The organism is Streptodolium elevatio (assembly GCF_040649515.1).
GTDB classification, from domain to species: domain Bacteria; phylum Actinomycetota; class Actinomycetes; order Streptomycetales; family Streptomycetaceae; genus Yinghuangia; species Yinghuangia elevatio.
In genome coordinates this window covers 57,289-103,787 of the sequence record NZ_JBEZFP010000014.1, presented here as the reverse complement: position 1 = coordinate 103,787, position 46,499 = coordinate 57,289, and the positions used below count along the sequence as shown (strand labels likewise).

The window sequence follows — 46,499 nt, the reverse complement described above, 5'->3', positions numbered from 1 at the left end:
GGCGCGCGGCCCGGCCGCCAGTGGCAGAACAACGTCCCGCTCTACAGCGTGCTGCGCGGCGCGGTCTCCCGCATCACCGACTACCCGCGCGTCGAACTGACGGCCGTCACCGAGGTCGCCGTCGTCGGCTCCTCCGTCGAGCCGCTGATCCACGCGCTGGCCGAACTCCTGGACAACGCCACGCGCTACTCCCCGCCCAAGACCGTCGTGCGGGTGAGCGCGAGCGAGGTGCAGTCCGGCGTCGCGGTCGAGATCGAGGACGGCGGCATCGGGCTTTCCGAAGAGGCCCGCCGCCGCGTCGAGCGGCTGCTCGAAGAGGCGTCCGCCGGGCTCGACCTCGCCGACCTGGGCGAGTCCCCGCGCCTCGGGCTCGCGGTCGTGGGAAGGCTCGCACAGGAGCACAATTTCCGGGTGTCGCTGCGGCCGTCGGCGTACGGCGGCGTCCGCGCGATCCTCGTCGTACCCAAGGAACTCCTCACCACCGCACCGGTGTCCGTGGTCTCCGGTGCCGCCCCCGGGCTGGCGGCGCTGCCCGCCGCCCGAACGGTGGCCGGCGGCCCGGCGCGCATTTCGGCAGCGCCGGTGGAGAGTGCGCCGCGCGGGCGTACCGCCAACGGGCTGCCGCAGCGACACCGCAGGACCCCCGCCGAACCGCCGCGCCTGGTGCCGCCGGTGCGGACGGCGGGTCCGCCCGACACAGGTCGGCCGGGCAGCGCCGGTGCCAACCCGGCGGCGGGCGGCGGGGCGCGGCCCGCGACGCCTTCGCAGGACGACTCGGCGTCCCCGGCAGCCGACTCGGCTCCCGAACCCGGGCTGTGGCTCGCTGCGTTCCACGGTGCCGTCTCGGGTGACACCGCCGCCCCGACCGCCTCCGACGGCGGCACCGGGACCGCGGACGTGCTCGACGGCACGCCCCAGAATGAAGGTGAGCGGTGATGCAGAAGAGAGCCGATCTGGACTGGATCCTCAAGGACCTCGCCGACGGCGTCCCGCAGACCCGGCACGTGGTCGTGCTGTCGGCGGACGGTCTGTGCATCGCCCAGCACGGCTGCGACGTCGACACCGCCGACCGCATCGCGGCCGCGTGCGCCGGGCTGCAGAGCCTGTCGGCCGCCATCGCGCTGGAACTGCCCAACGGCGACGGGCAGATGCGGCTCGTCGTCATCGAGATGGACGGCGGCTTCTTCTACCTGATGGCCGCCGGGACCGGGGCGTACCTCGCGGTGCTCGCCGACGAGGGCGTGGACGCGGGGCTGATGGGACAGCGCATGCGCGATCTGGTGGCACGGATCGGAGAGCACCTGAGCAGCCCGCCGCGGGCCACCGCCGCCGGGCGGGGCACATGAGCGGACCGCGACGACTCGACTGGGGAGAGGGCTCCCCCGAGCGGCTGTACGTCCTCACCGGCGGCCGCAGCGGCTCGGCCGCCCGGGAGCAGTTGGACCTGGTCACCCTGATCGTGTCGCGGTCGTCGCCCGACCCGGCCCTGCAACCCGAGCAGGCCGCCATCGTGCGGATGTGCGGGTACCCGCTGTCCGTGGCGGAGATCTCCGCGTACCTGTCCTTACCCGCGAGCGTGGTCATGGTGTTGCTCGTCGACCTGCTCGCCGACGGCCGGGTGGAGGCCCGGCCGCCGATCCCGGCCGCGTCGCTGCCCGACGCCGAACTACTCGAGGCGGTGATGCATGGACTACAGAATCTCTGACCCGGTCCCCGGCGCGTCTCCCGGTGAGCCCGTCGGCCCGCGTCCGCAGGACGCGCTGCCCGAGACGGTCACCACGGCCGTGAAGATCGTGATCGTGGGCGGCTTCGGCGTCGGCAAGACCACGATGGTCCGGGCGGTCAGCGAGATCCGGCCGCTGACCACCGAGGAGACGATGACGCGGGCCGGCGAGGGCGTCGACCATGTCGCGGGCATCGAGGACAAGACCGAGACCACGGTCGCCATGGACTTCGGACGCATCAGCCTCAACGAACGCCTGGTGCTCTACCTGTTCGGCACCCCGGGCCAGGAGCGGTTCTGGTTCCTGTGGAACGGACTCTTCGACGGAGCCCTGGGGGCGGTCGTCCTGGTCGACGCACGCCGCCTGGAGGTCAGCTTCGACATCATCAGCCGCCTTGAGGACCGCCGCATGCCGTTCGTCGTCGCGGTCAACGCCTTCCCGGACGCTCCACGGCACGAACTGGCCGAGCTGCGTGAGGCGTTGGACCTGCCCGACTGGGTCCCGATGGTCGACTGCGATGCACGCAACCGGACGTCCAGCCGGGATGTTCTGCTCGAACTGACGCGCTACCTGCACGCGATGACGCTCGCACAGACGGAGACACGATGAGCAGCACTCCCACCGACGGAGCCCGGCACGGCGGCACGGCGACCGACGCGCTGGTCCCGCCCCCCGGGTGTCCGGCGCACGCCGGCGCCGCGGCCGCCGTGGACCCGGACGTCGTCCGGCTCAACAGCCCCGACCACCAGTCCGACCCGATGGGCGTGTACGAGCAACTGCGCGCCCGCTACGGCCCGGTGGCACCCGTACTGGTCGAGGGCGACCTGCCGGCGTGGCTGGTCCTGGGCTACCGCGAGAACCTCGAAGTGGTCCGCACCCCGAACCGCTTCTCCCGCGACTCGCGGAACTGGGGATCCTTCAACCGCGGCGAAGTCGACGCGGAATCACCGCTGCTGCCGATGCTCGGCTGGCAGCCGCTGGTGGTCTTCCTGGACGGCGAGGAGCACCAGCGCCTCCGCAAGGCGGTGACCGACAGCCTCGACCAGCTGGACCGCCGCGGCGTACGCCGGCACGTCACCCGTTTCGCGAACCAGCTCATCGACACGTTCTGCGCCGAGGGCGAAGCGGACCTGGTCGGACAGTTCGCCGAACAGCTGCCGATGCTGGTCATGACGCAGCTGTTCGGCATACCGGACGAGTACGGTCCGCGGCTGACCGAAGCCGTGCTGGACCTGGTACGCGGTACCGACACCGCCTTCCAGAGCAACGAGTTCGTCGTCGAGACCCTCCAGCAGCACATCCCGCGCAAGCGCGATCAGCCGGGGTACGACATCGGCTCGTGGCTGATGGAGCACCCGGCCGGCCTCACCGACGAAGAGGTCGTCCAGCATTCGCGCATGATGCTGGCCGCCGCGAACCAGAACACCACTGTCTGCATCAGCAACACGCTCCGCCTGGTGCTGAGCGATCCGCGGTTCCGCGCGTCGCTGGCCGGGGCACGGATGACGCTCCCGGACGCGGTGGAGCAGGTGCTGTGGGACGAGCCCTCCACCATGGTGTGCCCCGCTCGCTGGGCCGTGGGCGACACGCAGCTCGGCGACGCGCACATCAGGGCGGGGGACATGCTGCTCCTCGGGCTGGCGGCGGGCAACGTGGACCCCGAGATCCGCCCCGACCTGACCGTGCCGATGCACGGCAACCGGTCGCATCTCGCGTTCAGCGGCGGTCCGCACGAGTGCCCGGGGCAGGACATCGGCCGGGCCATCACCGAGACCGCGGTGGACGTCCTGCTGAGCCGTCTGCCGGACATCCACGTCACGGTGCCGGAGGACGAACTGGTTTCGGTGTCCACCTGGCTCTCGCGGCACCTGACCGCGCTGCCGGTGCAGTTCACGCCGCAGCCGCCGACCGCGAAGGCCGGGGAAGCCGGGTATTCGGGGGCAGGCAAGCCGTCGGCTTCGGCAACGCCCGCCGCGGTCACCCCCGCGGTGACGACCACGGCGCATGCCTCCACAGCGGCGCCCGCCACGGTCACGGAGCCCACCCCCGCGGTGACCGGGGGGCCCGGCGCGACGGAACCGGAGGGTCGCGCTTCCGCCCGGCCGAGTGTGGCCACGCCCGGACAAGCTGCGGTCCCATCGCCCGTCCTGACGTCGCGTCGGCCTTCGCTGTGGCGGCGGCTGATCGGCCGGGTGCGACGCCGCGGCTGAGGTCCTTGCGAATGCCCGGCTCCCAACCCGAGGTTAGGAGCCGGGCATTCGTGTGTTCCTGTCGGGCTTCGCCCCTACCCGGAGCGCCGGCCGGCCTCCGGGAGCACGGCGGCCAGGCTCGGGTCGCCGGCCTGTCGGGCAACCGGCTTCATCAGAAGGCTGTTCGGCCGTGGGACGGCGGCGAGCACCTCGCGTACCGGCTGGTCCGACGCGGGCCGCAACCGCCACCGGGACAAGATGGTCGCGAGCGCGATCGGCATCTCCATGCGGGCGTACGCCTCCCCGGGACATTTGCGCGGCCCGGTGCTGAACGGGAGGAACTCGGTGCCGGTGCGGGACCGGCTGCCCGCCCCCTCCCAGCGCTCCGGCACGAAGCGGTCGGGGTCCGAGTAGATCCGCGGGTCGCGGTGGACGGCATGCGGGCTGAACGCGAGTTCGGTGCCCGCCGGGATCCGCACCCCCGCCAACTCGACGTCCTGCACGGCCCGGCGCATCAGCACCGGTATCGCGTGCAGTCGCGTGACCTCGTTCAGGACATGGGGCAGGTAGGTCAGGCGCGGGATGTCCGCGAAGCCGATGGTGCCTTCGCCGACCACCGTGTCGACCTCGTCGAGGACGCGTGCCTCGGCCTCGGGGTCGTGCGCGAGTTCGTGGAAGGTCCAGGCGAGCGTCGATGCGGTGGTGTCCGTGCCGCCGATGAGGACGGTGACGAGTTCGTCGCGGACTTCCTCGTCGGAGAGCACCGCGCCGCTCTCGTCGTCGCGTGCGGCGATCAGGGTCGAGAGGAAGTCCGGGCTGTCGTCGGGGTTCTTGCGGGCGCCTGCGACGAGTTGGTCGATGACCTCGCGCACGTCGCGCACGGCCCGGTCGAACTCGCGGTTGGCGCGCACGGGAATGCGGCCCAGCAGCGCCGGCAACGCCGCCCGGGCCATGACGCCTTTGAGCAGAAAGGGCACTTGGTGGCGGATGACGTCGATTGCCGCGGTGTCGGCATGGCTGGAGAACAGCGACGTGGTGACAGTGTTGATGGTGTACTCGTACATCGCCAGGTGGACGTCCACGACGCGGCCCGCCTCGAAGGAGTCGGTGAGCGCCTGTGCGTGCGCGACCATCGCGGCCGAGTACTCCTGGATGCGGGCACGGTGGAGCATCGGCTGAACCAGCCGCCGACGCTGCCGGTTGGTGGCGTTGTCGGAGTTGAGCAGGCCGTTCCCGGTGAACTCGCGGGCCCGGTCGATCAATCGGCCCTTCTCGAACGAGCGGGCCTGGCCCACGACGACTTCGTTGATCACCTCGGGGGTGGTGAGGAAGTAGACGGGGGACGTGCCCAGTTCGACGCGAACGATTGCGCCGACGTCCCGTAGGTCGCCGATGAAGGCGAACGGGCGGCGGGCCAGCGGCAGGATGTGGCCGAGGAGAGGAAGGCGTCCGGGTGCGCGCGGAACCGACCGAAGTTCGGTCGTCATCGCGGAACTCCTTGTCACGAGGGGGCGACACGGGTCGTGGCGGGGTACGCGGTCCGGACGGTCGGCGCGGAGCCGGACCCGTGCGGAACCGCCGGTCCGAACGGGTCAGTCCGGGAGGAGCCCCCACCACCAGGCGATCGGCGAGATCGGGAGCGGTTCGTTGCTGGTGTCGGTCGGCGTGTCGGCGAAGTTGGTGGGCAAGTTCGCGGGGTCGTCGGGCGTGGTGTAGCGCCGTGACGAGATGCTCCAGTCCTGGGTGGCGCGTATGAACGTGCCCAGGCTCAGCAGGTACGTCCGCAGCTCCGGGCCCGCCGAGGTCAGCAGCCGCTCGCGGAGTCGCAGGAACAGCCAGAGCACGCGGTCGCGTTGCGAGATGGCCACGGACATCGCCTGCTGCGGCGTGATTCCGTACTCGTGCTCCAGGACCTTGATCACGTTCAGGACGAAGCGGTCGGCCCGGCTCTCCTTGTGGAAGGAGAAGATGTCGTTGTCCCACGAGATGACGAAGTACGCCATCTCCGCCAACGCCCGCACGGTGTGCGCGTCCCGGTCGTTCTGCGCGAGTTCGTAGCCGTACGCGAACTCCAGGACCGGCGAGATGATCGACGCGGCGCCGTCGTACAGCCGCATCATCGTGTAGTCGGCGAGCGCGGGCATCGTGCCGCGGCTGCGGTGCGCGGCCTCCCACACCAGGGACAGGAAGTACTCGCGCAGGCCGTCCACCCACCGGGTGGCCTGGGCGGCGGTGGCGTGCGCCGCGATGCGGCCGCGTAAGTCCCGCATGCCCCGGGCGAGCGGGTCGTCGGGCAGCATCGGCGCCTCGGGGTTCTGCGCGACGCGGATCAGCCGCGACAGTACCGGGACGAGGTCGTGCGGGTCGGCACCGGCGATGCCCTCCTCGCAGCATCCGTCGTCGACGCCGAACAGCCACATGACGAAGTCGGACAGGATGCCGACGACTTCCTCACGGCCGTCCGGCAGGATGCGGGCCGCGAACGCGCCGATCTCGTGGGTGACGAGCCGGGTACGGAGATCCTCGGAGCCGATGCCGAACTTCTCGGCCCACGCGCTGGTCTGCTGGTCGATGACAGCATGGCTCGGGTGGATGGCGGGCTCGAACGGCGAGTAGATCGGGGGGACGGTCAGTCTCTGCGACATTTGTCGATCACCTTGGGTAAGCCGCGCGGCTGAGGACGAACGCGACACTAGCGTTGTCGATCTTGGTGGCGTGATCAACTTTTGCGGAAACCCACAGGGTTTTTCGGTCAGATTCGGAAGGCCGATGTCGACACTGAGTCACGGTGTGTGACGGTCTGCCAGAACTCGCACGTCGCTCCCGTACCTCGGTCGCATCCCAGCCACGACGGCAACTTGTCGCTGACTGAACGCTGTTGCTGTCCGTACGCGCCCGGCCGACGCAATCGAGCCGAGGGGCCGCGCGTCCGGGGGACTCGCCGGGAGCCGCCGACCGTACGCGAACCTCCGCCGGCGGCCCCGTCGACGCCGTCTACCTTGCCGGAACCGGCTACCCGCGCCGGTCGCCGAAGTACGCGATGACGAGCCCGTTGACGAGGTCGGCCCGTTCCCACTGGAGGAAGTGCCCGGCGCCCGGCAGCACGACGGGTCCGGTCCGGTCGGTGAAGGCGACCTCGCTGGTGTGCAGGAAATCCGGACCGACCACGTTGTCGTCCATGCCGTAGAGGATCATCGTCGGGACGGACACCTTGCCGGACATCAGCGGCGGTTCGCTCGCCCGTCGGCCGTAGGCGAGCTGGTAGACCGCCCAACTGGCCCGCAGCCGCTCGTCCGAGGCGAACGGCTCCGTCATGAAGTCGATGTCCTCGGGCGTGAAGGTGCCGGGGGATGCCCAGAGCCGGTGGCCGTACATCTCCCCGATGTAGCGGCGCCGCTTGGCCGGGGTGTCCAGTTCGGCGGCAAGGTCGTCGGGAGTCGCGCCCTGGCGGTACCGGTAGTCGGCGGTCGGGCCGTCCGCGAAGGTGCGGATGGCGGACACGTCGATGCCCGCCGCCGCGTACTCCTCGAAGATCGCCGGCGGCGCGGTGTTGAAGTAGACCAGCTTGTCGACGAAGCCCGGGTAACGGTGGACGAGGTCGACGGCGGTCGCCCCGCCCACGTCACCCGCGACGACCCCGCAGCGCTCGTGCCCCAGGACACCGTGCACGAGGAGGTGGAGGTCCCGGCTGTAGGCGGCGAGGTCGTACACGTCGTCCGCCGAGAGGTCGGAGTCCCCGAAGCCGCGCAGGTCGGGGACGATGACCTCGTAACCGGCCTCGGCCAAGGGCCGGATGTTGCGCCACCAGATCCGCTTGGTCTCCGGATAGCCGTGCAGGAGGAGCAGGGGGTAACCGCCCACCCCTTCCCGGACGTACGCGATCTCCAGGCCGTCACGCCCTTCCGTCGCCGGGACTTCGCCGCGGTGCACGGTGAAGGCGTCCGCGGCGGGCGTGGGCGGCTGGGCGGGGCGCAGGCGTACGTCATAGACCAAGGACATGCTGGGCGGTGCCTCTCTCGGCGGACGTGGAGCCGGGTGCGCCCCTCACCCGCCGTCGACGGCGGGAGCCGGGGCACAGTCGGCAGACGGTCGCAGCGATTGTGCCCGGGATCGCGCGATCTCGATACGCAGGTTCTCGTATGTCGGGGCCAGCAGCCGCAGACCCGCTTCGAGCGCGCGGTCGTCGCCGGTCACGAGCGGGTACTGCAGTGCGCCGACGATCCGAGCCTGCCGCGCGGCGACGGCGGCCGCGTCGGCCAGGTCCAGCCGGGCCAGGCATGCGGCGGCGTCGGCGAGGCGCCGCGCGCCGACCCGCACCCCGAAAACTCGCAGCAGCGTGCGTACCTGCGGCGCGAGTCCGCGTCGGACCTGGTCGGCCAGTGCCTCGACGGCCGCCGCGCCGCCGATCGAACCGGCCGTCGCGCGGGACTCGCCCGAGTTGCCCAGCCAGGCGACGGCCTGCGGCATCGCGGCGCGCAGCGCGTCCGGCTCGGGGACGACGCGCTCCCGGACGAAGGAGTGGCGCATGACGTACGGCCGGTCGATGTACTCCACCGCCTCGGCCCGCCACGCCGCCGCGAACTCCGCCACCGGCAACGTCGCGAACGGGTGCCCGTGCGGGTCGTGCATCACCACCGTCTCCGCGCCGACGTCGACCACCACGACGTAGTGGTCCGCGATGTCGTCGCCGCTGCCGAAGGGGGTCCCGGGCTGGTAGAGCAGCAGGCCCATGTCCACGGGCCCGACCATCACCGGGCCGCCAGCGACCGCTTTCCGCAGCCGGCCGACCGCCTCCTTCTCCGTACCGCCCGCCTCGCGGACGCACGTCCAGCCGAGCAGGCCGAGCGCCGCGTCGACGCCCAACTCCGGGTCCCAGCCCAGCGGATCGAACAGCGGTACGGTCCCCGCGAGCAACTGCACACCGAAGGGAGCCCCGGTCAGCGTCTCGATCACCCCCGGCGCGGGAGCTTCCGAGCCGAGCACCATTCCGAGCGAATGCGTGTAGCAGTAGGGGCCGGAACCTGAATACGCGAACATGTGCGCCACTCCTCGATCGACGGGACCACGAGGACCGAGTAGAAGGGGTGACACGACGAGAGGGTCAACCGCACCGGGCGGCGCCGATTTCGCCGGTCCCCGTACCGGTGCCGCGGTACGCCGACGTCAGGACCGGTCGCCCGCGACGGGTGCCGCGGCCGTGCGGACGACAGACGTCACGTGGGGAATCGCGAACGCGTGTCCTGGTGGGGCGGTAGCGGTCCGCAAGTAGGCCTCCACACGATCGGTGAACGCCGCGCGCTGGTCGTCGGCCAAGGCGATCACGTAGGAGTACGTGGAGACCATGGCGAGAATGGACTCGACCGTCTGCGTCGGCGTATGCCGGAACTCCGCCCGCACGGGCGGCAGGAAGGCGGGATGCCGGGGGACGTCGGCATGCCGAAGCCATCCCGAGACGGTGATCTGGTTGCCGCTGACGTCGGCAAGGCCGCGCACCCAGTCGCCGCCGTCGTCCCACACATTCCACATCGCGGCCAACAGCCCGCCCGGACGGAGGACGCGACGGATCTCGGCCATGGCCGCGACCTGGTCGAACCAGTGAAACGCCTGCCCGACCAGGACGGCGTCGAAGCCGGCGTCCGCCAAAGGGATTCGCTCGGCGGATCCGCGTAGCGCCGGTCGACCGGGCAGGCTGCGGCGCAGTTCCGCCAGCATCGCCGGATCGGGGTCCACGGCGACCACCTCGACGGGCAACCCCGCCAGCGCCTCGCTGACTTTGCCGGTTCCGGCGGCCAGGTCCAGCACGCGCATCCCGGGGCGGTAGGCGTCGCCCAGTGCCCAACGCACCGCATCCCGCGGGTATCCGGGCCGATGCGCGGCGTACGCGGAGGCTGCCGCCCCGAACGTCGTGGCCGCCTCCGGCGTCAGCCAGGCCCCCGGACGTGTTCCGTCCCCGTTCACGCGCGCACCTCCGAAGTCCCCTGCGTACAAAGGAACCTACATGGGGCCGCTCCGCCCCGGCGCGGGGCACCGTCGAGGGTCCCGCGCTGGGGGTGGTCCGCGGTCAGCGTTTGGGGCGCAGGGTGGTGCTCCACAGGACGGTCGAGGCGCCGTCGCGGAGGCGGACGGTCAGATCGCCGCTCGGTCCGTCGATCTCGACCTCGCCGAAGTGCTGGAAGCCCTCCATCGGCGAGGCGTTCGCGCGCGGCGGGGCGTGCACGAACTCGGCCTTCGGGCCGAACGTGCCGTCCAGTGCGTTCGGCCCGAACGCGCCCGCGTTGAGCGGCCCGGAGACGAACTCCCAGAACGGATCGAAGTCCTTGAACGCGGCCCGCGACGGGTCGTAATGATGCGCGGCCGTGTAGTGGACGTCCGCCGTCAGGAAGACGATTCCGCGTACGCCGCGCCGCTGCGCGGTGCGCAGCACCTCGGCGAACTCCAGTTCGCGGCCCAGCGGCGCGCCGTTGTCGCCCTGCGCGACGCCCTCGAGGTTTGCGCCGTCCGGCACGATCAGGCCGAGCGGCAGGTCGGCGGCGATGACCTTCCAGGTGGCGCGGCTTTGCGACAGACCCTCGATCAGCCAGCGCCGCTGCCGTTCGCCCAGCAGCCCGCGCTCGGGATCGGCGTAGCGGTTGCTGTCGTTGGGGTCCTTGTAGGTGCGCATGTCGAGCACGAACACGTCCAGGTGCCGCCCGTACGACAGCTTGCGGTAGATGCGGTCGTCGCCGATCGGCATCCACTCGTGGAACGCCCGCTTGGCGCGCGCCGCGAGGACGTCGACGCGCTTCTCGGTGTAGCGGGCGTCGTCGATGACCTGGCCCGGGAACCAGTTGTTGCGCACCTCGTGGTCGTCCCACTGGACCACCTGCGCGACCTCGGCGGCGAGCGCCCGGTAGTTCGCGTCGAGCAGGTTGTACGCGAACTGCCCGCGGTACTCGGTGAGGCTCTCCGCGACCTTGGACTTCTCCGGAGTGGTCAGGTTGCGCCAGATTCGCCCGTCCGGCAGCGCCACCGACTCGACGAGCGGCCCGTCGGAGTAGACGGTGTCGCCGCTGTTGAGGAAGAAATCGGGGCGGAGCCGCCGCATCTGCTCGAAGATCGTCATGCCGCCGATGTCGGGGTTGATGCCCCAGCCCTGCCCGACCGTGTCGCCCGACCACACGAACCGTACGTCGGCGCGCTGGTGTTCGTGCGGCGCGGTGACCAGCGAGCCGACCACCGCCTGCCCGGCGGCATCGCGCTCGCCCTCGACGTGGACGCGGTAGTGGACGCGACGCCCGGACGGCAGCCCGCGCAGCCGGACGCGGCCGGTCAGGTCGTTCTCCGGGGTCAGCCACGGGCCGCGCACACGGGCCGCGCCGCGCAGGTCGGGGCGGGTGGAGTACTCGACGACGAGCCGGCCCGGGCGGTCGGCGCGCCCCCAGACGATCGCGGAGTCGGCGGTCGCGTCGCCGCTCTGCACGCCGTGGCTGAGGCCGGGCCGACCGGGCAGCACGAGGCCCGGGCCCGAGTCGGAGGTGGCCGCGCCTGCCGAGGCGGCACCGACGACGGGGGTGATCGCCAGGCCCGCCCCGACGGCGGTGCCGGTGCGCAGCAGGGTCCTTCGGTCGAAATTTCTCTCCGCAGGGGTCATAGGAGACGTGTGTAGTGGCGTTCGGCGACCGTGCGACCAACGGCGGTTTGCCGGGCCGTGAGGTCTGGCCGTCCGCTTGGCGCACCGGCTGCCCGCACTGGTCGCCCGTTCGGGTGTGCGCGCCGGCCCGTCCGTGGTCCGCCCTACGGTCTCCTCAGCCTTGCGGTCGGCCGCCGGGCGGGGTGCGCTGCCGCAGGCGTTCGCCCTGCGGCCCGAACATGATCAGGTACTCGACCGGTTCGTCGGGTGCGGCGTTGGCGAGCCCGTGCGCGGTACGGGTGTCGAACTCGACGACCTCCCCGGCGGTGAGGACCAGGTCGTGCCCGCCGAGCGCCAGCCACAGCTTCCCGTAGAGCACGCACAGCCATTCGTACCCTTCGTGGGACACCTGGGCGGGTCGCCGCGGCGGTTCACCGCGGGCGGGCAGGACGTGCTTGTGGGCGTGCAGGCCGCCGACGTACCGGGTCAGCGGGACCATCGCCTTGTCCGGAACGGCGCGCCGCGGCGCGGTGGTTCGCGGGGGGTTCCGTTTCGGGGAGGAGACGGCGGCCGCCGCGCCGCTCTCGGTGCCCTGGTCGTGGTCGTGGCCGTGACCATGATCGGTGTCGGTGCCGGTCAGCTCGTCCAGCGAGACGCCGTACACCTGCGCCAACCGCAGCAGCATCGCCAGGCCCGGCGTGCGTCGGCCGTTCTCGAACCGCGAGAGCGTGCTGAGCGGGACGCCGGTCGCCCGGCCCACGTCGCTGAGGGTCGCACCGTGTCGCTCGCGTACGGTCCGCAGCCGCGGGCCCAACGCTGCCAGCACGTCTCCAATGCCGTCGTCCGTCATGCTCGCCCGCACCTTCCCGACCCTCTGCTTTCACCCCTCTGGCCTCCTAGTTTGCCGGAATGGCAAGGCAAGGTCGCGTCGGCTGGCGGCGGCGACGCATGATCGGTGGGTCGCCGCATCCACCCCGGGCACGAGGAGAAGCCATGCACCGGTCCGTATCCGCCGCAGACCCGCGCCACCGCACGGTCGAGGCACCCGCCGGAAGGCTGCACCTGGTCGAGCAGGGCACCGGACCGCTGGTGCTGCTCGTCCACGGCTTCCCCGAGTCCTGGTACTCGTGGCGGAACCAGCTCCCGGCCCTCGCGGCGGCGGGCTACCGGGCGGCGGCCCTCGACGTACGCGGCTACGGCCGGTCCTCCAAGCCCGCCGCGACCCGCGACTACCGCATGCTCGCCCTCGTCGAGGACAACCTCGCGGTGGTGCGGGCCCTGGGTGAGGAATCGGCGGTGATCGTCGGGCACGACTGGGGCTCGAACATCGCGGCCGCTTCCGCACTCGTGCACCCCGAGGTGTTCCGCGCGGTCGGGCTGCTGAGCGTGCCCTACGCCCCGCCCGGCGGCCCCCGTCCCACCGACGTCTTCGCCGGGATGGGCGGCGACGAGGAGTTCTACGTCTCGTACTTCCAGGAGCCCGGCCGGGCCGAGACCGAGATGGAACCCGACGTCCGCGGCTGGCTCGCGGGCTTCTTCGCGGCGCTGTCCGCCGACACCATGCCCGCGCAGGACGCACCCGACCCGCACTTCGTCGGCCGCGGCGGCCGACTGCGCGACCGCTTCCCGACCGACCGGCTGCCCGGCTGGCTGACCGAGGACGATCTCGACGTGTACGCCGGGGAGTTCGAGCGCACCGGCATGACCGGGGCACTCAACCGCTACCGCAACATGGACCGCGACTGGGAGGACCTCTCCCGGTACAACGGCGCTCCCGTCAGGCAGCCGTCCCTGTTCATCGGCGGAGCGCTGGACGCTTCCACCATCTGGATGGCCGACGCGATCAAGGCGTACCCGGCCACGCTGCCGGGCCTGGTCTCCTCGCACCTGTTGGACGGTTGCGGGCACTGGGTCCAGCAGGAACGCCCCGACGAGGTCAACGACCTCCTGATCACCTGGCTGAACTCCGCGGCGCCGACGGCGTGAGCCGCCCGATGAGACCGACGGCGTGACGGCCCCGAGGCGGAGGGCGCCAACCCTCGCCTTCCGCGCGGCGCACGGCGGGACCGCCCGGGAGTGGCGGCGTGCCGGAGCGGGTGCGGGAGCGCGCGAAGTTACCGTCGGGACCATGCACGGTGATCTTCGAGGGTGGCCCGCCTGTCTGACCGCGGGCGCGGTGTTCGCCGTGTGCATGGCCGGCACCACGCTGCCGACTCCGCTGTACCCCCTCTACCAGGACAAGTTCGGGTTCTCCGAGCTCACGGTGACCGTCGTCTACGCCGTCTACGCCGCCGGGGTGATCGGCACGCTCCTCCTGGCGGGCAACGCCTCGGACGCGGTGGGCCGGCGTCCGGTGCTCCTGTGGGGCATGGTGTTCGCGGCCGCGAGCGCCGCCTGCTTCCTGGCTGCCACCGCGCTGGGCTGGCTGTACGCGGGCCGCCTGCTGTCGGGGCTGTCCGCCGGGCTGTTCACCGGCGCGGCGACCGCGTACGTGATCGAGCTGGCGCCGAAGGCCGGTGGCTCGCGGGCCACGTTCGTCGCGACCGCCGCCAACATGGGCGGTCTGGGCTGCGGCCCGCTGCTCGCCGGCGTACTGGCCCAGTACGCCGAATGGCCGCTGTACCTGCCGTTCATCGTGCACCTGGGCCTGGTGGCGGTCTGCTCCGCGGTGATCCTGCTGTGGCTTCCGGAGACGGTGCGGGACCGGCGGCCGCTGCACACCGTACGCCCCCAGCGGCCCGCCCTGCCGCCGTCGGTGCGGGCGGTGTTCGGTCCCGCGGCGATCGCGTCCTTCGTCGGGTTCGCCCTGTTCGGTGTGTTCACCGCGGTCAGCCCGGCGTTCCTCGCCGAGTCCCTGGACGTGCACAACCACGCGCTCACCGGGCTGGTCGTCGCGCTGGCGTTCTTCTCCTCGACCGCCGGGCAACTGGCCGTCGGATGGGTGGGGGTGACCCGGTCGTTGCCGCTGGGCTGCGCGGCCCTGCTGGTCGGGCTGGCGCTGCTCGCGGGCGCGCTCGTGTGGGACCTGCTGGCGCTGGTGGTGCTGAGCGCGGTCGTCGGCGGGGCCGGGCAGGGGCTGTCGTTCCGGGCGGCGATGTCCGCGGTGGCGGGCGCGACCGAGCCGGAGCGGCGTGCGGCGGTGATCTCCGCGTTGTTCGTGGTGGCCTACTTCGGCATCTCGGTGCCGGTCATCGGGGTCGGACTCCTGGTGGAGCCGATCGGTCTGGAAGGCGCGGGCCTGGTGTTCATCGCCTGCATGGCGTTCCTGGTGTCGACCGCGGGCTTCTACCTGCTCCGCCATCCGGTCGCGGCCGCCGGGCCCGCGGCCGCCGGGCGGCAGGAACAGCCGGACGCCCACTGAACCCGGCGGCGCCGCCTCGTCGTTGTGAAGGCCGCCCATACGGGACACGAAAGACGCGGCACGCGGCGACCGGCGGTCAGCGGGCGTACAGGTACCTGTTGACCGCGTCGACGTCGGTGTTCCACAAGGTGCTGAGCGGGTTCGTGCCGACGTCGAGCGCGATGATCTCGCGCGGGACCTGGACATCGATCGGGTGGCCCGCGGGAGTGTTCGCGACCCGGCCCTGGAGGTTCACGGCGAACGACTTCACCGGGTGCTCCGGCGGAGTGTCCCCGTCGTTCCACAGGCGTACGCCCGCGTACGCCTTCTGGCCCGGCGCGATCGTGGCGAGCGCCTTCGCGGGCGACTCCATGGGCGGCGTGGGGTGCCGGTCCCCGAGCACGACCTGCGGGTGGTAGTAGAGCGTGCAGCTCGTCGCGCCGATGTTGGTCGCCGTCAGGAGCACGTGGTTCGACGAGTCCTCGGTGGTGGACATGCTGATCCGGACGTTCTTGTCGGTGCACGCCGCGGTGCCGTTGCCGCCCGACGTGGTGGAGGTGCCGGAGGTGCCCGGCGTACTCGGGTCGCCGGAACCGCCCCCGGGGCGCGCCGGGGCGCGGGTCGTCGCGGTCCCGCCGGTGGGTGCCGCCGTTCCCGTCGGGTTCGGGGCGCCGGACGAGGGGGGTGCGGTGCCGCCTGTGCCGGTGGGGGCGGGCCGCGGAGGTTCGGTGGTGGACGGGATCGTGGCCGGCGCGCTCGTCGACGGCGCGGGCGTGGCCGGTGCGGTCTCCGCGGACGGCGTCGGGACGAGGAGCGTCGGCGGCGTCGTCACTTCGGCCTCGCCTCCGCCGCCCGTCAGCGCGACCGCGGCCATCATCGTCGAAACGGTCAGCACCGAAGCCGCGCACGCCACCAGCGCCGCCCTGCGGCGCCGGATGCCGTGGTGGCGGGCGTCGATGCGCGCGAAGTCCGGTGGCATGACGACGAATTCGTCGGCATGGGCGTTGAGCTGCGCCTGCAGCCAGGCCTCCGCCGCGGTGCCGGTACCGGTGCCGCCGCCCGAGCGGTGCTCAGACGCGTCCATGCTGCTTCTCCCTCTGTGCCTGCCTTCCCGCGGACGGCGGGAGGCCGGCCGCACCGTCCATCGGGGCGACGTCCGAAAGGGCGGGATCAGCGCGGAGCTTGTCCAGCCCGCGCGCCGCCTGGCTCTTCACCGTGCCGACCGAGCAGCCCATGACCAGGGCGACTTCGGCCTCCGGAAGGTCCTCCCAATAGCGCAGGACGACCGCCGCGCGCTGCCGGGGCGGCAGCCTGAGCAGCGCGTCACGCAGGGCCTCCCGCTGATCGACGCGGTGGGTCGGATCCGGCCCGGGGACGTCCACGGGCTTGTCCCCGAACACCAGCGTCGGCCGCTTCCGGCGGAACCGGTTGTTGTTGCAGTTGACGAGGATCCGGCGGACGTACGCGTCCGGCCGCTCGCTCGCCTGGATCCGCCGCCACGAGGCACCCGCACGCGCCAGCGCCGTCTGCGCCACGTCCTCGGCCTCCGCGTAGTCGCCGGTCATCAGGTACGCCGTCCGCACCAGCCTCGGCCACCGCGATCGGACGAACTCCTGGAACGCAGCCGCATCATCAGGTCTCACCCCGTACCTCCCTACCCCCACAAACACGCATTCGGGCCGTCCGCGTTGCACGGCGGCCCGGGTTCCTTGCGGCAAGGCGGAGAGGGAGCGGCGCGAAGGCGCCCGCCCGCGTGGTGAAACCGACTGTGGCGGATTTTTCCCTTGCGATAGCTTCCTCTTGGTTCACTTCCGGCGCAGACGCGAACCGCGGGTCTGCGCCGAGTCCTCGTCCTGACCTGGGAGTATTTGTGCGTTCTGCCCGAATAGCCGCCGTCGCCACCGCCGCCGGCATGGCCATGTTGGCCATGTCCGCCTGCGGCACGGAGAAGGCCGGTGAGGCGAGCAACCTGACGGTGGACGCCAAGACGCTTGCGCAGCAGACGCAGCAGAAGGTCAAGGAGACCGAGACGGTCCGCATCACCGGCGGCGGTACCGTCGACTTCGGCGACGGCGAGACCATGGACCTGAGTGCGGAGATGTGCTTCACGTCCGACGAGACGCTGAAGGGGAAATTCTCGTACGACAAGGCCGAACTCGAGGTCCTGCTCGTCGACGGCAAGGAGTACGTGAAGGGTTCGCGCGCGTCCTGGGACGCGTGGTACTCGATGCTGTTCGACCTGGACAGCGGCGAGGTGAAGGTCGACCGGGCCGCGTACGACCAGCTGCTGGCCCTGGTCGACGGCCGCTGGATCATGAACGAGGCGGAGTCCTCCGACGACACCGCCTCGCCCGCTCCCGAGGCGTCCGCCACCGATCCGTTCGGCGGCGAGTCGTCCGACTCCGCGGGCGGGGACGAAGACGACGACGGCGCGGGCGGGTTCGCGGACTTCACCGACATCCGGGAGCTGTTCGGCGACGACTACGGCAAGGTCGTCAAGGGCGAGCCGGTCGAGTACGAGGGCAAGCAGGTCATCCCGCTGAGCGTCACGGACGAGGACACCGACGAGGTCACCACGGTGTACGTACCGGAGAAGGGCAAGCAGATCCCGGTGCGCCTCACGTACGAGACTCCCGGCACCGCCGACAAGGTCGACTTCAAGTTGACCTCGGGCGGCGGCTCGTGCGGCGTCAAGGTGCCGCCGGCGGACCAGCTCGTGGACAAGGCCGCCTACGAAGCGGTCGAGGGCAAGGTCTTCGACTTCGACTTCGGAGACATGGACCTCGACGAAGAGGGCGCCACCGGCGACGCCTCGGACAGCCCGGTCCCCGGCGGCACGGCGACGGGCGGCGCGGGCTTGTGACGCCGCGTTTGACATAGTGATCGACAAAGCCCGGGTCCCCGATTTGACGGAGTCTTCTGCCATGCGTACTCGCCGTTTTGCCGCCGCCGTGTCCGTCACGGTCCTCGCGCTTGTGGGTCTCACCGCCTGCGGTGACGACGAGGAGCAGGACAACACCAAGACCGAGGCCAAGGCCCTGGCGGACCAGGCCGTGGCCGCGATGGACAAGATCGAGTTCCTGTCCAACAAGGGCTCCGGAACGGACGAGAACGGCAACCCGATCGGCATCGACGCGTGTGCCGTGATGAAGACCAAGGACGTCAAGGGCACGCTGAAACTGGGTGACGAGTCGGCCGAGATGCTCGAGGTCGGCCGCGTCCGGTACATCAAGGCGACACCGCTGGGCTGGGCGCAGTTCGCCGGAAGGCCGGGGGACGCGAGGGTCGCGGACCTGTTCGAGCAGGCGTCCGAGGGCAAGTTCGTCAAGAGCGAGCCGGAGCCGGGGGACGCGGCGACCGTCGACTTCTTCGACGGCAAGACCGACAACGTCACCAAGGGCGCCGTGACGACGTTCCAGGGCAAGGACGTGGTCCCCCTGGTCCAGGAGCGGGACGAAGACGGCGACAAGGTCAAGAAGACGTACTACATCGCCGCGAAGGGCGAGCCGGTCATCGTGGGCCAGGTCGAGGAGACCGTCGGCGGCAAGGAGCGCGAGGAGACGGTCTTCACCAAGACCGACAAGTGCGAGGTCTCCGCGCCGCCGGCCGACCAGGTCATCGAGGAAGCCGAGTTCAACAAGCGGGTCGACGAGGCACAGGGCAACTGACGGTTCACTCGCCGGGTGCGGCCGTCATCGAGACCAGGGTCTCGGCGGCCGCCTCCGCCGCGGACTCCACTCTGGTGACTCCGGCGGCCATCGAGGCGTGGCCGTCGGAGAGGACGGCCACCAGCAGTTCGTGTCCGTCGTGGACGATCCGGCCGATGCTGTTGACCACCCACAGGCCGGTGGTGTTGCGGGGGAGCCAGCCGTTCTTCAGCGCCGGGCCCTCGGATCCGGCGGCCCCTTGCCCGGGGTCCGCGGCGGCCGAGACACCCCAGGCCTGGTCCTCCGCGACCGCCTCCATCAGGCCCAGCGCGTACGCCCGCGAAGCGGCGCTCAGCGGCGACGACTCCGCGGTCAGGGCGGCCAGCAGGCGCAGTTGGTCGCCGACGGTGGTCGTGTCCAGGCCCCAGGTCTCGGTGTCCGGGTTGGTCTCGGCCAGACCGAGCCGGGCGTTGGCCGCCTCGAGGGCGGGCGCACCGCCGAGGGCGCTCCACAGGGCGAACGCCGCGTCGTTGTCGCTCTGCCGGATCATCGCCGAGGCGGACGCCTTCTCGTCCGCGGTCAGGGCGCGGTCCTCCTGCTGGGCCTGGAGCAGCAGGGCGGCGAGGATGTCGACCTTGGCGATGCTGGCCGAGACGTAGGCGCGTTCGCCGTTCACCTCGGCCGTGCGCCCGTCGGCGGTGTCGAGGACCGCGACCGAGAGCTCGCCGCTCCAGGTGCCGTCGAGCGCGTCGGAGACCGCGGCCTCCAGGGCGGCGTCCGACTGGGCGTCGTCAGACTGGGTGCCGTCGTCCGGCTGGGCCTCGCCGTCCGGCTCGGAGTCGGCGGCCGGGGCCCCGGCGGTGGATTCCGGCGGGGTCGCGGACTCGGCGACCACCAGGCCCGCGGTGTCGCCCCCGGCGTCCCCGCCGACCCGGCCTAGCGGCGTCACGAACAGCACCGCGACGACGGCGACGAGGCCGAGCAGGAAGGCCAGCGGCAGCGTCGACAGGCGTATTCGAGGGCGGCGGTGTTTGCGGGGCATGACCCGACGGTCGCGAGCCGGCCTGGGGTTGTCGTGAGGGCCGTCTTAACGCCGCATGAGAACAACGCAAGGCCGCGCCGCCGCGGGCCGGACCCCGGCAGTGGCATCTGACGCGCGAGGGCCCGGGTCGGAGGCCGGGGGCGGGGGCCCGGGGGTTTCGACGGTGGCCTCGTCGCCCTTGGGGCGGACGGGAGCTTCTTGATCGCGTACTTGCCGTCCAACGCGTTCTGCTTGAGCCCGATGACGTCCCGCTCCATCTTCAGGCCGCTCACCTCGGTGATCTGCCGGACGAGGGCGTTGTCGAACTCCAGGCCGACCGCGCGGCCCACAGAACTGTCGAGGTCGGGAAGTGGCATTTTGCCCGTCTCCTTCGCTTGGTCGTGTCCCGGCCTGGTCATCCGGCGCTGTTCGGCCTCACGTCCAGTTGGGCACTGCGCCGCTCGGTCGTTCTGCCACTTGTCGATCCCTCCGGTGCCGCCGGACAGTTGGGCGAGGCGGAAGACCCGAACTCGGCGGGCTTCACCGGGGCAGACCCCGATCTCGCAGACGACCTGCCCGGCGTCGATGCTCTCCGGCGGGTTCGTCTTGCGGTCGCACTTGACGCAGAACGCCTCGTCGGGGGTGAGCCCGAACAACGCGCCCCTGCGCCACTCGTTGACCAGGAACGCGGACATCGTGCGCGGGACGCGGGCCACAGCGCGTCGTCGTTCGGCTCGAAGAACCACCTGTTGCGTGCCGTTGCGGACCCTCCGGTGATGGGAGAACTCTCCCCGCGGCGTGCCGTGGCGTGGGGCTGGTGGCCGGGGCTGTTTCGGTGCTTGTCTGGGGTATCGATATTCGATAGATTTCCATCGTTGGTCGATGGAAGGGTGAGCCATGGGAAAGCTGACCGTGGGTGCGTTGCGTGCCGTGCTCGCGATGATGCTCGTCGGTACCTTCTTCGTGCAGGCCGGGATGGTCTGGGCGTTGGTCACCGGGAACGACCCGGAGGACGGGTCGCTGCCGCTGACCCCGCTGCGCGTGGTCACGGTCCTGGGCATGATGGCGGTCCAGGTTGCCGTGGTCTGCGTATGGCGGCTGGTGTCGATGGTGCGACGCGGAACCGTGTTCTCCCACGCGGCTTTCCGGTACGTGGACATCGTGATCGGCGCCATCGTCGCGGCTGCCCTCGTGTGGTTCACGGTCACGGGCATCAATGCGCCGGGCCAGCGGGAGGACCCAGGCGTCACCGTCATCATGGCCGGGGTCGGCGTGGCCATCCTGGGGGTCGCGCTCATCGTGCTAGTGCTGCGGATGCTGCTCGCCCAGGCCGTCGCTCGCGACGGCGAAGCGGTGCGGATGCAGGCCGAGTTGGACGAGGTCATCTGATGCCGATCGTCGTCGACATCGACGTGATGCTCGCCAAGCGGAAGATGTCCGTGGGCGACCTCGCGGACCGCGTGGGGATCACGCCCGCCAACCTTGCGGTACTCAAGAACGGCCGCGCAAAGGCGGTGCGCTTCACGACGCTCGCCGCGCTCTGCGAGGTGCTCGAATGCCAGCCGGGCGACCTGCTGCGCTGGGAGACCGAGGACGGCGCGGGCGAATGAACCGTGGCTGCCGATGTGTCAGTCGACCCACAGGTCGGCGGTCATGGCTATCGCGCGGATGTTGCCGCCGGCGAGTTCGCGCATGGACGGCTCCCGTGGCACTCAACGATCCCGCTGCTCCCGCACCTGCACCTGGATCCACACCAGCAGCTGCCACCTGGACCGAGCCCGCCCCCGTCCATCCCTCCGCGGCCCGATCCGCGGACACCGCCACCTGCCCGCAAGGGCACCGCAGCGTGTGCGTCAACACGTCCAGAGCCCTGGTAGCAGGCGGGGCCCTGTCCGCGGGACAATAGGTAGCGAATCCTGCCCGTCTCGGGGAGACAAGGCGGGGCACACATGCCCGCAGCACGCGCCGCCCGGCCCGACGACGGGATCCCGCCGGATCTCGCGGCCGTACTGCTGGACGCGGACGGCCGCGTCCTGATGTGCAGCCCGGCCGCCCGGCGTCAGTTGGGCGACCCGCTGGCCCCGGAAGCCGCCGCGGCGCTGCGCGAGATCCCCCGGCGCGGCCCCGGGGCGCGCGTCCGGATTCCCGGGACCGCCGGGCCGGTGCACGCGCGCTCGCTGACGACGCCGCTGTCCGACCACGGCCCGGGGCACTCCAACCTGGTCCCCAGCGCCCGCCTGATCCTGCTGCTGCCCGTCGGCCGCGCCGCCGGCGACCCGCGGCTCTCGGACGCCCGGGGCCAGGGTCACCAGGCTCTGGCGCACACCGCCGCGGTGGACATCGGCGCGACGCTGGACCTGGGCGAGGCGGCCCGGGCGTTCGTCGACGTCCTCGTGCCGGACTTCGCGGACCTCGCCTCGGTCGACCTGGCCGAATCCGTCCTCCACGGCGACGAGCCGCGCCGGACGGACGAGGTCGAGTTCCGGCGCGCGGCGGTCGCCGCCCGGCCCGGCACCACGTGGCCCGCGCCGATGCTGGACGTCGGCGACCGGCTGCCGCCGTTCCCGGAGAGCCCGATGCTGGGGCCGCTCGCCGAGGGGATTCCGGTACGCGCCACCGACATGGCGTACCTGCGCACGTCCCTCAGGCTCGATGCGGCGACGCTGGACACCATCATCCCGGCCGCGGCCACCTCGTCCATGGTCGCGACACTGCTGGTACGCGGGCTGCTGCTGGGCAGCATCACGGTCTGGCGTACCGGCGGCCGGCCCGCCTTCGACGAACGCGATGCCGCGCTGCTCGCCGAGATCGCCTCGCGCGCCGCCCTCAGCGTCGACAACGCCCGCCGCTACACGCGCGAACACCGCACCGCCGTGGCCCTGCAGCGCTCGCTGCTGCCCAGGCTGGCGAATCGCACCCCGGCCGCGGAGACGGCGGGCACGTACCGTCCCGCCGAGGGCGAGGCCGGAGTCGGGGGAGACTGGTTCGACGTCATCCCGCTGTCCTCGATGCGCACCGCGTTCGTCGTCGGCGACGTCGTCGGACACGGGCTGGGCGCGACCGCCGCGATGGCCCGGCTGCGGACCGCCGTGCAGACCCTGGCCGACCTCGACCTGGAGCCCGACGAACTCATCGGCCATCTGGACGACTTGGTGATCAGCTACTGGCCCGAGCACGACCCGGACGACTCGACCGCCGAACTCGCGGCCCTGGGCGCGACGTTCCAGTACGCGGTGTACGACCCGGTCAGCTGCACCTGCACCGTCGCGAGCGCCGGCCACCCGCCGCCACTCGTTCTGCGGCCGGACACGGAACCGCAGTTCGTGGACCTGACGCCGGGGCCGCCGCTGGGCGTCGGCGGCATGCCGTTCGAGTCCTTCGAGATCGATCTGCCGCCGTCATCTCTGCTCGCGTTCTACACCGACGGGCTGGTGGAGCGCCGGGACCGCGATCTCACGGCGCGCATGAGCGAGTTCGCGGCGGTCGTGGCGGAGAACCGGAGGCGACCGCTGGGCGCCATCGGCGCCGTCGTCCTGGGCCGGCTCGACCCGCCGCGGGACGACGACGTCGCGCTGCTGCTGGCGCGTACCGAATGCATCCCCGACGACGCCGTGGCCGCCTGGGAACTGCCCGCCGACCTGGGGGAGGTCGCGCACGCCCGCGCGCTGGTCACCGCCAAACTCACCGAATGGGGCCTGGACGAACTCGCCTACACCACCGAGCTCGTCGTCAGCGAACTGGTCACCAATGCCATCCGGTACGCGGGCGGCCCGGTGGGACTGCGGCTGATCCGCGGCGGAACACTCGTCTGCGAGGTCTCCGACCCCAGCAACACCCAGCCCCGGCTGCGCCGCGCCCGCGACACGGACGAGGGAGGTCGAGGCCTCTTCCTCGTCGCCCAGCTCACCAACCGCTGGGGCAGCCGGTACCACCGCGCCGGCAAGACCATCTGGGCCGAACAGTCCACCACGCCCCAACCCGCCGCGGCCCCCCTGTCCGCGGAACTGTCGGCGGACGCCCTCCTGGCGGCCTTCGACCCCGATTGACTCCAACGCGAATCCGCCCCGATTCCGCGCGCGCCGCGCTCAGTCCCACCAGAAGTACCAGGAACCGCTTCGCAGCTGACCGCTTATCAGCTCCTCGATGGTCCCGACGCCCTGGTGAACGATGTCGTTGCAGTACGCGTAGTGCTCCACGGCGGCGGTTGCCACCGTCTCCGGCGTACGGGGGCGACGGGTCACCAGAACCTCCAGCACCGCCGTTTCCAGGGTCACCAGTTCGGCGCCGTACCGCCGCTCGAAGTGCCTGAGCACAGCGGTATGTTCGGGACCGGTGATGTCGTAGTTGCAAGCCCCGAGCCAGTTCAGCAGGGTCGGTACGTCGGCACCCGAAGGCGCCTGCACCAGGCACAGCACCGTCCGTTCCTGTCCCAGCGCCGACACGTGCAGGCCGCCGACGAGATCGAGGTCGACCTGGTCGGCGACGTGCTCGGTGAGGCGACGCAGGACCCGGGGGACGTCCGGCCCGGCGGAGGATGCCCCGGCACCGGAATCAGCAGGAGCGGCGGGGGAGGGCAGGAAGCGCACGGACTCGCGGGCCCAGCCGTCGAGCAGCGCACGCCCGTCCGGCGACGTGCCGTCCGGCCCGGCGAGCGTCGGCGCGAAGCCGCGCTCCAGGCCGACGAGCACCCGGTCCAGGGCCTCCGGCTCCCCGGCAAGGACCGGCCACCATCCGGTGCGGTCGTGCAGACCGCGCAGCCGGCTCCACAGGCGGAAGGCGTCCGTACCGGCGACCTCCCCGACGTACACCGGTGACCCGTCCACCGCCTTCGCGGCCTCGCGCAGCACCGGGAGGGACGGGACTTCCGGCCCACCAAAAGCGCCCGGGCCGCCTGGTGACTCCGGCAGGCCGACGCCGGGCACGCCGAAGAGCCGCTGCAGTTCCGAAATGGACATACCCATACGCACAACGTAGCCCGCAAACCCAAACCCCCCACCCCCACCACCCCAATGTCGGCTCCTGCCAATATCGACGGGGGAGTGCTGCGGACGTGTGATTCTGGGGGGTGCTGGCTGTTGCGGTTTGTTGCTTTGTGGAGAGGAGTCCACTGTGACCCGGCCTGCGCTCTACATTGACGTCGACGGCCCGCTCAACCCGTATGTCTCCGATTCCCGGCACACCCCGGCGGGATTCACCGCGCATCGGATGAAGCCGGAGAGTTGGGTCGTGCAGCACCCGGGGAAGCCGCGCTCCTCGGTCGAGCCCTTGCGGGTCCTGCTCAACCCCGACCACGGTCCGCGGCTGGCCGCCTTCGAGGACGTGTTCGAGTTGGTGTGGGCGACGGCCTGGGGCAAGGACGCGAACGAGTTCATCGCGCCCGTGTTGGGGCTGCCGCAGTTGGCGGTCATCACGTGGCCGGACGTGCCGGACTACCGCGCGGGTGGGGCCGCCGCGCAACGTACGCCCGGCCCTGGCGGCGAGTTCTGGAAGACCGTGCATCTGGTCGCGCACGCCGCGGGCCGTCCGTTCGTGTGGCTCGACGACGAGATCACCGATCTGGACGAGGCGTACGTGCGGACTCATCACGGAGGGCTCGCACTGCTGCACCGCGTCGACCGGGAACGCGGCCTGCAGGACGGCGACTTCGAGGCGGTGGCCGGGTTCGCGGCCGCGTTGGCCGGCCGGTAGCCCCCACGACGGCGCGATCCGGATGCCCGAGTGTGGGCGCGCGACGGTGAGCCTGAGGGCAGCTGTCGCCCGCGCACAGGGGTCCGCGGCGCCGAAGCGCCGCCCTGGCAAAGGGTGTTGGTCGTTGGTGCCAGGGCGGGCGCGACGGTGTCTCAGGCGCCTCCGCCGTTGGACTGGGGGATGCCCGGGGCGAGGGTGCGGAACCTGTAGATGTAGCCTCCGTCGTCGCCGCCGACGGTGACGTACGCGGTGTTCGTGCCCGGCTTGATCGCCAGGTTGCTGACGAGTCGCTTCCCGTTCTGCGGGTACGGCACGACGACGGTGGCGATCAGGTCGCCCTTCTGGTTCCAGACGAGGATCTTGTCGGTGCCGATCACCACCTGGTAGACGTTGCCGGCCGCGTCGACAGTGTTGGAGTCGAAGCCGTGGAGGCCGATGTTCGCCGACATGCCCACCCGGCCGTCGGTGAAGCTCTTGCCGTCCGGTGCCAGCGCGAAGTGGTTCTCGCGGCCGAGGCTGTACTCGCTCACCCACACGCCGGTGAAGTCCGGGGTGAAGGTGATGCCGTTGGGGCCGGACAGGCCGTCCTGCAGGACGATCGGGTCGGTGCCGTCGGCGTCGAGGCGTACGACCCGGCCCGTCGGACTCCAGGGCGTGCCGTGGTAGTCCGTGATGTACATGTTCCCGGCCTTGTCGAAGGCGATGTCGTCGGGCACCATCGGCCGGCCCGCCACCGGGCCGGCGAAGACGGTCTCGAACCCGCTCCCGTCGGGGTTGAGGCGGTCGATCTCCCCGTTGTGGAAGTCGGTGGCGTAGATCTTGCCGTCCGCGGGGCTGAACTGGAGCGACGAGTAGCCGCTCGTGGCGTCCGCGTGGACGGGTGTGACGGCCTTGGTGGGCAGGTCGAACTTGAGGATCTTCGGCTGCCCCGGCGCGCCGGTGAGGTTGACGAAGTACAGCCTGCCGTCGGGTCCGAAGGCCGGTCCCTCCAGCACGGTCAGGTGGCCGAACGGCGACGGCGGGTCCAGCGGGGCGACCTTGGAGACGAGTTCGGCCCGGATCACGGGCGGCGTACCGTGGCCGCCTCCGGAGGCCGGTGCGGCGGGACCGGCATAACCGGTGTCACCGGCGTAGTCGGCGTACTCGACGGAGCCGCTGTCCCCGGATCCCCCGACAGCCCCGCCGGGATCGGCGGTCGCGGTCGGCACGACGGCGGCACCGCCGACGGCCAGGGCGGCCAGCAGAGCGGCGGCCAAGGTGAGCCGTCTGGTCCTCTTGATCATGGTTCCTCCCGGTGGTGCTCCGAGTCGGCGCCGCGTGGGGAGGGCCGTCTCGGCCCGGTGTGAGGTGCATGCGGAAGCGCACGCCGACCGTGCTGTCGGTGGTCGTGATCGTGATCGCGGTGCTGTGGTGAATGCGGCAGACCTGCCCGTGCCCGTCCGTCCCCCCCGAGGGCGGCTACTCGAGCACGATGCCGAAGGCCCGCTGCCGCAGCAGGGCCTTCTGGATCTTTCCGGTCGAAGTCCTCGGCAGCTCGCCGAAGATCACCCGGTGCGGTGCCTTGAACCGGGCGATCCTCGCGCGGACGAAGGCCACCAACTCGGCCTCCCCGATGGCCGCGTCGGGCCGGAGGGTCACGTACGCGACGGGGACCTCGCCCCAATTGGGGTGCGGTGCGCCGACCACGGCCGTGTCCAGCACGGCGGGGTGCTCGGCGAGCGTGTTCTCCACCTCGACGGAGGCGATGTTCTCGCCGCCGGAGATGATGACGTCCTTGGCGCGGTCCCGTAGTTCGACGTACCCGTCCGGATGCATGACGCCGATGTCTCCCGAGCGGAACCAGCCGTCGGCGGTGACCGCGGTGGCGGTCGCCTCGCCGTCGCGGTAGTAGCCGAGCATCAGGTTGTTGCCGCGCAGGACGATCTCCCCGGTGGTGGCTCCGTCGGCCGGTACGTCCTTGCCCGCCGAGTCGACGACGCGCAGTGGTTCGCCCACCACGTTGGCGATGCCCTGCCGGACGACGAGTGCGGTGCGCCGCTCGTCCGGCAGATCCCGCCACTCCGGCTGCCATTCGCACACGACCGCGGGCCCGAACGTCTCGGTGAGCCCGTAGAGATGGCGCATCTCGATGCCGAGCGCGCGCAGCCTGGCGAGCAGCGCCGACCGGGGCGGCGCGCCGCCGACGAACACCTGGACCGGGTGGGGCACGGGTGCCGTCGCCGCGGGATCGTCGGCCAGCATGCCCAGCACGACGGGTGCCGCACAGAAATGGGTCACACCGTCGTGGCGGATGGCGTGCCAGATGTCCGCCGGGTTCACCTTGCGCAGGCAATGGTGGACCGCTCCGGCGGCGGTCACCGCCCACGGGAAGCACCAGCCGTTCGTGTGGAACATCGGCAGGGTCCACAGGTAGCGCGAAGACGGGTCCAGGCGGGCGTGGTACGCCATCGCCAGGGCCTGGAGGTACGCGCCGCGGTGGTGGTACATGACGCCCTTCGGCCGCCCTGTCGTTCCGCTGGTGTAGTTGATCGACAGCAGCGACCGTTCGTCGGTCACGGTGACCGCCAGGCGCGCGGCGCCGGCCAACTGCGACTCGTATTCGTCGTGCGGCTGCCCGCAGTTGACGACGATCGGCTGCACCATGCTGTGCCGCAAGGCCTCGTCGAGCAGGTCCCGGCACGACGCGTCGACGATCACCACGCGCGCCCGGCAGTGGCCGAGGATGTACGCGACCTCGGCCGGCGCCAGCCGGGTGTTGAGCGCCACCAGCACCGCCCCGGCGAGCGGCACTCCGTGATGGGCCTCCAGCAGAACATGGGTGTTCGGCGCGATGACCGCGACCCGGTCGCCGGGCCTGACCCCGTGGTCCGCCAGCAGGCCGGCGAGCCGCTGCGCGCGGTCCCAGAACTCCGCGTAGGAGTAGTGCATTTCGCGGTCGACGACGGCGAGCCGGTCGGCGTACACCTTGGCGGCGCGCGCGGCGAAGGCCGTCGGGGTCAGCTCCGCGAAGGTCATCCCGCTCATCGGGACGGCTCGAAGAAGGGGAGCACCACGTCTTGTTCGATCGGGCGGAAGGTCACGGTGACGGGCATGCCGCAGTGCACGGCGTCGACGTCGCAGTCCACGACGTTGCTGATCATCTGGTAGCCCTCCTCGAGTTCGACGACGGCGACGACGTACGGGACTTCGAACGCGGGCGTCTGCGGTCGCCACACCACCGAGAAGGTGTTGACCACTCCGCGGCCGGAACTCTCGTGCCAGGAAAGGCGGGTCGACAGGCAGTGCGAACAGAAGGCCTGGGGTTTGAACACCGCCCCGCCGCAGTCGGAGCACTGCTGGTAGAGGAGTTTCCCCTCGGCGCAGGCCCGCCAGAACGGTTCGGAGAGCTTCGTCGGCCGGGGGACCGGCCTGCTTGGCGTGCTGATGGTCACGGTTCACTCCGAAGTCATGAGCAGGAGACCCTTGGGCCAGTTCGCCAGCGCGACCTTCGCGCCGGCGACCTGGTTCACGTTCGCTTCGCCGCGCAGCTGCTGCACGGCACGCACGACTTTCTGGGTCAGCTGCGAATAGCCGGTGTGGGAATGCGACATGAGGCCGCCGTCGGTGCAGGTGGGGAACCGGCCGTCGAGGCGGATGTTCTCGGGGGACAGCAGTTGTGCGCCTTCGCCGGGTGCGCAGTAGCCGTACGCCTCGAAGTAGCGCACGACTTCGTAGGTGAAGTTGTCGTACACCTCGAACACGTCCACGTCGTCGCGGCCGATGCCGGCCTGCGCGAACGCGGCGTCGGCGGCCCGCCGCCCGACCATGCCGGTCCGCTCGTACGTCGGCGGATTGACGTACGTCGGCCCCCACTCCTCGCGTCCGCCGCCCAGCAGCCGGATGGGTGCCACCGGTAGATCGCGGGCGCGTTCCATCGTGGTGAGCACCACCGCGCTGCCCCCTTCGGAGGTCGTCGCGCAGTCGAGGAGCCGGTACGGCGAGGCGACCATGCGGGACGCGAGGATGTCGTCTGGGGTGAACGGCCCGCGCCCGTGGTATACGGCGTTCGGGTTCACCGCGCCGTAGTTCCGGATGGTCGCCGGGATGTGCGCGAGGTCCTCGGGCTTGACCCCGAACTCGTGCATGTAGCGCTGGGCGGGCAGCGCCCATTCGACCGCCGTGTGCAGGCCCCACGTCTCGATGAACTCGTTCGTCGGCCGGGTCCACGGCGCGGTCGAGTCGCGGTCGGTGTAGAGGGAGGCCTGTCCGCTGGCGATCAGTGCCACGGCGCACTCGCCGGACGCGACGGCGAGGGCGGCCTCCAGGACGGCCTGCACGCCGTCCATCTCCCGCCCGAGCCAGAAGCCGGTGGCCCCCACGTCATAGGCGAAGGCGCTGCCGGCGTCGGCGTCGAGACCGACGGTGACGTTGAAGCCGTCCACGTCCCGCATGGCGAGCCCGGCCTGCCGCAGGGCCCCCTGCGCCGCGTCGAGCGTGACCGACCAGGACGTCTGCCCGGGCAGCGTACGTGCCTGCGGCGTGTTGTGGGCGCCGACGACGGCGACGCTCTGCAGGGCACGCCCGATGTCCTTCGGCAAGGGAGCCTCCTCGTGTGGTCGCTGTCCGGCGCGACGGCCTCCGCCGGATGGCGCGCCAAGTCGGATGACGCGCTAAAGAGTATCCTCTTTATCTCCGAGGGTTCAATGGTTGTGGAACAACAGGCTGTTCAAAGGCGCTACTTCTGGCATTCCGACCGGCACCTGGACCATGAAATGCACAATGAGTACACTGTTTCTGGGGCGGGTCGGCTGCCGCGCGGGACCGCGGCGGCGTCGCGGCCGCCCTCCAGCGACTCGCGAAAGGGACGTCTCCATGAACACGCCGAACCCGCCGCGCCACGATGCCGACGACATCCTCCGCAGCCTCGGCATCCCGACGCGGGGTGCGGTGTACGACCTGTCCTCCGGCTGGTGGCGGCACATGCCCAGCTTCGAGGGCTACCCGCGCTTCGAGGTGATCACCTACAACTCCCCGCACAACCAGCGCGCCACCGGGCAGTTCCCCTTCGACAAGACGGCGGAGAACGAGGTCCAGGTCGGCTACGTCTCCGAGTTCGTGTCGGGAGGCCTGCACACCGGCACGCACATCGACGCGCTCTGCCACATCACGTGCGGCGAGAACGACGAGTGGCACGGCGGCGTCTCGGCGAACGACGCCCTCGGGACGTTCGGCGCCGAGCGCGGCGACGCCTCGGAACTGGCCCCCGTCATCGGCAGAGGAGTACTGCTCGACATCCCGCCCGTGCTCGGCCTGGAGATCCTGCCACCCGGCTTCGCGGTCGGCGAGGAGCACCTGCGGGCGGCCGCGGAGGCCGCCGACGTGACGATCCAGGACGGCGACATCGTGCTCGTCCGAACCGGGCAGATGAAGTTCTGGCCGGACATCAGGCGCATCCGCAAGCTCAGCGACGGCAGCGGCGTCGCCCTGGACGGCGCGCAATGGCTCGTCGCGCAGGGCGCCCGCTACGTCGGCGCCGACACGCTGTCATTCGAGGTGCGGCCGTCGACGGTCCCCGGCAACGAGTTCCCCGTGCACCTGTTCCTGCTGTACGAGAACGGGATCCACATCATGGAGTGGGTCAACTGCGAGGGCCTGGCGGCCGACGGGGTATCCAGCTTCCTCTTCGTGGGGCTGCCGCTCACCATCCGCGGCGGCAGCGGATCGCCGCTGCGTCCGATCGCGGTGGCCTGACCGCCGTTCTACTCGGCCGAGGCGTCCGGGAGCAGGGCCGCGATCGCCTGCAAGTGCCTGCGCATGCGGTGCTGTGCGAGCGGGGCGTCGCCGGCCACGATCGCCTCGACGATCGCCCGGTGGGCCTCGTGCGACCGCACCGCGCTGTCGTGCTGCTCCTCGTCCGGTTGGCCGCCGGACGCCCAGGTCTGCTGCACCATGTCCTGGTCCAACTGCGTCAGCACCTCGACGAAGAGCGTGATCGCCGGATTTCCGGCGAGTTCGGCGATCACGCTGTGCAGGTTCCGCGCGTGCCCCAGGGTCACGCCGCGCTCGATCAACTCCCGCTCGGTGTCCAGGGATTCGGTCAGGCGGGCGATCCCCGCCTCGGTCAGCTTCTCGGCCGCGGCGGTGACCCCGGCCAGTTCGAGGGCCATCCTCGCCTCGAACATCTGCCGCCGGTTGACCGCCGCATGCCGCAGGTAGACGCGCGCGGCGTCGCGGACGATGCCCGGGTCGGGCTCGGTGACCACCAGGCCGCCGCCGGGACCGCGCCGCATGCGGGCCATCTGGTGGTGTTCCACGAGCCGCACGGCCTCGCGGAACACGGCCCGGCTGACGCCGTACCGTTCGATCAGGTCCCGCTCGGAGCCGAGGACCGATCCGGTACGCCAGCCCGCCTCCAGGATGTCCTTCTCGATCATCGCCGCCACCGTTTCGGCGAGCCGCTGCGGGCTGCCGCCTTCCGGCGTGTGCCGAGTCGCCCTTGCAGCGCTTGTCATGGACAGGCCCTATCCGTCGTGAAGTCGTCTCCGGCGGGAGTCGCGCCCGATGCCCGGAACCTCGATACCTCGTATCGGGATGCCTGGATACAGCGCACTCTTTCATCGCTCATGGTAGACGAATGCAAGGAAGGCATCGCAGGATGCGGTCGATCGTGGCGAAAATGAGGGTACTTATCCCACGCCAGGAGCAGTCGTGTCCGCACCGACGATGCGCAACGCCAGCTCGCCGTACTCCCAGACCACGGCGTCCTCGCCGATCTCGCCGTCCTCACGGAACCACACGGCGACGCCCATGCCCAGGTCCAGGATGGCGTACGAGGCCAGTCTCGCGGACACGACCCGGAACCGGCCGGCGGCCACGCCGGCCGAGACCAGGTCGCGGAAGCACGCCTCGTACTCCGCCCGCCGGGCGAGCACCTCCGCACGGAACGGCTCCTGGAGGCTGCGCAGTTCGCGGTTGCCGACGAAGGCCTCGAGCCGGTGCCGGGCGTGGTAGCGCACATGGGTCTCGGTGGCGCGCCGGAGCCGTTCCGCCGGATCCTCCGTCGTGGCGACGGCCGCGCGGTGCTGGGCGAGCAGTTCGTCCATGGTCCGGCGGGTGATCTGGACCAGCAGTTCCTGCTTCGAGGCGACGTGCTTGTAGAGGCTCGGCCCCCGCACGCCGATGGCGGCGCCGATGTCGGCCATCGTCGTCGCCTCGTAGCCGAACCTGGTGAACAGGTCGAGGGCCGCCGCGCGGATGTCGTCGGACCGCGGTGAACCGGACAAGGCCGCACTCCCTGGTAGCCGTCGGCTAATGATGCGTAGCTCGGTGATCGAAGTTTCCGGGATTCTATCGCGATTTTACAGGTCGTGCTGCTATGGTCCTGGCTAATAATCATTAGCCAAGATCATCAACCGAGATCATCAGCCAGGGAGGCTGTGTGACTGTCGACCTCACGCCCGGCCCGGTCGCGGAGGACCTCGCCCGGCGTACCGCGCGCTTCGTCCGCGAGACGGTCGTCCCCGTCGAGGAGCGCCTCGGCGGGGTGCCGGGCTCCGACGACGTACGCCTGGAACTCCAGCGGGCCGCACGGGAGGCCGGCGTCTTCGCACCGCACGTCTCCCCGGAGTACGGCGGCCACGGGCTGGACATGCGGGACCGCGCTTTCGTCTTCGAAGAGGCCGGCTATTCGCTGCTGGGCCCGCTCGCGCTCAACATCGCCGCGCCCGACGAGGGCAACATGCACATGCTGGAAGCCATCGCGTCCCCCGCGCAGAAGGAGCGCTACCTGCGTCCCCTCGCCGCCGGTGCGACGCGCTCCTGCTTCGCGATGACCGAGCCCGCACCCGGGGCCGGCTCCGACCCGGCGGCGCTCGCCACCACGGCCGAGCGCATACCCGGCGGCTGGCGCATCGACGGCCGCAAGTGGTTCATCACCGGGGCGGACGGTGCCGACTTCGTGATCGTGATGGCGCGTACGTCGGGCGCACCCGGCGACGCCGGCGGGGCCACCATGTTCCTCGTCGACGCGGGGAACCCGGGCATGCGCATCGTGCGGCACATCGAGACCCTCGACGAGAGCCTGTTCGGCGGACACGCCGAGATGCTCTTCGACGGCTGCACCGTCCCGGACGACGCGGTGCTCGGCGAGGTGGACGAAGGCTTCCGGTACGCCCGGGTCCGGCTCGGTCCGGCCCGTACCACGCACTGCATGCGCTGGCTCGGCATCGCCCGACGTGCCCAGGACATCGCGGTGGCAAGGGCCGCCGAACGCGAGCTCTTCGGCTCGCGGCTGGCCGAACTCGGCATGGTCCAGGCGATGATCGCGGACAACGAGATCGACATCGCCGCCGCGCACGGCCTCATTCTCCAGGCCTGCGCCGATCTCGACCGGGGCGGGTCCGGGGCGCAGTCCACCTCCATCGCCAAGACCTTCTGCGCCGAAGCGGTCTGGCGGGTGGTGGACCGCTCACTGCAGATCTGCGGCGCCCTCGGCGTGTCCGGCGACGTACTGCTCGGCCGATTCCTGCGCGAGACAAGGCCGTTCAGGATCTACGACGGCCCCTCCGAGACCCACCGCTGGTCCATCGCCCGGCGCGTCGTCCGGCGCCACGACGCGGCGCACGCCCGATGAGCGCGGGCTCTGCCGGCGAAGCCGGGCGTCCAGGCGCCGACGGACTCGACCTGGCCGTCCTGGAGCGGTTCTTCGCGGACAACGTGCCGGGCTTCCGCGGCGGCCTGACCACCGAACTCCTGCACGGCGGCCGGTCCAACCTCACCTACAAGGCGACCGACGGCGCGAACACCTGGGTCGTCCGCCGCCCGCCGCTGGGCGGACTGACCCCCTCCGCGCACGACATGGCCCGCGAATACCGGGTCGTCTCCGCGCTCGCGGACAGCGCCGTCCCGGTGCCGCGAGCCGTGGCACTGGCCGACGACACGCTGCTGGGTGTGCCGTTCTCGGTGGTCGAGTACGTCCCGGGAACCGTCATCCGGACCCGCGAGCAGCTGCACCGGCTGCCGGACCACCGCATCGCGGGCTGCGCCCATGCCCTCGTGGACACCCTGGCACGCCTCCACGCCGTCGATCCGGCCGAGATCGGACTCGCGGACTTCGGACGGCCCGAGGGCTACCTCGCCCGCCAGGTCGCGCGGTGGTACGACCAATGGCAGCGCGTACGCACCCGCGAACTCGCGGACATCGACAGGCTGTATCGGCGGCTCGCCGAGACCTGCCCGCCCGAGAGCGGCTTCGCGATCGTGCACGGCGACTTCCGGATCGACAACGCCATCCTCGCCCCGGACGATCCGGAGGAGGTGCGCGCCGTCGTCGACTGGGAGATGGCGACGCTCGGCGATCCGCTCGCGGACCTGGGCCTGCATGTGGCGTACGCGGACCCCGCCTTCGCGCCGGTGCTGGCCGGCGCCGCCGCGTCGACCAGCGAACGCCTGCCGCGGCCGGGGGAGTTGGCCCGGCGCTACGCCGAGACCTCCGGCCGCGACGTGACCGGCCTCGGGTTCCACATCGCTCTCGGCTACTTCAAGACCGCGGTCATCGCCGAGGGCATCCACGCCCGCTTCCGCGGCGGGCTCACCAGGGGTTCCGGATTCGAGACCGTCGGCCGGGCGCCCGCGCCGCTCGCGGCGGCCGGTCTGCGGGCGCTGACCGGATCCGTCTGACCGCCGCACCGACCGCGTGCCCTGACACCGCGTGCCCTGACACCGCGTGCCCTGACACCGCGCTCCCCGACACCGCGTGCCCTGACACCGCACTCCCCGACACCCCATCCACCAAAAGGAGTTCACATGGGAATCCTGGACCGCTTCCGGCTCGACGGCCGGGTCGCCATCGTGACCGGAGCGTCCTCGGGCGTCGGCGTGGTCATCGCGCGCGCTCTCGCCGAGGCCGGCGCCGACATCGTCCTGGCCGCGCGCCGGGCCGAGCAACTCGCCGAGACCGCCGAGCTGGTGGAGAAGGCCGGACAGAGGGCGCTGTGTGTCCCGACCGACGTCTCCGTGCCGGAGCAGTGCCGCGCGCTGGCGGCCGCGGCCGCCGAGTTCGGATCGGTCCGCGTGCTCGTCAACAACGCCGGAGTGGGCACCGCGGTCCCCGCGGTGCGGGAGACCCCCGAGCAGTTCCGGTCGGTGCTGGACGTCAACCTCTCCGGCGCGTACTGGATGGCGCAGGCCGCCGGGGGCGTGATGCGGGAGGGCGGTTCTATCGTCAACATCTCCAGCATCCTCGGCCTGGTCACCGCAGGCCTCCCACAAGCTGCGTACGCCGCGTCCAAGGCCGGCCTCCTGGGGCTGACCCGGGACCTCGCCGCCCAGTGGAGCAGCCGCCGGGGCATCCGGGTCAACGCCGTCGCACCCGGGTTCTTCGCGTCCGAGATGACCGACCAGTACCCGGACGGCTACCTCGCGGACCGCCTCGGCGGCCTGCCCGTGCCTCGCCTCGGCGACGCCGAGGAACTCGCCGCCGCAGTGCTGTTCCTCGCATCCGACGCGGGCGGCTACGTCACCGGCACGACCCTGACCGTCGACGGCGGCCTGACGATCTCCTGACGGGTGCTCCAGGCGGGCGTCCGCCGCGCGCCCGTTCGTACATCGGTCGCCACGTCAGCCGTTGCGGACGCCGTCGAGGACGTCCAAGGCGAGATCCGGATCCGCGCCGGCCGCCAGCGACACCGACACCCGGTCGTAGACACCCGTGCTGCGCTCGCGGATCAACTTGCCTGCCGCTGCGGGGCTTTCGGCGACAACCGCGAACGCGTTGAGCACGTCGTCGTCGACGAGCCGCCCCATCTCCTCCCACCGCCCCGCGAGCGACAACGTGCGCAATTCCTCTTGCAGCGCGCCCCAGCCGTGATGCTCCAGCACGCCGCGGTACGCGGGGGTGGACCCGTAGAAGGCGATCCGCTCCCGGATGCCGGCGAGGCCGTGTTCGTACTCCGCCTCCGTACGGCCGGTGGCGACCAGCACGTTCCCGGCGATCTCGAAGGGCCGCCCGGTCCAGGGCGCCCGTGCGGCTTCGGCTTCGGCCCGGGCGGCAAGGACCCGCGGGGCGAGTTGCGCGGCGACGTACGGCACGGTGCTGAACGGGTGGCAGATCACGCCGTCGCCGACCGCTCCGGCCGCCGCGGCCATCCGGGGCCCGACGGCCGCGACGAGCACAAGGGGCGGGCCCTGAGCCACCGGGCCGGGGTCGAACAGCGGGTTCATCAGGTTGTGGCGATAGAACTCGCCCTGGAAATCCAGCTTTTCGCCGGTCTGCCAGCTGTGCCAGACGGCCCGGGTGGCGGCCACGAACTCCTGCATGCGCGCGGCCGGTTGGGACCACGGCATGGCGAACCGGCGGGTGATGTGGGCCTTCACCTGCGACCCCAGGCCGATCACGGCGCGGCCCCCGGAGATCTGCTGAAGTGTCCAGGCGCTGGAGGCCAGCGTCATCGGAGTCCTGGCGAAGGCGATGGCCACACCCGTGGCGAGCTCGATCCTGGAGGTACGCGAGGCGGCGACGGCCAGCAGCTGGAACGGATCCTGCGCGGTCTCGGGGACCAGGACCCGGTCGACGCCGCGCTGTTCGGCGGTGATCGCGGCGTCCGCGGCGCCGGGTGACGCGCCGGTGCCGACGTCCAGTTTCAGAGGGGGCGGTGTGGGGTGCGGGGGAGTGGTCATGGTGCGGCTTCTCCTGCGGTGTCAGACCATCGCGTTCACGCCCGTGAGGGCGCGTCCGATGATGAGCTTCTGGATCTGGCTGGTGCCTTCGTAGAGCGTGAGAACGCGTGCGTCCCGCAGGTACCTGCCGAGCGGGTACTCGTCGATGTAGCCGTAGCCGCCGAGTACCTGGAGGCAGTTGTTGGTGACCCGGACGGCCGTTTCGCCCGCGTGGTACTTCGCCGTCGAGGCGTCCACCGCGTACTCCTTGGGACCGATGCCGGCGTCCGCCATCCGCGCGACCTGATGGGTCAGCAGGCGGGACGCCCGGACGTCGACCTCGGAGTCCGCGAGGAGTTCCTGCACGAGCTGGAAGCCCGCGATCGGCCGGCCGAACTGGGTCCGTTCCGTCGAGTAGCGCACGGCCGCGTCGACCGCGGCCTGGGCCACGCCCACGGCTCCGGCCGCCACCGAGACGCGGCCGCGCGTCAGCGCTCCCAGCGCGATGGCCAGGCCCTTGCCGACCTCGCCGAGGCGGGCCGAATCCGGGACGCGTACCGCGTCGAAGCCGATCTCGGCGGTCGCCTGGCCGCGCAGCCCGAGCTTGCCGTGGATCTCCGTGGCGGTGAAGCCGCGCGAAGCGGTCGGCACGAGGAAGGCGGTGACGCCGGTCTCGTCGGTCCGGGCGAAGGTCAGCGCGACCTCGGCCGCGGTGCCGTTGGTGATGAACGTCTTGCCGCCGCTGATCACCCAGTCGCCGCCGTCGCGTACCGCCCGGGTGGTGAGCGACGCCGCGTCGGATCCGGTCCCGGGCTCGGTCAGCGCGAAACAGCCGAGGGCCTCGCCGCGTACGAGCCGCGGCAGCCACTGCCCCTTCTGCTCGTCGGTGCCGTGCGCCGCGATGGTCTTGGTCACCAGCCCGAGGGACACCGAGACGATGCCGCGGACCGAGGAGTCGCCGCGTCCGAGTTCCTCGGTGACCAGGACGTACGAGAGCATGTCGGCTTCCACGCCGCCGTACTCCTCCGGGATCATCAGGCCCAGGAAGCCCAGTTCGCCGAGCCTCTTCACGATGTCCGGGTCGACCCGCTCGGCGCGGTCCCACTCGCGGGCGTGCGGGGCGACCTCGCGGTCGACGAACTGTGCGGCCATGGCCCTGATTTCGCGTTGGGTCGTGGTGAGGCCGAAGTCCCGTGAGCGCAAAGCTCCTCCTCCTTGGTGTGATGGCGGCAGCAACGGGCGTGGTCAGTACGCGCCGTCGTCGGGCGACGTGCCCGACTCCGCGAGCGGCAGCCCGAGTTGCGCCCGCTCGGCGACCCAGCGGGTCGGCCGGTAGCGCGGATCGCCGGTGGTGCGGTGCAAGCCCTCGTGCAGTGCGAGCATCCGCCGCGGACCGACGGTGTCGCCCCAGCCGAGCGGCCCCGCCGGGTAGCCGAGTCCGGCGATGACGGCGGCGTCGATGTCCCGCGGTGCGGCGATCGACCGCTCGGCGATCGAGGCGCCCACCGAGACGATCGACGCGAGCAGCCGTTGCGCGACCGAGCCCGCGGTGTCGCGTACGACCGAGACGGTCCGTGGCACGCCGCCCGGGTCGGCGCGGGCGAGGACGGCTCGGGCGTCACGGCCCGCGGCGCGGTCGGTCGCGGGGGTCACCGCCAGCACACGGCGGGATGCGGCCAGGGACAGCGGGTCGACGCCCAGCGTCCGCCGCGGGGGCAGGTCCGCGGCCGCCACCGCGGCCGCGACGGCGGTTCCCCAGGTGGGGACCAGCACCACCGCGTCGGCCGGCGGGACCGGGCCGCCGCGCGGAGCCGCACCCGTACCGGCGAGGGCGGCGCGCAACGCGTCGGCGTCCGGGCCGTCGCCGGCCACCCACACCGGGCGTTCGGCGTCGCCGTCGACGGGCGGCTCGGGCGGGACTTCGGCCTTTCCGTCGCCGTACGTGTAGAAGCCGCGCCCGGTCTTGCGTCCGAGCAGACCGGCCGCGACGCGGTTGGCCGCGACGACGGAGGGGCGCAGCCGGTCCGAGTGCGCGAACCCCCGCCAGATCGTGTCGGTGACCGCCGCGGTGATGTCCAACCCGGTGAGGTCCATGAGTTCGAACGGCCCCATGCGCAGCCCGAGAACGTCGCGGGCGATGCGGTCGATCCCCGCGGCGTCCGCCACCGACTCCTCCAGCAGGGCCAGCGCCTCCGTCGCGAGCCCGCGTCCCGCGTGGTTGACCAGGAAGCCGGGGGTGTCCGCCACCACCACGGCGGCATGCCCGCTGCGGCGGACGAACTCGGCGAGGATGTGCGGGATTTCCGGTCGGGTCCGGGCGCCGGGAACGACCTCGACGATCTTCATGAGCGGCACGGGGTTGAAGAAGTGCAGCCCGGCGAGCCGGGAGGGATCCGACAGGCCCGCGCCGATCACCGTGACCGTCAGCGAGGAGGTGTTGGTGGCGAAGACCGCCTCGGCGGGCAGCACCTCCTCCAGCGCACGGAACATCGCGGTCTTCGCGGCGAGGTCCTCGTGGATGGCCTCGACGACCAGGTCCACCGCCGGACCGGGAGCGGTCGGCGAGTCGAGGGGCACGAGCCGTCCCCGGACGTCCGCGGCGTCCTCGGAGGTCATCCGCCCGTTCCGGACCGCCCGCCGCAGTATGTCCTCGACGAAGGCGAGTGCCTCGGGCACGGATTCCGGGCGGGTGTCGCACAGTTCGACGGTGTGTCCGGCGGTCGCGGCCCACTGGGCGATGCCGCGGCCCATGACCCCGGCGCCGACGATCCTGATGTGCACGGTGCGTTCTCCCCCAGGGCTGCGGACGGATTGGTACGGCGTACCCAAGCTGTCAAAGCGGATTGATCACTGTCCAATACCTAATTAAGCTCACACTGAGACTCAATCAGAAACAATCCGAAGCGATCCGAACCATCTCGCCGGGCCCCGGTCCCGGGGACGGAGGACCCGTGGAACTGCGCCATCTGACCGCCTTCGTCGCCGTGGCGGAGGAACTGCACTTCGGCCGGGCGGCCAGGCGGCTCCAGATGGCGCAGCCGCCGCTCAGCCAGCAGATCCGGCAGCTGGAACGCGAACTCGGGGTCCAGCTGTTCGAGCGCAACACCCGCTCGGTCCGGCTCACCAGCGCCGGGCAGTCCTTCCTCGAACCGGCCCGGACGGTGCTGCTGGACGCCGACGCCGCGGCGCGCGCCGCGCGGGCGGCGGCACGGGGCGAGTACGGCCGAGTCACCGTCGGTTTCGCCGGCGCCTCCAGCCATGAGACGCTGCCGCGCCTGACCCGGGCCGTCCGGGCCGCGCACCCGGGCATCGAACTGGTGCTGACCGGCCAGACGTACGCCAACGTCGCACTGGCCAGGGTCGCCGAGGGGGCGCTCGACCTCGGCTTCGTACGGCTGCCGGTGACCCGGCCGGGCGTCCGGACCCGGGTGATCCACGACGAGGAGCTGATCTGCGCCCTGCCGTCGGACCACGAACTCGCCCGGTACGAGCGCATCCCCGTCGCGGCCCTGGCGAAGGAGCCGTTCGTCGGCTTCCCCGCCAACGCGGGGTCGTCGCTGCGTGACGCCACGGTCCGGGCGTGCGACGCGGCGGGCTTCACCCCGCAGGTGGTCCAGGAGGCGCCGGACTCGCACACGATCCTCGCTCTCGTGGCCGCGGGCGTCGGCATCACCTTCACGCTCACCTCGTGCCGCCACATCCAGCAGAACGGCCTGGTGTACCGGCCGTTCGACGGGGCGCCGATCCGGCTGCGGGCGGCGCTGGCGTGGCGTGCCGACAACCCGTCCGCGGCCTTGCGTTCGGTTCTCGCGGTTGCGGAACAGGTGCTGCCCACACCGGTGTTCACCGAGACCGAGGGGACCGGAGGCGGAGATGCCGCGTGGGACGGGGATTGAGACGGATCACGTCTGGGTGCGACGCGGATTCGGTATTGGACCCGCTCGGTGTACGGATGCGAGGGTCGGCAGGAACGTACCCCCCATTCGCACAACGGAGTTCACTGTGGGACTGACCGTCGACGGCATAGCCGGGATCACCGATCTCGTCGGCCGGGATCTCGGACACTCCGCCTGGAAGGAGGTCACCCAGGACCTGATCGACGCCTTCGCGCAGGTGTCCGGCGACCACCAGTGGATCCACACGGACGCGGTACGCGCGGCCGAGGGGCCGTTCGGGCGCACCATCGCGCACGGCCACATGGTGCTCAGCTGGGGTGTGCCGATGTGCGCCGAACTCCTCCGGGTCACCGGCGTCGGCATGGCACTGAACTACGGGATGGACAAGGTCCGTTACCCCGCGCCCGTGCCGGTCGGCAGCCGGGTGCGCCTGCATGCGGCGGTCACCGATGTGCAGGAGGTCGGCCGGGGCGGGGTCAGGATGCACCGCGCCTTCACCTTCGAACGCGAGGGGTCGGCGAAGCCCGTCTGCGTCGCGGAGTCGCTCACGCACTTCTACCCCTGAGGAGAGGACGGCCGCGCGTCGGTGACCGCCGCGGCGCGCGCCGTCCGGCGGTCCGGCTTGTTGTTCGCGGTGAGCGGCACCGCGTCGAGCAGGCGCAAGCTCTTCGGGATCTTGTAGCCGGCCAGGCCCGAGCGGCAGAAGTCGCGTATCTCGGCCAGCGAGACCGACTGGCCCTCGACCGGCACGACGGCGACTTCGACACGCTCGCCCCAGTGCGCGTCCGGCAGGCCGTACACGATGGCGTCGGCCACCCGGGGGTGGCGCAGGACGGCCTCTTCGACCTCGCGCGGGTAGACGTTCTCGCCGCCGCTCACGATCATCTCCTTCTTGCGACCGACGATGAACACCCGGCCGTCGTCGGTGCGTTGGGCGAGGTCGCCGATGTGCACGCCGTCGGCGCGGAATGTCTGCGCCGTCTCGTCCGGCATTCCGAGGTAGCCGTGTGCCTGCCAGGGGCAGGTCACCACGAGGTCGCCCACGACTCCGCCGGGGGCATCGAGGCCGTCCGGTCCGAGAACGCGGACGGTGGCGCCCGGCAGCGGCCGGCCGACGCCCGCGGCCCTGCCTGCCTGCAGGTCTTCGTGGTCGAGACCCATGACCGAGCCGAACTCCGTGGCGCCGAAGCCCGCGCGGATCCGGGCGTTGGGGAAGTCGCGCATCAGGTCGCGCACGAAGCCGTCCGTCGACGGCGCGGATCCGAAGCGGATCGCGGTGACGTTCTCGCGCCGGGTCTCGCGGAACCGGGGGTGCCGGCGCAGCGCCGTGAACATGGTCGGCGCGCCCATCAGGCGGCTTGCGCCCTCGTCGATCGCCGCGAGCGCCGCACCCGCATCGAACCGCCGCTGAATCCGGACCTCCCCGCCCGCGAACAGCGGGGCGAGCAGGTTCGTGCCCAGCGTGATGTGAAAGAACGGGGAGAAGAACAACTCGACGTCGGCGGGTGAGCGCGGATTTCCGTGCGCGCACGTGTTCAGCCACAACCACAGGCTCCGATGGGTGTGGTACGCCCGCCTTCGGCGTCCCGGTCGTGCCGCCGGTGGCGAAGACGATGGCGGGCGCGTCCTCCGCCGGGGCCGGCAGCGCGGTTCCGGTCGTCAGCCCCGCTCTGACCGGCAGCGCCGTTCCCGGCCGCGGGGCCGTCCCGTCCGGCTGGGCCCCGTCGACGCGTCCGCTGATCGGAGCCAGGCGGCGTACCAGGGGCACGCGGTCGGCGGCGGCCGCAAGTTCGACGACGCGCAGGCCCGTCGCGCGGGCCAGGGCGGTGTGTGCGGCATCCGCGACGACCACGCCCGGGCGCAGCGTGGCGAGGTACGCCCGCGCCTCCGCTGCCGTGAGTCGGGTGTTCAGCGGCGCTGCCACCATGCCGGCCGCCATCGTGCCGAGGATGACCGCGGTGTGCGGGATCGACGGCTCCATCGCGGTCACAATCCGGTCGCCCGCGCGCAGCCCGGCGTCGCGGAGTCCGTGGGCGACGGCGTCCGTCGCGGCGACCAGTTCCGCGTACGTCGCCTCGCCGCTCTCGTCGCGCAGCGCCCGCCGGTGTGCCCCGTGCGGCTGGGAGCCGATCGAGCGCAGCCAGTTCGGCAGTGTCAGTTCGTCACCCACGACTCGACTCCCCGAGGTCGCGGGCCCGTGCGCCGTGCACGTGGCCCTGTGGGCGGACACTACCGCCCGGTCAGCTTTTAAGGACACTCATCTTTGGCAGGCAGCCTGATGCTGATGCGGGGACTCGTGATGAGCACCACCTTGCTTGCTGCCTACCTTAATAGAGTGTACTCTTTTTATCGGGCGCCTCCTCCGATCGAAAGCCGCGGACATGTGCGACGCCCGAATATGCGTCTGCCGAGGCATTCGGCCGGGGGCGCATGAACGCACGACAGGGAGGAACTGGTGGAGTTCGCCTTCAGCACTGCGGACGCCGCGTTTCGGAACGACCTGGTCGACTTTCTGGATCGCGAATTGGCCGACGGTTGGAACCGTTCCGAGTTCGGTCTCGGCAGTGCGGTGTTCACCGAATTCTCGCGGGGATTCGTCCGCAGGCTGGCGGACCGGGGGTGGCTGACCCCGCACTGGCCGGAGGAGTACGGAGGCGGCGGCCAGGGCGCCTGGCAGCACTTCGTCCTCGGTGAGGAGATGTGGAAGCGGGGCGAACCCCGCGGGCCGCAGTACATGAACGTGAACTGGGTCGGCCCGGCCATCGTCAAATACGGCACGGAGGAGCAGAAGAAGACGCTCCTCCCCCCGATCACCCGGGGCGAGGTCTTCTGGTGCCAGGGGTTCTCCGAACCCGAGGCCGGCACCGACCTCGCGGCCCTGAAGACGCGTGCCGTCCGGGACAAGGACGGCTACGTCATCGACGGCCAGAAGATCTGGACCTCGTACGCCCACGAAGCCGACTACTGCTTCCTCCTCGCCCGCACCGGCTCGGCGGCCGACGGCCGCGACGGCATCTCGGTCTTTCTGCTCCCGCTCGACACGCCGGGCGTCGAGGTCAGGCGCATCGACGGGTTCGTCGGGAACGACTCGTTCAACGAGCTCTTCCTGACCGGGGTCCGGGTTCCCGAGGAATGCCGGCTCGGCGCGGAGAACAAGGGCTGGGACATCGTCCGGCGCACCCTCGCGTACGAGCGCGTCGGCGCGCCGCGCTACGCCCGCGCCGCACTGGTCCTCGACGGCCTCGCCGCGTGGTGCCGGGAGGCCGGTCTGTTCGCCGACCCGGGGATCCGCGAGCAGTTCGGCGACGCCCGTGCGCTCTGCGAGGCGGCCCGCGTACTGGTCTACCGGGTCATCGACGAGCGGGCCAAGGCGAAGGAGCCGTCCCCGAAGGCGTACCAGGCCCGCGCCGCGATGGTGCAGGCCGAGCGGGCCGTCGGAGACCTCGCGCTCGACGTCATGGGCGCCGAGGCCCTGGTCGAGAAATCGCCGGGCGACGCGCAGTTCCGCAATTCGCTGGGCGCCGGAATCGCCGCGGGCAGCTACGAGGTCCAGCTCAATCTGATCTCCCGCCTGATCCTCCAACTCCCGAAGGAATAGCCGTGGATTTCGAACGATCGGACACCCAGCGCGCGCTGCGGGACGCACTGGGCGCCCTGCTCGCCCGGCATGCCGGAACGGCGCGCTCCCGGGAACTCGCGGTTGGCGGCGAATACGACCACGCCCTCGAATCCGCACTGCGCGACGGGGGATTCCTGGACCTGTTCGGCGACCCCGGCGCCGGCCCGCTGGAGGCCGTCCTGGCGATCGAGCAGATCAGCGCCGAACTGGGCGCGATCACCGCGGTTCCGCACCTGCTGGTGCTGCCCGCACTCGGCCTGCCGCCGCTCGAGGGGCCGGTGGTCCTGGCCGCCCGCGCCGCGGCCGGGCCCATGCGGTACGGCGCGTACGCCGACCGCATCCTCATCGCCGGGGCCGACGGCCACGTCGTGGCGGGGGTTCTGGCCGCGGACGACGCGACCCCGCTGCCGTCGGCGTTCGGCTACCCGCTGGCCCGGGTCGCGGTGCGCGGAAGCCTGCGCCATGCGCACAAGCTTGCGCCTGGTTCGTCCGGGATCATGGTGAACTGGTGGCGCCTCGGCGTCTCCGCCGAGGCGCTCGGGATGATGCAGAAGGCGCTGGACCTCACCGTGCAGTACGTGAAGGACCGCAAGGTGTTCAAGCGTCCGCTCGGTTCCTTCCAGGCCCTACAGCACCGCCTGGCCGAGCTCAGCGTGCTGGTGGAGGGCTCGCGCTGGCTCACCTATGAGGCCGCGTACCACGGCGCCGCCGAGGAGGCCGCGGCCGTCGCGAGCGCGCAGACGATGGCCGCCCTGCACCGGCTGACGCGTGAGACGCATCAGATCATGGGGGCCATCGGGCTGACCCGCGAGCACGACCTGCACCTGTGGACCCTGCGCATGCAGGCCCTGCGCGCCGAACTCGGAGGCCTGCGCGAGCACCGCCGCGCCGTGGCGGAATCACGATGGGGAGCAGCGGCAGTATGAGCAATCCGGTTGCCTTCACCGCGGAGCAGGAGGCACTGGCCGACTCCGTCCGCCGCTACTGCGCTGCCAAGTGCACCGAAGCCGTGCAGCGTGCGGACGCCGGCGCGTTCCCGCGTCCGTTCTGGCAGGGATTGGCGGAACTCGGGGTGCTGTCCCTGGCGGTGCCCGGCGAAGGCGGGGGAGCCGGCGAGGTAGCCGCCGCCGCGATGGAACTGGGACGCGCCTTCGCCCCCGGCCCGGTGGCGGGCACCTACTTCGCGACGCACACGCTGCCCGACGAGCAGGCCCAAGACGTCGCCTCCGGCGCGAGCCTGGTGTCCTTCGGCCGTCCGCCGCTCATGCCGTGGGCGCCGATCGCCGGCGTGTTCGTCGAGTCGGACGGTGACCGGGCCTGGCTGGCGCGCGCCGACGGTCCGGTGGTGCCGGTGGAGACGCTGGGCAACGAGCCGTGGGGACGCGTCGCGCTGGAGCGGGTCGCCCCGCTCGACCGGGTGCGGCAGGGGGCCGACCTCGCCAACCTGGCGCTGGCCGGATACCTGTGGGGTGCGGGCCGGCGCCTGCACGACACCGCGGTGACGCACGCGCGGACCCGGGTCCAGTTCGGCCGCGCCATCGGCGACTTCCAGGCGGTCGCCCATCCGATCGTGGACACCGGCCTCGGGCTGGCGGCCGCGGACAAGCTCGTCAAGGTCGCCGCGCAGGCGATCGACGCCGGGCACCGGGAGGGCTCCGCCCTCGCCGCCGCGGCCAGGCTGTCGGCGTCACGGGCCGCGATGGAGGCGGCGTTCGTGTCCCACCAGACACACGGGGCGATCGGCTACTCGGTCGAGGGGCCGGTCGGCCACATCGCGCAGCGCATCAGGCAACTGTCCCTGCTGCCGTCGCAAGAGAAGGCCATCGGCGCACAGGTGTTGGGGATGTACGCGGAGCGCTCGGAGCACGCGGAGCACGCGGAGCAGTCGACGCAGTCGAAGCAGTCGGAGAGGGGCCGGAAGTGACGCAGGATCAGAAGCCTTCGGGGGAGGCCGGGGCGCCCGAGGTGCTCTTCGAGAAGCGCGACCACATCGCGTACATCACGCTCAACCGCCCGCACAAGGGGAACTCCCTGACCGGCACGATGATGCCGCAGGTGCGGGCGGTGTGGAGCGAGGTCCGGGACGACCCGTGGATCCGCGCCGCCATCGTCACCGGAGCCGGCGACCGGCA

Annotated in this window: 44 protein-coding genes and 2 pseudogenes (1 of these 46 running past the window's edge); 23 read left to right on the top strand and 23 right to left on the bottom strand. The window is 71.5% G+C overall.

Annotated features, from left to right (window positions below; all coding sequences use genetic code 11):
- From AB0C36_RS08340 to AB0C36_RS08320, 5 genes are all read left to right on the top strand, one after another.
- Positions 1 to 936 (top strand): sensor histidine kinase (locus AB0C36_RS08340; protein WP_358351083.1); only part of this gene is annotated, 936 nt, incomplete at its 5' end.
- Positions 936 to 1,346, top strand: coding sequence for a roadblock/LC7 domain-containing protein (locus AB0C36_RS08335; RefSeq protein ID WP_435839008.1), 411 nt, complete (start codon positions 936 to 938; stop codon positions 1,344 to 1,346). The genes AB0C36_RS08340 and AB0C36_RS08335, both read left to right, overlap by 1 nt.
- The gene (locus AB0C36_RS08330; protein ID WP_358351080.1) at positions 1,343 to 1,705 is read left to right on the top strand and encodes a DUF742 domain-containing protein; all 363 of its coding nucleotides are present in this window, start codon (positions 1,343 to 1,345) and stop codon (positions 1,703 to 1,705) included. Before AB0C36_RS08335 ends, AB0C36_RS08330 begins: the two co-directional genes overlap by 4 nt.
- Positions 1,686 to 2,333, top strand: coding sequence for a GTP-binding protein (locus AB0C36_RS08325; RefSeq protein ID WP_358351077.1), 648 nt, complete (start codon positions 1,686 to 1,688; stop codon positions 2,331 to 2,333). The genes AB0C36_RS08330 and AB0C36_RS08325 overlap by 20 nt, the downstream gene beginning before the upstream one ends.
- Positions 2,330 to 3,934, top strand: a complete 1,605-nt coding sequence (locus tag AB0C36_RS08320; RefSeq protein ID WP_358351074.1) for a cytochrome P450 — start codon at positions 2,330 to 2,332, stop codon at positions 3,932 to 3,934. The genes AB0C36_RS08325 and AB0C36_RS08320 overlap by 4 nt, the downstream gene beginning before the upstream one ends.
- A 74-nt stretch (positions 3,935 to 4,008) precedes the next feature.
- On the opposite strand, the gene AB0C36_RS08315 is transcribed toward AB0C36_RS08320, so the two are convergent.
- From AB0C36_RS08315 to AB0C36_RS08285, 7 genes are all read right to left on the bottom strand, one after another.
- Positions 4,009 to 5,400, bottom strand: coding sequence for a cytochrome P450 (locus tag AB0C36_RS08315; RefSeq protein WP_358351071.1), 1,392 nt, complete (start codon positions 5,398 to 5,400; stop codon positions 4,009 to 4,011).
- A gap of 105 nt (positions 5,401 to 5,505) precedes the next feature.
- Positions 5,506 to 6,558 (bottom strand): selina-4(15),7(11)-diene synthase, encoded by a 1,053-nt coding sequence (locus tag AB0C36_RS08310; protein ID WP_358351068.1) that lies wholly within the window; start codon positions 6,556 to 6,558, stop codon positions 5,506 to 5,508.
- A 367-nt stretch (positions 6,559 to 6,925) separates the two neighbouring features.
- On the bottom strand, positions 6,926 to 7,912 hold the full coding sequence (locus tag AB0C36_RS08305; protein ID WP_358351065.1) for an alpha/beta fold hydrolase: 987 nt from the start codon (positions 7,910 to 7,912) through the stop codon (positions 6,926 to 6,928).
- 45 nt (positions 7,913 to 7,957) lie between these two features.
- Positions 7,958 to 8,950 carry a YobF C-terminal domain-containing protein gene (locus tag AB0C36_RS08300; protein WP_358351063.1) on the bottom strand — a complete coding sequence of 331 codons (993 nt, stop codon included), beginning with the start codon at positions 8,948 to 8,950 and terminating at the stop codon, positions 7,958 to 7,960.
- Positions 8,951 to 9,076: 126 nt separating this feature from the next.
- Positions 9,077 to 9,871, bottom strand: coding sequence for a class I SAM-dependent methyltransferase (locus AB0C36_RS08295; protein WP_358351060.1), 795 nt, complete (start codon positions 9,869 to 9,871; stop codon positions 9,077 to 9,079).
- A 103-nt stretch (positions 9,872 to 9,974) separates the two neighbouring features.
- Positions 9,975 to 11,543: an alkaline phosphatase D family protein gene (locus tag AB0C36_RS08290; RefSeq protein WP_358351058.1), complete on the bottom strand. Its 1,569-nt coding sequence runs from the start codon at positions 11,541 to 11,543 to the stop codon at positions 9,975 to 9,977.
- Between the two features lie 154 nt (positions 11,544 to 11,697).
- A complete protein-coding gene (locus tag AB0C36_RS08285; RefSeq protein WP_358351055.1) occupies positions 11,698 to 12,372 on the bottom strand; it encodes a helix-turn-helix domain-containing protein in 675 nt (224 codons plus the stop codon).
- A 143-nt stretch (positions 12,373 to 12,515) separates the two neighbouring features.
- Here AB0C36_RS08285 and AB0C36_RS08280 point away from each other — a divergent pair, with 143 nt between their 5' ends.
- Both AB0C36_RS08280 and AB0C36_RS08275 read left to right on the top strand, forming a co-directional pair.
- A complete protein-coding gene (locus AB0C36_RS08280; RefSeq protein WP_358351052.1) occupies positions 12,516 to 13,508 on the top strand; it encodes an alpha/beta fold hydrolase in 993 nt (330 codons plus the stop codon).
- Between the two features lie 142 nt (positions 13,509 to 13,650).
- On the top strand, positions 13,651 to 14,883 hold the full coding sequence (locus AB0C36_RS08275) for an MFS transporter (protein ID WP_358351050.1): 1,233 nt from the start codon (positions 13,651 to 13,653) through the stop codon (positions 14,881 to 14,883).
- A 76-nt stretch (positions 14,884 to 14,959) separates the two neighbouring features.
- On the opposite strand, the gene AB0C36_RS08270 is transcribed toward AB0C36_RS08275, so the two are convergent.
- Positions 14,960 to 15,946, bottom strand: coding sequence for a DUF4232 domain-containing protein (locus AB0C36_RS08270; RefSeq protein ID WP_358351047.1), 987 nt, complete (start codon positions 15,944 to 15,946; stop codon positions 14,960 to 14,962).
- Positions 15,933 to 16,505 carry a SigE family RNA polymerase sigma factor gene (locus AB0C36_RS08265; protein WP_358351045.1) on the bottom strand — a complete coding sequence of 191 codons (573 nt, stop codon included), beginning with the start codon at positions 16,503 to 16,505 and terminating at the stop codon, positions 15,933 to 15,935. Before AB0C36_RS08265 ends, AB0C36_RS08270 begins: the two co-directional genes overlap by 14 nt.
- A gap of 227 nt (positions 16,506 to 16,732) precedes the next feature.
- Between AB0C36_RS08265 and AB0C36_RS08260 the strand changes: the two genes are divergently transcribed.
- Positions 16,733 to 17,725, top strand: a complete 993-nt coding sequence (locus AB0C36_RS08260) for a hypothetical protein (RefSeq protein ID WP_358351042.1) — start codon at positions 16,733 to 16,735, stop codon at positions 17,723 to 17,725.
- A 61-nt stretch (positions 17,726 to 17,786) separates the two neighbouring features.
- Entirely contained in the window at positions 17,787 to 18,530 is a 744-nt protein-coding gene (locus tag AB0C36_RS08255; RefSeq protein ID WP_358351039.1) for a hypothetical protein, read from the top strand.
- Positions 18,531 to 18,534: 4 nt separating this feature from the next.
- On the opposite strand, the gene AB0C36_RS08250 is transcribed toward AB0C36_RS08255, so the two are convergent.
- Both AB0C36_RS08250 and AB0C36_RS08245 read right to left on the bottom strand, forming a co-directional pair.
- On the bottom strand, positions 18,535 to 19,551 hold the full coding sequence (locus AB0C36_RS08250) for a serine hydrolase (protein ID WP_358351036.1): 1,017 nt from the start codon (positions 19,549 to 19,551) through the stop codon (positions 18,535 to 18,537).
- A gap of 455 nt (positions 19,552 to 20,006) precedes the next feature.
- Positions 20,007 to 20,275 (bottom strand): annotated as a pseudogene (locus tag AB0C36_RS08245) (phage tail sheath family protein); the annotation flags it as partial.
- A gap of 152 nt (positions 20,276 to 20,427) precedes the next feature.
- Between AB0C36_RS08245 and AB0C36_RS08240 the strand changes: the two are divergent.
- The 3 genes from AB0C36_RS08240 to AB0C36_RS08230 all read left to right on the top strand — a co-directional run bounded on the left by AB0C36_RS08240 (position 20,428) and on the right by AB0C36_RS08230 (position 23,576).
- Positions 20,428 to 20,919: a DUF2975 domain-containing protein gene (locus AB0C36_RS08240; protein ID WP_358351034.1), complete on the top strand. Its 492-nt coding sequence runs from the start codon at positions 20,428 to 20,430 to the stop codon at positions 20,917 to 20,919.
- A complete protein-coding gene (locus AB0C36_RS08235) occupies positions 20,919 to 21,140 on the top strand; it encodes a helix-turn-helix domain-containing protein (RefSeq protein ID WP_358351031.1) in 222 nt (73 codons plus the stop codon). The genes AB0C36_RS08240 and AB0C36_RS08235 overlap by 1 nt, the downstream gene beginning before the upstream one ends.
- Before the next feature lie 339 nt (positions 21,141 to 21,479).
- Positions 21,480 to 23,576 carry an ATP-binding SpoIIE family protein phosphatase gene (locus tag AB0C36_RS08230; RefSeq protein ID WP_358351028.1) on the top strand — a complete coding sequence of 699 codons (2,097 nt, stop codon included), beginning with the start codon at positions 21,480 to 21,482 and terminating at the stop codon, positions 23,574 to 23,576.
- A 39-nt stretch (positions 23,577 to 23,615) separates the two neighbouring features.
- Here AB0C36_RS08230 and AB0C36_RS08225 read toward each other — a convergent pair whose 3' ends face one another.
- Complete coding sequence (locus AB0C36_RS08225) at positions 23,616 to 24,491, bottom strand: DUF4253 domain-containing protein (RefSeq protein ID WP_358351026.1); 876 nt, start codon at positions 24,489 to 24,491, stop codon at positions 23,616 to 23,618.
- A 148-nt stretch (positions 24,492 to 24,639) separates the two neighbouring features.
- On the opposite strand from AB0C36_RS08225, the gene AB0C36_RS08220 reads away from it, so the two are divergent.
- Positions 24,640 to 25,218 carry a hypothetical protein gene (locus tag AB0C36_RS08220; protein ID WP_358351024.1) on the top strand — a complete coding sequence of 193 codons (579 nt, stop codon included), beginning with the start codon at positions 24,640 to 24,642 and terminating at the stop codon, positions 25,216 to 25,218.
- A gap of 152 nt (positions 25,219 to 25,370) precedes the next feature.
- On the opposite strand, the gene AB0C36_RS08215 is transcribed toward AB0C36_RS08220, so the two are convergent.
- The 4 genes from AB0C36_RS08215 to AB0C36_RS08200 all read right to left on the bottom strand — a co-directional run bounded on the left by AB0C36_RS08215 (position 25,371) and on the right by AB0C36_RS08200 (position 29,795).
- Entirely contained in the window at positions 25,371 to 26,501 is a 1,131-nt protein-coding gene (locus AB0C36_RS08215) for an SMP-30/gluconolactonase/LRE family protein (protein WP_358351021.1), read from the bottom strand.
- Between the two features lie 175 nt (positions 26,502 to 26,676).
- Positions 26,677 to 28,242, bottom strand: coding sequence for an AMP-binding protein (locus AB0C36_RS08210; protein ID WP_358351018.1), 1,566 nt, complete (start codon positions 28,240 to 28,242; stop codon positions 26,677 to 26,679).
- The gene (locus AB0C36_RS08205) at positions 28,239 to 28,649 is read right to left on the bottom strand and encodes a Zn-ribbon domain-containing OB-fold protein (protein ID WP_358351016.1); all 411 of its coding nucleotides are present in this window, start codon (positions 28,647 to 28,649) and stop codon (positions 28,239 to 28,241) included. Before AB0C36_RS08205 ends, AB0C36_RS08210 begins: the two co-directional genes overlap by 4 nt.
- A 3-nt stretch (positions 28,650 to 28,652) precedes the next feature.
- Complete coding sequence (locus AB0C36_RS08200; protein WP_358351013.1) at positions 28,653 to 29,795, bottom strand: thiolase family protein; 1,143 nt, start codon at positions 29,793 to 29,795, stop codon at positions 28,653 to 28,655.
- 274 nt (positions 29,796 to 30,069) lie between these two features.
- Between AB0C36_RS08200 and AB0C36_RS08195 the strand changes: the two genes are divergently transcribed.
- Positions 30,070 to 30,948: a cyclase family protein gene (locus AB0C36_RS08195; protein WP_358351011.1), complete on the top strand. Its 879-nt coding sequence runs from the start codon at positions 30,070 to 30,072 to the stop codon at positions 30,946 to 30,948.
- An 8-nt stretch (positions 30,949 to 30,956) separates the two neighbouring features.
- Here AB0C36_RS08195 and AB0C36_RS08190 read toward each other — a convergent pair whose 3' ends face one another.
- Together AB0C36_RS08190 and AB0C36_RS08185 are read right to left on the bottom strand one after the other, a co-directional pair.
- Entirely contained in the window at positions 30,957 to 31,709 is a 753-nt protein-coding gene (locus tag AB0C36_RS08190) for a FadR/GntR family transcriptional regulator (RefSeq protein ID WP_358351008.1), read from the bottom strand.
- A 174-nt stretch (positions 31,710 to 31,883) separates the two neighbouring features.
- The gene (locus AB0C36_RS08185; RefSeq protein WP_358351006.1) at positions 31,884 to 32,480 is read right to left on the bottom strand and encodes a TetR/AcrR family transcriptional regulator; all 597 of its coding nucleotides are present in this window, start codon (positions 32,478 to 32,480) and stop codon (positions 31,884 to 31,886) included.
- A gap of 155 nt (positions 32,481 to 32,635) precedes the next feature.
- Between AB0C36_RS08185 and AB0C36_RS08180 the strand changes: the two genes are divergently transcribed.
- The 3 genes from AB0C36_RS08180 to AB0C36_RS08170 all read left to right on the top strand — a co-directional run bounded on the left by AB0C36_RS08180 (position 32,636) and on the right by AB0C36_RS08170 (position 35,760).
- Complete coding sequence (locus tag AB0C36_RS08180) at positions 32,636 to 33,829, top strand: acyl-CoA dehydrogenase family protein (RefSeq protein WP_358351003.1); 1,194 nt, start codon at positions 32,636 to 32,638, stop codon at positions 33,827 to 33,829.
- Positions 33,826 to 34,875, top strand: a complete 1,050-nt coding sequence (locus AB0C36_RS08175) for a phosphotransferase family protein (RefSeq protein WP_358351000.1) — start codon at positions 33,826 to 33,828, stop codon at positions 34,873 to 34,875. The genes AB0C36_RS08180 and AB0C36_RS08175 overlap by 4 nt, the downstream gene beginning before the upstream one ends.
- A 126-nt stretch (positions 34,876 to 35,001) precedes the next feature.
- On the top strand, positions 35,002 to 35,760 hold the full coding sequence (locus AB0C36_RS08170) for an SDR family NAD(P)-dependent oxidoreductase (RefSeq protein WP_358350998.1): 759 nt from the start codon (positions 35,002 to 35,004) through the stop codon (positions 35,758 to 35,760).
- Between the two features lie 54 nt (positions 35,761 to 35,814).
- Here the strand turns inward: AB0C36_RS08170 and AB0C36_RS08165 are convergent, their stop codons facing one another.
- Genes AB0C36_RS08165 through AB0C36_RS08155 form a run of 3 tightly spaced genes read right to left on the bottom strand, consistent with a single transcriptional unit; the run spans position 35,815 to position 39,633 of the window.
- A complete protein-coding gene (locus AB0C36_RS08165; RefSeq protein WP_358350995.1) occupies positions 35,815 to 36,873 on the bottom strand; it encodes a TIGR03617 family F420-dependent LLM class oxidoreductase in 1,059 nt (352 codons plus the stop codon).
- A gap of 21 nt (positions 36,874 to 36,894) precedes the next feature.
- Positions 36,895 to 38,055, bottom strand: coding sequence for an acyl-CoA dehydrogenase family protein (locus AB0C36_RS08160; protein ID WP_358350993.1), 1,161 nt, complete (start codon positions 38,053 to 38,055; stop codon positions 36,895 to 36,897).
- Between the two features lie 42 nt (positions 38,056 to 38,097).
- A complete protein-coding gene (locus tag AB0C36_RS08155; RefSeq protein WP_358350991.1) occupies positions 38,098 to 39,633 on the bottom strand; it encodes a 3-hydroxyacyl-CoA dehydrogenase in 1,536 nt (511 codons plus the stop codon).
- A 170-nt stretch (positions 39,634 to 39,803) separates the two neighbouring features.
- Between AB0C36_RS08155 and AB0C36_RS08150 the strand changes: the two genes are divergently transcribed.
- Complete coding sequence (locus tag AB0C36_RS08150) at positions 39,804 to 40,748, top strand: LysR family transcriptional regulator (protein ID WP_358350990.1); 945 nt, start codon at positions 39,804 to 39,806, stop codon at positions 40,746 to 40,748.
- 106 nt (positions 40,749 to 40,854) lie between these two features.
- Complete coding sequence (locus tag AB0C36_RS08145; protein ID WP_358350987.1) at positions 40,855 to 41,313, top strand: MaoC family dehydratase; 459 nt, start codon at positions 40,855 to 40,857, stop codon at positions 41,311 to 41,313.
- Here AB0C36_RS08145 and AB0C36_RS08140 read toward each other — a convergent pair.
- Positions 41,304 to 42,293: a class I adenylate-forming enzyme family protein gene (locus tag AB0C36_RS08140; RefSeq protein ID WP_358350985.1), complete on the bottom strand. Its 990-nt coding sequence runs from the start codon at positions 42,291 to 42,293 to the stop codon at positions 41,304 to 41,306. The two genes, AB0C36_RS08145 and AB0C36_RS08140, sit on opposite strands and share 10 nt — an antisense overlap.
- A 91-nt stretch (positions 42,294 to 42,384) precedes the next feature.
- Positions 42,385 to 42,918 (bottom strand): annotated as a pseudogene (locus AB0C36_RS08135) (AMP-binding protein); the annotation flags it as partial.
- A 285-nt stretch (positions 42,919 to 43,203) separates the two neighbouring features.
- Here AB0C36_RS08135 and AB0C36_RS08130 point away from each other — a divergent pair.
- The 4 genes in view from AB0C36_RS08130 to AB0C36_RS08115 are tightly spaced (at most 2 nt apart) and all read left to right on the top strand, a layout consistent with a single transcriptional unit that may run on beyond the window.
- Positions 43,204 to 44,346: an acyl-CoA dehydrogenase family protein gene (locus AB0C36_RS08130; protein WP_358350982.1), complete on the top strand. Its 1,143-nt coding sequence runs from the start codon at positions 43,204 to 43,206 to the stop codon at positions 44,344 to 44,346.
- A 2-nt stretch (positions 44,347 to 44,348) separates the two neighbouring features.
- Positions 44,349 to 45,293, top strand: coding sequence for an acyl-CoA dehydrogenase family protein (locus AB0C36_RS08125; protein ID WP_358350979.1), 945 nt, complete (start codon positions 44,349 to 44,351; stop codon positions 45,291 to 45,293).
- Positions 45,290 to 46,291 carry an acyl-CoA dehydrogenase family protein gene (locus tag AB0C36_RS08120; protein ID WP_358350978.1) on the top strand — a complete coding sequence of 334 codons (1,002 nt, stop codon included), beginning with the start codon at positions 45,290 to 45,292 and terminating at the stop codon, positions 46,289 to 46,291. The genes AB0C36_RS08125 and AB0C36_RS08120 overlap by 4 nt, the downstream gene beginning before the upstream one ends.
- Positions 46,288 to 46,499 carry the 5' end (the start) of an enoyl-CoA hydratase/isomerase family protein gene (locus tag AB0C36_RS08115; protein WP_358350975.1) on the top strand. 616 nt of this gene lie beyond the right edge of the window, so the window shows 212 of its 828 coding nt (coding positions 1-212); the start codon lies at positions 46,288 to 46,290; its stop codon lies beyond the right edge, outside the window. Before AB0C36_RS08120 ends, AB0C36_RS08115 begins: the two co-directional genes overlap by 4 nt.

Coding starts and splice junctions, on each gene's coding strand:
- AB0C36_RS08320 (WP_358351074.1), top strand. CDS start 2,330: ATGAGCAGCACTCCCACCGACGGAGCCCGGCACGGCGGCACGGCGACC.
- AB0C36_RS08250 (WP_358351036.1), bottom strand. CDS start 19,551: ATGCCCCGCAAACACCGCCGCCCTCGAATACGCCTGTCGACGCTGCCG.
- AB0C36_RS08305 (WP_358351065.1), bottom strand. CDS start 7,912: ATGTCCTTGGTCTATGACGTACGCCTGCGCCCCGCCCAGCCGCCCACG.
- AB0C36_RS08240 (WP_358351034.1), top strand. CDS start 20,428: ATGGGAAAGCTGACCGTGGGTGCGTTGCGTGCCGTGCTCGCGATGATG.
- AB0C36_RS08285 (WP_358351055.1), bottom strand. CDS start 12,372: ATGACGGACGACGGCATTGGAGACGTGCTGGCAGCGTTGGGCCCGCGG.
- AB0C36_RS08315 (WP_358351071.1), bottom strand. CDS start 5,400: ATGACGACCGAACTTCGGTCGGTTCCGCGCGCACCCGGACGCCTTCCT.
- AB0C36_RS08225 (WP_358351026.1), bottom strand. CDS start 24,491: ATGGGTATGTCCATTTCGGAACTGCAGCGGCTCTTCGGCGTGCCCGGC.
- AB0C36_RS08165 (WP_358350995.1), bottom strand. CDS start 36,873: ATGACCACTCCCCCGCACCCCACACCGCCCCCTCTGAAACTGGACGTC.
- AB0C36_RS08170 (WP_358350998.1), top strand. CDS start 35,002: ATGGGAATCCTGGACCGCTTCCGGCTCGACGGCCGGGTCGCCATCGTG.
- AB0C36_RS08275 (WP_358351050.1), top strand. CDS start 13,651: ATGCACGGTGATCTTCGAGGGTGGCCCGCCTGTCTGACCGCGGGCGCG.
- AB0C36_RS08335 (WP_435839008.1), top strand. CDS start 936: ATGCAGAAGAGAGCCGATCTGGACTGGATCCTCAAGGACCTCGCCGAC.
- AB0C36_RS08330 (WP_358351080.1), top strand. CDS start 1,343: ATGAGCGGACCGCGACGACTCGACTGGGGAGAGGGCTCCCCCGAGCGG.
- AB0C36_RS08175 (WP_358351000.1), top strand. CDS start 33,826: ATGAGCGCGGGCTCTGCCGGCGAAGCCGGGCGTCCAGGCGCCGACGGA.
- AB0C36_RS08235 (WP_358351031.1), top strand. CDS start 20,919: ATGCCGATCGTCGTCGACATCGACGTGATGCTCGCCAAGCGGAAGATG.
- AB0C36_RS08325 (WP_358351077.1), top strand. CDS start 1,686: ATGGACTACAGAATCTCTGACCCGGTCCCCGGCGCGTCTCCCGGTGAG.
- AB0C36_RS08210 (WP_358351018.1), bottom strand. CDS start 28,242: ATGAGCGGGATGACCTTCGCGGAGCTGACCCCGACGGCCTTCGCCGCG.
- AB0C36_RS08215 (WP_358351021.1), bottom strand. CDS start 26,501: ATGATCAAGAGGACCAGACGGCTCACCTTGGCCGCCGCTCTGCTGGCC.
- AB0C36_RS08120 (WP_358350978.1), top strand. CDS start 45,290: ATGAGCAATCCGGTTGCCTTCACCGCGGAGCAGGAGGCACTGGCCGAC.
- AB0C36_RS08270 (WP_358351047.1), bottom strand. CDS start 15,946: ATGGACGCGTCTGAGCACCGCTCGGGCGGCGGCACCGGTACCGGCACC.
- AB0C36_RS08190 (WP_358351008.1), bottom strand. CDS start 31,709: ATGACAAGCGCTGCAAGGGCGACTCGGCACACGCCGGAAGGCGGCAGC.
- AB0C36_RS08300 (WP_358351063.1), bottom strand. CDS start 8,950: ATGTTCGCGTATTCAGGTTCCGGCCCCTACTGCTACACGCATTCGCTC.
- AB0C36_RS08310 (WP_358351068.1), bottom strand. CDS start 6,558: ATGTCGCAGAGACTGACCGTCCCCCCGATCTACTCGCCGTTCGAGCCC.
- AB0C36_RS08280 (WP_358351052.1), top strand. CDS start 12,516: ATGCACCGGTCCGTATCCGCCGCAGACCCGCGCCACCGCACGGTCGAG.
- AB0C36_RS08290 (WP_358351058.1), bottom strand. CDS start 11,543: ATGACCCCTGCGGAGAGAAATTTCGACCGAAGGACCCTGCTGCGCACC.
- AB0C36_RS08195 (WP_358351011.1), top strand. CDS start 30,070: ATGAACACGCCGAACCCGCCGCGCCACGATGCCGACGACATCCTCCGC.
- AB0C36_RS08255 (WP_358351039.1), top strand. CDS start 17,787: ATGCGTACTCGCCGTTTTGCCGCCGCCGTGTCCGTCACGGTCCTCGCG.
- AB0C36_RS08230 (WP_358351028.1), top strand. CDS start 21,480: ATGCCCGCAGCACGCGCCGCCCGGCCCGACGACGGGATCCCGCCGGAT.